The organism is Streptomyces sp. 1331.2 (genome assembly GCF_900199205.1).
Classification (GTDB): domain Bacteria; phylum Actinomycetota; class Actinomycetes; order Streptomycetales; family Streptomycetaceae; genus Kitasatospora.
This window is the reverse complement of sequence record NZ_OBMJ01000003.1, coordinates 1-54972: the sequence shown is the minus strand read 5'-3', so window position 1 is coordinate 54972 and position 54972 is coordinate 1. Positions and strand designations below refer to the sequence as shown.

At 70.9% G+C, this 54972-nt stretch carries 52 protein-coding genes and 10 pseudogenes; 39 read left to right on the top strand and 23 right to left on the bottom strand.

Annotation, left to right across the window (positions count from 1 at the left end):
• Positions 1–151: 151 nt before the first annotated feature.
• Positions 152–700: an ester cyclase gene (locus tag CRP52_RS35330; RefSeq protein ID WP_097240940.1), complete on the bottom strand. Its 549-nt coding sequence runs from the start codon at positions 698–700 to the stop codon at positions 152–154.
• Positions 701–773: 73 nt separating this feature from the next.
• Entirely contained in the window at positions 774–3617 is a 2844-nt protein-coding gene (locus tag CRP52_RS35325) for a BTAD domain-containing putative transcriptional regulator (protein ID WP_097240939.1), read from the bottom strand.
• A 172-nt stretch (positions 3618–3789) separates the two neighbouring features.
• Here CRP52_RS35325 and CRP52_RS35320 point away from each other — a divergent pair, with 172 nt between their 5' ends.
• Both CRP52_RS35320 and CRP52_RS35315 read left to right on the top strand, forming a co-directional pair.
• Positions 3790–4305 carry a hypothetical protein gene (locus tag CRP52_RS35320; protein WP_097240938.1) on the top strand — a complete coding sequence of 172 codons (516 nt, stop codon included), beginning with the start codon at positions 3790–3792 and terminating at the stop codon, positions 4303–4305.
• Between the two features lie 381 nt (positions 4306–4686).
• Positions 4687–5955: a YncE family protein gene (locus CRP52_RS35315; RefSeq protein ID WP_097240937.1), complete on the top strand. Its 1269-nt coding sequence runs from the start codon at positions 4687–4689 to the stop codon at positions 5953–5955.
• A 210-nt stretch (positions 5956–6165) separates the two neighbouring features.
• On the opposite strand, the gene CRP52_RS35310 is transcribed toward CRP52_RS35315, so the two are convergent.
• On the bottom strand, positions 6166–7374 hold the full coding sequence (locus CRP52_RS35310; protein ID WP_097240936.1) for a hypothetical protein: 1209 nt from the start codon (positions 7372–7374) through the stop codon (positions 6166–6168).
• A gap of 451 nt (positions 7375–7825) precedes the next feature.
• Between CRP52_RS35310 and CRP52_RS35305 the strand changes: the two genes are divergently transcribed.
• Together CRP52_RS35305 and CRP52_RS35300 are read left to right on the top strand one after the other, a co-directional pair.
• Positions 7826–8311: a DUF4395 domain-containing protein gene (locus tag CRP52_RS35305; RefSeq protein ID WP_097240935.1), complete on the top strand. Its 486-nt coding sequence runs from the start codon at positions 7826–7828 to the stop codon at positions 8309–8311.
• A 5-nt stretch (positions 8312–8316) separates the two neighbouring features.
• The gene (locus CRP52_RS35300) at positions 8317–8736 is read left to right on the top strand and encodes a TlpA family protein disulfide reductase (protein ID WP_097241162.1); all 420 of its coding nucleotides are present in this window, start codon (positions 8317–8319) and stop codon (positions 8734–8736) included.
• A 361-nt stretch (positions 8737–9097) separates the two neighbouring features.
• Here the strand turns inward: CRP52_RS35300 and CRP52_RS35295 are convergent, their stop codons facing one another.
• Both CRP52_RS35295 and CRP52_RS35290 read right to left on the bottom strand, forming a co-directional pair.
• Positions 9098–9802 (bottom strand): hypothetical protein, encoded by a 705-nt coding sequence (locus tag CRP52_RS35295; RefSeq protein ID WP_097240934.1) that lies wholly within the window; start codon positions 9800–9802, stop codon positions 9098–9100.
• 354 nt (positions 9803–10156) lie between these two features.
• Positions 10157–11500, bottom strand: a complete 1344-nt coding sequence (locus tag CRP52_RS35290) for a M48 family metallopeptidase (protein ID WP_097240933.1) — start codon at positions 11498–11500, stop codon at positions 10157–10159.
• A gap of 209 nt (positions 11501–11709) precedes the next feature.
• Here CRP52_RS35290 and CRP52_RS35285 point away from each other — a divergent pair, with 209 nt between their 5' ends.
• Positions 11710–12159 carry a hypothetical protein gene (locus tag CRP52_RS35285; RefSeq protein WP_097240932.1) on the top strand — a complete coding sequence of 150 codons (450 nt, stop codon included), beginning with the start codon at positions 11710–11712 and terminating at the stop codon, positions 12157–12159.
• Positions 12160–12223: 64 nt separating this feature from the next.
• Here the strand turns inward: CRP52_RS35285 and CRP52_RS35280 are convergent, their stop codons facing one another.
• Positions 12224–12958, bottom strand: a complete 735-nt coding sequence (locus CRP52_RS35280) for a L,D-transpeptidase family protein (protein WP_097240931.1) — start codon at positions 12956–12958, stop codon at positions 12224–12226.
• Positions 12959–14307: 1349 nt separating this feature from the next.
• On the opposite strand from CRP52_RS35280, the pseudogene CRP52_RS40985 reads away from it, so the two are divergent.
• From CRP52_RS40985 to CRP52_RS35265, 3 genes and pseudogenes are all read left to right on the top strand, one after another.
• A pseudogene (locus CRP52_RS40985) lies at positions 14308–14715 on the top strand (WD40 repeat domain-containing protein); the annotation flags it as partial.
• Positions 14716–14720: 5 nt separating this feature from the next.
• Positions 14721–15389 (top strand): WD40 repeat domain-containing protein, encoded by a 669-nt coding sequence (locus CRP52_RS35270; protein ID WP_097240929.1) that lies wholly within the window; start codon positions 14721–14723, stop codon positions 15387–15389.
• Between the two features lie 477 nt (positions 15390–15866).
• Positions 15867–16334, top strand: coding sequence for a ricin-type beta-trefoil lectin domain protein (locus CRP52_RS35265; protein WP_097240928.1), 468 nt, complete (start codon positions 15867–15869; stop codon positions 16332–16334).
• A 661-nt stretch (positions 16335–16995) separates the two neighbouring features.
• Here the strand turns inward: CRP52_RS35265 and CRP52_RS35260 are convergent.
• Positions 16996–18018, bottom strand: a complete 1023-nt coding sequence (locus CRP52_RS35260) for a serine hydrolase domain-containing protein (RefSeq protein WP_306458937.1) — start codon at positions 18016–18018, stop codon at positions 16996–16998.
• Positions 18019–18470: 452 nt separating this feature from the next.
• Between CRP52_RS35260 and CRP52_RS35255 the strand changes: the two genes are divergently transcribed.
• The 8 genes and pseudogenes from CRP52_RS35255 to CRP52_RS35210 all read left to right on the top strand — a co-directional run bounded on the left by CRP52_RS35255 (position 18471) and on the right by CRP52_RS35210 (position 24776).
• Positions 18471–18809 (top strand): cyclic-phosphate processing receiver domain-containing protein, encoded by a 339-nt coding sequence (locus CRP52_RS35255; RefSeq protein WP_097240926.1) that lies wholly within the window; start codon positions 18471–18473, stop codon positions 18807–18809.
• 261 nt (positions 18810–19070) lie between these two features.
• A pseudogene (locus tag CRP52_RS40200) lies at positions 19071–19220 on the top strand (IS110 family transposase); the annotation flags it as partial.
• 99 nt (positions 19221–19319) lie between these two features.
• The gene (locus CRP52_RS35245; protein ID WP_097240925.1) at positions 19320–19904 is read left to right on the top strand and encodes a TetR/AcrR family transcriptional regulator; all 585 of its coding nucleotides are present in this window, start codon (positions 19320–19322) and stop codon (positions 19902–19904) included.
• An 83-nt stretch (positions 19905–19987) separates the two neighbouring features.
• The gene (locus CRP52_RS35240; protein WP_097240924.1) at positions 19988–21208 is read left to right on the top strand and encodes an MFS transporter; all 1221 of its coding nucleotides are present in this window, start codon (positions 19988–19990) and stop codon (positions 21206–21208) included.
• 66 nt (positions 21209–21274) lie between these two features.
• Complete coding sequence (locus tag CRP52_RS35235) at positions 21275–22207, top strand: MBL fold metallo-hydrolase (RefSeq protein ID WP_097240923.1); 933 nt, start codon at positions 21275–21277, stop codon at positions 22205–22207.
• Positions 22208–22292: 85 nt separating this feature from the next.
• A complete protein-coding gene (locus CRP52_RS35230; protein WP_097240922.1) occupies positions 22293–22502 on the top strand; it encodes a hypothetical protein in 210 nt (69 codons plus the stop codon).
• Positions 22489–23880 carry an amidase gene (locus tag CRP52_RS35225; RefSeq protein WP_097240921.1) on the top strand — a complete coding sequence of 464 codons (1392 nt, stop codon included), beginning with the start codon at positions 22489–22491 and terminating at the stop codon, positions 23878–23880. Before CRP52_RS35230 ends, CRP52_RS35225 begins: the two co-directional genes overlap by 14 nt.
• Before the next feature lie 602 nt (positions 23881–24482).
• Complete coding sequence (locus CRP52_RS35210) at positions 24483–24776, top strand: hypothetical protein (protein ID WP_097240918.1); 294 nt, start codon at positions 24483–24485, stop codon at positions 24774–24776.
• A gap of 404 nt (positions 24777–25180) precedes the next feature.
• Here the strand turns inward: CRP52_RS35210 and CRP52_RS35205 are convergent, their stop codons facing one another.
• On the bottom strand, positions 25181–25942 hold the full coding sequence (locus CRP52_RS35205) for an SDR family NAD(P)-dependent oxidoreductase (protein WP_097240917.1): 762 nt from the start codon (positions 25940–25942) through the stop codon (positions 25181–25183).
• 143 nt (positions 25943–26085) lie between these two features.
• Between CRP52_RS35205 and CRP52_RS35200 the strand changes: the two genes are divergently transcribed.
• Complete coding sequence (locus tag CRP52_RS35200) at positions 26086–26664, top strand: TetR/AcrR family transcriptional regulator (RefSeq protein ID WP_097240916.1); 579 nt, start codon at positions 26086–26088, stop codon at positions 26662–26664.
• 257 nt (positions 26665–26921) lie between these two features.
• Positions 26922–27368, top strand: a complete 447-nt coding sequence (locus tag CRP52_RS35195; RefSeq protein WP_097240915.1) for a hypothetical protein — start codon at positions 26922–26924, stop codon at positions 27366–27368.
• A 52-nt stretch (positions 27369–27420) separates the two neighbouring features.
• Here CRP52_RS35195 and istB read toward each other — a convergent pair.
• Both istB and CRP52_RS35185 read right to left on the bottom strand, forming a co-directional pair.
• Positions 27421–28076 (bottom strand): annotated as a pseudogene (gene istB / locus CRP52_RS35190) (IS21-like element helper ATPase IstB); the annotation flags it as partial.
• 99 nt (positions 28077–28175) lie between these two features.
• A complete protein-coding gene (locus CRP52_RS35185) occupies positions 28176–28553 on the bottom strand; it encodes a hypothetical protein (protein ID WP_441349070.1) in 378 nt (125 codons plus the stop codon).
• Positions 28554–28869: 316 nt separating this feature from the next.
• On the opposite strand from CRP52_RS35185, the pseudogene CRP52_RS35175 reads away from it, so the two are divergent.
• A pseudogene (locus CRP52_RS35175) lies at positions 28870–29435 on the top strand (IS5 family transposase); the annotation flags it as partial.
• Between the two features lie 111 nt (positions 29436–29546).
• Here CRP52_RS35175 and CRP52_RS35170 read toward each other — a convergent pair.
• A complete protein-coding gene (locus tag CRP52_RS35170) occupies positions 29547–30329 on the bottom strand; it encodes an alpha/beta fold hydrolase (protein WP_097240914.1) in 783 nt (260 codons plus the stop codon).
• 295 nt (positions 30330–30624) lie between these two features.
• Here CRP52_RS35170 and CRP52_RS35165 point away from each other — a divergent pair, with 295 nt between their 5' ends.
• On the top strand, positions 30625–30942 hold the full coding sequence (locus CRP52_RS35165) for a DUF6221 family protein (RefSeq protein ID WP_097240913.1): 318 nt from the start codon (positions 30625–30627) through the stop codon (positions 30940–30942).
• Positions 30943–30988: 46 nt separating this feature from the next.
• On the opposite strand, the pseudogene CRP52_RS41085 reads toward CRP52_RS35165, so the two are convergent.
• From CRP52_RS41085 to CRP52_RS35145, 4 genes and pseudogenes are all read right to left on the bottom strand, one after another.
• Positions 30989–32091, bottom strand: a pseudogene (locus CRP52_RS41085) (IS701 family transposase); the annotation flags it as partial.
• A gap of 152 nt (positions 32092–32243) precedes the next feature.
• Complete coding sequence (locus tag CRP52_RS35155) at positions 32244–33365, bottom strand: LuxR C-terminal-related transcriptional regulator (protein WP_097240912.1); 1122 nt, start codon at positions 33363–33365, stop codon at positions 32244–32246.
• Positions 33366–33375: 10 nt separating this feature from the next.
• Positions 33376–33795 carry an ester cyclase gene (locus tag CRP52_RS35150; protein ID WP_031064648.1) on the bottom strand — a complete coding sequence of 140 codons (420 nt, stop codon included), beginning with the start codon at positions 33793–33795 and terminating at the stop codon, positions 33376–33378.
• A gap of 514 nt (positions 33796–34309) precedes the next feature.
• Positions 34310–35395 (bottom strand): GNAT family N-acetyltransferase, encoded by a 1086-nt coding sequence (locus tag CRP52_RS35145; RefSeq protein ID WP_097240911.1) that lies wholly within the window; start codon positions 35393–35395, stop codon positions 34310–34312.
• A gap of 806 nt (positions 35396–36201) precedes the next feature.
• Here CRP52_RS35145 and CRP52_RS35135 point away from each other — a divergent pair.
• The 4 genes from CRP52_RS35135 (at position 36202) to CRP52_RS35120 (ending at position 39404) form a co-directional block, all read left to right on the top strand.
• On the top strand, positions 36202–36642 hold the full coding sequence (locus tag CRP52_RS35135; protein WP_097240909.1) for a peptidase inhibitor family I36 protein: 441 nt from the start codon (positions 36202–36204) through the stop codon (positions 36640–36642).
• 437 nt (positions 36643–37079) lie between these two features.
• Positions 37080–37739, top strand: coding sequence for a hypothetical protein (locus CRP52_RS35130; RefSeq protein ID WP_143685918.1), 660 nt, complete (start codon positions 37080–37082; stop codon positions 37737–37739).
• Positions 37740–37798: 59 nt separating this feature from the next.
• The gene (locus CRP52_RS35125; protein WP_097240907.1) at positions 37799–38854 is read left to right on the top strand and encodes a LacI family DNA-binding transcriptional regulator; all 1056 of its coding nucleotides are present in this window, start codon (positions 37799–37801) and stop codon (positions 38852–38854) included.
• Between the two features lie 358 nt (positions 38855–39212).
• The gene (locus tag CRP52_RS35120; protein WP_143685917.1) at positions 39213–39404 is read left to right on the top strand and encodes a hypothetical protein; all 192 of its coding nucleotides are present in this window, start codon (positions 39213–39215) and stop codon (positions 39402–39404) included.
• A 420-nt stretch (positions 39405–39824) separates the two neighbouring features.
• Here CRP52_RS35120 and CRP52_RS38760 read toward each other — a convergent pair whose 3' ends face one another.
• Positions 39825–40142 (bottom strand): hypothetical protein, encoded by a 318-nt coding sequence (locus CRP52_RS38760; protein ID WP_121179532.1) that lies wholly within the window; start codon positions 40140–40142, stop codon positions 39825–39827.
• On the opposite strand from CRP52_RS38760, the pseudogene CRP52_RS35115 reads away from it, so the two are divergent.
• Positions 40114–40414, top strand: a pseudogene (locus CRP52_RS35115) (hypothetical protein); the annotation flags it as partial. The gene CRP52_RS38760 and the pseudogene CRP52_RS35115 overlap by 29 nt on opposite strands.
• A 31-nt stretch (positions 40415–40445) precedes the next feature.
• Positions 40446–41296 (top strand): IS5 family transposase gene (locus CRP52_RS35110; RefSeq protein ID WP_373560591.1). Its coding sequence is split into 2 segments (ribosomal slippage): positions 40446–40782 and positions 40782–41296, totalling 852 coding nucleotides; the frame shifts between segments, so codons are not numbered across the junction.
• A 49-nt stretch (positions 41297–41345) separates the two neighbouring features.
• On the opposite strand, the gene CRP52_RS35105 is transcribed toward CRP52_RS35110, so the two are convergent.
• On the bottom strand, positions 41346–41714 hold the full coding sequence (locus CRP52_RS35105) for a PRC-barrel domain-containing protein (RefSeq protein WP_097240905.1): 369 nt from the start codon (positions 41712–41714) through the stop codon (positions 41346–41348).
• Positions 41715–41750: 36 nt separating this feature from the next.
• Entirely contained in the window at positions 41751–42179 is a 429-nt protein-coding gene (locus CRP52_RS35100) for an SRPBCC family protein (RefSeq protein WP_097240904.1), read from the bottom strand.
• Between the two features lie 229 nt (positions 42180–42408).
• Between CRP52_RS35100 and CRP52_RS35095 the strand changes: the two genes are divergently transcribed.
• From CRP52_RS35095 to CRP52_RS41075, 9 genes and pseudogenes are all read left to right on the top strand, one after another.
• Positions 42409–43512, top strand: coding sequence for a mechanosensitive ion channel family protein (locus CRP52_RS35095; protein ID WP_097240903.1), 1104 nt, complete (start codon positions 42409–42411; stop codon positions 43510–43512).
• A gap of 38 nt (positions 43513–43550) precedes the next feature.
• Complete coding sequence (locus CRP52_RS35090; protein ID WP_097240902.1) at positions 43551–43733, top strand: hypothetical protein; 183 nt, start codon at positions 43551–43553, stop codon at positions 43731–43733.
• 128 nt (positions 43734–43861) lie between these two features.
• Positions 43862–44110 (top strand): sigma factor, encoded by a 249-nt coding sequence (locus tag CRP52_RS35085; protein WP_373560586.1) that lies wholly within the window; start codon positions 43862–43864, stop codon positions 44108–44110.
• 266 nt (positions 44111–44376) lie between these two features.
• Positions 44377–44649, top strand: a complete 273-nt coding sequence (locus CRP52_RS38755; protein ID WP_179853135.1) for an STAS domain-containing protein — start codon at positions 44377–44379, stop codon at positions 44647–44649.
• Between the two features lie 162 nt (positions 44650–44811).
• Positions 44812–45372 carry a hypothetical protein gene (locus tag CRP52_RS35075; protein ID WP_306458936.1) on the top strand — a complete coding sequence of 187 codons (561 nt, stop codon included), beginning with the start codon at positions 44812–44814 and terminating at the stop codon, positions 45370–45372.
• A 1279-nt stretch (positions 45373–46651) separates the two neighbouring features.
• Positions 46652–46933 carry a hypothetical protein gene (locus CRP52_RS35070; protein ID WP_143685913.1) on the top strand — a complete coding sequence of 94 codons (282 nt, stop codon included), beginning with the start codon at positions 46652–46654 and terminating at the stop codon, positions 46931–46933.
• 785 nt (positions 46934–47718) lie between these two features.
• Positions 47719–49005 (top strand): PP2C family protein-serine/threonine phosphatase, encoded by a 1287-nt coding sequence (locus CRP52_RS35065; protein ID WP_257033215.1) that lies wholly within the window; start codon positions 47719–47721, stop codon positions 49003–49005.
• A gap of 156 nt (positions 49006–49161) precedes the next feature.
• Positions 49162–49380, top strand: a pseudogene (locus CRP52_RS41080) (transposase); the annotation flags it as partial.
• A gap of 57 nt (positions 49381–49437) precedes the next feature.
• Positions 49438–49566 (top strand): annotated as a pseudogene (locus CRP52_RS41075) (IS630 family transposase); the annotation flags it as partial.
• A 195-nt stretch (positions 49567–49761) separates the two neighbouring features.
• On the opposite strand, the gene CRP52_RS35055 reads toward CRP52_RS41075, so the two are convergent.
• Together CRP52_RS35055 and CRP52_RS40185 are read right to left on the bottom strand one after the other, a co-directional pair.
• Entirely contained in the window at positions 49762–50085 is a 324-nt protein-coding gene (locus CRP52_RS35055; RefSeq protein WP_097240898.1) for a hypothetical protein, read from the bottom strand.
• A gap of 77 nt (positions 50086–50162) precedes the next feature.
• Complete coding sequence (locus CRP52_RS40185; RefSeq protein ID WP_257033208.1) at positions 50163–50288, bottom strand: hypothetical protein; 126 nt, start codon at positions 50286–50288, stop codon at positions 50163–50165.
• 636 nt (positions 50289–50924) lie between these two features.
• On the opposite strand from CRP52_RS40185, the pseudogene CRP52_RS40980 reads away from it, so the two are divergent.
• From CRP52_RS40980 to CRP52_RS40180, 3 genes and pseudogenes are all read left to right on the top strand, one after another.
• A pseudogene (locus CRP52_RS40980) lies at positions 50925–51443 on the top strand (hypothetical protein); the annotation flags it as partial.
• A 367-nt stretch (positions 51444–51810) separates the two neighbouring features.
• Entirely contained in the window at positions 51811–52227 is a 417-nt protein-coding gene (locus CRP52_RS35045) for a hypothetical protein (RefSeq protein ID WP_097240896.1), read from the top strand.
• Between the two features lie 49 nt (positions 52228–52276).
• Positions 52277–52399, top strand: coding sequence for a hypothetical protein (locus CRP52_RS40180; RefSeq protein WP_257033214.1), 123 nt, complete (start codon positions 52277–52279; stop codon positions 52397–52399).
• 33 nt (positions 52400–52432) lie between these two features.
• On the opposite strand, the pseudogene pspAA (CRP52_RS40975) reads toward CRP52_RS40180, so the two are convergent.
• The 3 genes and pseudogenes from pspAA (CRP52_RS40975) to pspAA (CRP52_RS35035) form a co-directional block, all read right to left on the bottom strand.
• A pseudogene (gene pspAA / locus CRP52_RS40975) lies at positions 52433–52537 on the bottom strand (PspA-associated protein PspAA); the annotation flags it as partial.
• A 6-nt stretch (positions 52538–52543) separates the two neighbouring features.
• Positions 52544–52687 (bottom strand): hypothetical protein, encoded by a 144-nt coding sequence (locus tag CRP52_RS38750; RefSeq protein ID WP_179853140.1) that lies wholly within the window; start codon positions 52685–52687, stop codon positions 52544–52546.
• A 596-nt stretch (positions 52688–53283) separates the two neighbouring features.
• Positions 53284–53562: a PspA-associated protein PspAA gene (gene pspAA, locus CRP52_RS35035; protein WP_097240895.1), complete on the bottom strand. Its 279-nt coding sequence runs from the start codon at positions 53560–53562 to the stop codon at positions 53284–53286.
• Positions 53563–54626: 1064 nt separating this feature from the next.
• On the opposite strand from pspAA (CRP52_RS35035), the gene CRP52_RS37865 reads away from it, so the two are divergent.
• Positions 54627–54953 (top strand): hypothetical protein, encoded by a 327-nt coding sequence (locus CRP52_RS37865; protein ID WP_143685915.1) that lies wholly within the window; start codon positions 54627–54629, stop codon positions 54951–54953.
• The last annotated feature ends 19 nt before the right edge of the window (positions 54954–54972 follow it).

The following is a 54972-nucleotide window of genomic DNA, read 5'->3' as shown; positions in this document are numbered from 1 at the left end:
GTGCCGGAGTTCGATCGGTGGGGAGGAGGGTCCGCTGCTGGAGCTGACCGAGCGGGCCGGCGCCGTCCGGCTGGAGGGCCCGCAGTGCGAGTGGGACCGCGCCGTCACCGGCGAGAGCACCCCAACCGGGGGAGGAACACGACCCGCCGAGTCAGGGACGAAATGCCCGGTAAGCCCGGGCCGCCCGGTCGCGGCGGGCCCGGCGCAGGGCCAGTCGCATGCGCAGGATGTAGCCGGGTGTCGGGGGAATCCAGTGCAGTTGGAGGGCCTGGCCGAGGTCGTCGCGATTGGCCCAGTGCTCGATCAGCCGCCCGTCGGCGACGCGGCACCAGTGGGTCTGCGTGACGGAGAACGTCCTCCCCGTCGCGGGGAACGCCCCGCTGGGGCGCGCGTGCTCGTCGTACGTGACGAACGTGCCGGTGTGGCGCCCCGACATGGTGGTGTGCAGGACCACGAGGTCGCCTTCGGTCACCGCCTCCTCGATCGTCCACCGCAGGTCGGAGTAGGCGGCGCGCAGCCACAGTGCGGTGGCGTGAAAGGCCTGCGGGCCGCGGCCCCGAGCTGCCGGTGGCTCGGCCCGGCTCTCGTGGTTGACGGCGTCGGGATGGACGAGCGCCTCGAACTCGGAGGGGCTGCCGTCGCCCATCAACTGCACGCAGCGGATCGCGACGTCGCGCGCGGTGAGCGGAGTACCGGTCATGAATCGTGCCCTTTCCCGGGATCGGTGACGCATTCCGCACTGTCGGGGGACGGCATTTCAACCGGCTTACATGTCACGGCTGCCCGGAGAGCGCGGCGGCCGCACCGGTGAACAGCCCGACCATCTCGTCCCAGGCCGTGTGGCCGCTCTCGGTCGGCGGCAGCACCTTCACCAGCTGCTCCATCCGCTCCGCCAGGTCCGGTCCGGCGAAGCGCAGGTAGCGGGCCGGATCGGTGCCGTTCCGCTCGGCGTGGTCGGCGACCGCCGCGTGGAGCCGTGCAGCGGCCTCGGACGCATCGAGTACGGCCAGGGCGAAGACGCCCGCGTACAGCGCCGCGAGTTCTTCGGAGCCGTTCGGTTGGCGTTCGAAGGCGGCCACCGCGCGCACCAGCAGTCCCAGTGCCTGGCGCGCGCCTGCCCGGGGCTGCTCCGGATCGGCGAGCAGGCACCAGGCCAGCAGCAGATCGCTGATGCCTTCGCCCGAGGCGAAGCCGCAGCGCGCGGCGATCTCGCGCGCACTGGTCAGGGTGTCGACCACGGCCGCCGTGTCCCCGTCCCGGAAGTGGACCAGGGCGATGCCCCACAGTGCCGACGCTCGCAGGAAACCGGGCGGGTCCCGGCGGTCGCAGGCGGCCTTGAACGCCAGTGCCGCACGGCGCGACGGCTCGCCGGCGCCCGCGTCCGCGTCCGCCAAGGTGTTGCAGCGGCGCAGGTGCGCCTCCAGCAGCAGGCGGTCGTGCGCCGGATCGTCGTCGTCGAGCAGCCCGAGCGCGGCCTCGGCAGCACTCAGCGCCGCTTCGGCGGCACCGACGTGGTTGGAGGTCAGCGACAGCCCGATCAAGGCGGCCGCCCGGTCCTCGACCTGCGCGTCGGGACAGGCGTCGAGCGCCCGTTGCAGCAGCCGCCGCCACTCGGGCACCGGGCCGGCCGACACCCACAGGTAGCGCAGTGCGCCCGTGGTGCGCAGGGCCCGGGCCGGCGCGTGCTCCAGGTCGTGGGCGATGCCGGCCCGGAAGTTGGCGAGCTCACCGGCCAGCACCTGCACCGCCTCGGTGTACCTGGGCCCGTCGAGCAGCGACGCCTGCTCGGCGACGAAGGACCGGACCCACCCGGCGTGCGCCCGCAGCGTGGCAGCGCGGTCGGTGTCGGCCTCGCGGCAGTACCGGCGGACGGTCTCCAGCAGGCGGTACCGCACGTGCCCCGAAGACACCTCGGCGGTGAGGACGGACCGGTCGACCAGCGCCGCCAGGCCCGCGAACACCGCACCGTCCGCGTCGACCGGGCGCACCGATTCGGCTGCCTCCCAGCTGAATCCGCCGTCGAACGGCCACAGCCGCAGCAGCAGCGCCCGGTCCGTGGCGGGTAGTTGGTCGACGCTCCAGGCGATGGCCGCCACCAGCGAGTCGTGCGGCGAGACCGAGCCGCGCGATGACGTCCCGAGGGCGTCGAACCGCTCGCTCACCTGCGCGGCGATGTCCGCCAGGCCGAACGCCCGGGCCCGCGCAGCGGCCAACTCGATCGCCAGCGGCAGCCCGTCGAGGGCGGTGCAGATGGTGGCGGCCGCAGCGGTGTCCGGTCCGGTGGGTACCCACCCCGCGCGCATCGCGCGGACCCGGTCGAACAGCAACTCGACCGCCGAGCCTTCGCCGCCGGTCGGCAGCGGCGCCAGCGCGATCACCTGCTCGCCGTCCATGCCCAGCGCCTGCCGACCGGTCGCCAGGATCCGCAGCCGGGGACACCGAGCCAGCAGCGTCGGCACGATGCCGGCGAGCGCGTCGACCAGGTGCTCGCAATTGTCCAGCACCAGCAGCTCGGGCCGATCGCCGAGCAACCGGGCGAGCGCGGTGAACGGGTCACCGGACGTCTGCGTCACGCCGAGGGCGGCGGCGACCGTGGGCGCCACCGCCTCCGCGGAGCGGACGTCGGCCAGCCGCACCAGCCGGGCGTCGGCGCGGTCGGCGGCGTGCTCGGCGGCGAGCCGGGTCTTGCCGACCCCCGCCGGTCCGGTGATCGTCACCAGTCGCGACTCGGTGACCGCCGCGTCCAGCAAGGACAGCTCCCGGCGGCGGCCGATCAGCCGCGACAGCGGCCGGGCCACCGTCGGCCGCGGTGGCGGCCGCGGACCGGCGGGCTCCGGTTCGTCCGCCCGTTCCGCCGCCGACGCGATCAGCAGCCCTGGATCGTGCGCAAGCATGCGCTTCTCCAACTCCCTTAGCGCGGCGCCCGGTTCGGCGCCGAGCTCGTCGCGCAGCAGCACCCGCACCCGCCGGAGCTCCGCCAGTGCGTGCCCTTGCCGGCCGGTGCGGTACAGGCCCAGCGCGAGCAGTTCCCAACGCCTCTCGCGGTACGGGGCCTCGACCACCGCCTGGCTCAGCGCCGCGACCGCACGAGCGGTGTCACCGCAGGCCAGCCGCGCGGCCTGTAACTCCTCGACCGCGGTCTCCCGCAACTCCGCCATCCGCGCCCGCAGGCCCGAGACCCAGAGCGACTCACCGAGCTCCGCCCACGGACGGCCCCGCCACAGCGCGAGCGCCGACTCCAACGCCCGCACCGCGGCGGACGGATCCGCCGTCGCCAACGCCTCCGTCCCCTGCGCCACCCACTGCTCGAACCGGGCGTAGTCGGTCGCCTCGGGTGCCAGTGCCAGCCGGTAGCCCTGCGGGGTCGACTGCAAGTACCCCCGTGCCCGCGGGCCCAGCGCGGTCCGCAGCCGGTGCACCGACACCCGGATCGCGTTCATCACCTCGGCGCTCGGCTCGGCGCCCCACACCACCTCGGCCAGCACCGAATGCGGCACCGGCGCCCCCGCACCGGCCGCCAGCGCCGCCAGCAGCCGCCGGGGAACCGGCCCTCCGAGTTCCGCCAGGCCACCGTCGATTTCGACCTCGATCGGGCCGAGGATCCGGCAGAAGACCATTCACGCAGCGTACCGGCCGACCACCGGGCGGGAGGCGCATCGGCCGGAACTGCGGCCGGCCGCTGTAAGCCGGTTGAAATCCCGCTCGGTCACGGTACGGAACGCCCCACCCGCTCGGGGCTTCCCGGGCCGTGGTGCACCACTGCCGTACCTTTCGAAGGAGAACGAACCCATGAGCTGGTCGCGCAAACTCACGCTGGCCGCATCGGCGTTGGCGCTCACCACCGCCCTGGCGGCGACCGTCGCCGCCCCCGCCCAGGCCGGCGCCCAGCGGGCCGCCGCCACCACGGTGGCGCAGCCCGGCATCACCTCGGTCGCCTTCAGCGGAACCGCCGGTCCCTGGGTGGCCTCGCCGACCGTCACCATCACCGGCTCCGGGTTCGGGGCCACCCCGCCCCCGGGCGCCCCCAACAACGCCACCAGCTGCGGGACCTACAGCGCGAACGGCTACGCCTACGGCAGCCAGCTCTACTTCACCGACGACAACGACTTCGAAGCCGGTTACAGCAGCAGCAGCGGGGCGAACTGCATCGGCATCACCGTCGTCTCCTGGTCGGCCAACCAGGTCGTGCTGCAGTTCGGCAACGCCTACGGCACCTTCGCCCACTGGTACCTCAGCAACGGCGACGGCTACGCCCTCTCGATCAACAACGGGATCTTCGGCGGCACCGTCCAGGGCCTGCACTGACCCTTCCCTTGGCCCCGGGTTTTCCCGGGGCGATGGTCTGACTACTGGCAAAAAACCCAGGAGAGTGCTTCTGACCTGGGACGATTGGGCTTGTCTAGGGTCCAGTCGCCGCAGTGGAGAAGTACTCTCCAGGTGAAGAAACGTAGTGGGTCATATCCGCGCGTGCTGGTGCGGGGCGGTGGTGTCGGTGCCGTGTCGCAGGCCGGGGTGTGCTGCTGGTGGAGACCGTCCGACGGATCGGCCTGGATTCCGCGCTGTCGGGGGACGAACTCGTCCGCTGCCGACGTCTTGCCAGCGGACCGGACCCCTCCCTACCGTCGAATGGCGCAAGCTGACAGACCGTCTCACAACCCGTCGTGCCACCCCCACGAAGGAGCGACGATGTCCAGGACAGGTCCCCGGCGCCGACTCGGCGTCCGATCCCTCTGCACCCTCGCGGTCGCGTTAGGCCTGCTCGCCCCGGCCGCCGCCACCAGCAGTGCCGCCCCCGGAGCCACCCCGGCGCTACGGGAGGTGATGTTCGTCGGCAACAACTGGGACGGCACCGCCGACGTGATCGAATCCTCCGGCGCCCTCAGCAAGGTCGGACGGATCGACGTCATCCCCGACAAGGACCAGCGGCTCGCCGAGATCTACCTCAACCCCGTCAAGCTCGGCTACTTCCTCGGCATCAGGCTCGGCCCCGGTGAGGGCCACGACCAGTTCGTCGACGACATGTACAGCACGCCGGACGGCACCGCCGTGGTCGTCTCCCGGCCCAGCTTCGCCGACGTGGTCTCCCTCGACCTCGCCACCGGGCGGGTCAACTGGCGCTTCCCCGTTGCGGGTTACCGCGCCGACCACATGGCGCTCTCGCCCGACGGCACCCGGGTGGCGGTCTCCGCCTCCACCGCCAACACCGTGCACGTCCTGGACGTCCGCACCGGCGCCGAACTCGGCTCGTTCCACACCGGGGACAAGCCGCACGAGAACATTTTCACCGACGGCGGCCGGCAGCTGTGGAACATGTCCATCGGCAACGTCGAAACCGCCCTGGACGCGCCCTGGCTGGACTGGACGAAGGGCGACCGGCACATCACCGTCGTCGACGCGGCCACCCTCACCCCGATCCGCGAGATCGACATGCGCAAGCGCCTCGACGACGCCGGCCTCGGCGGCCTCTCCAACGCCGTGCGGCCCGCCGTCTTCTCCCCGGACGGCACCCGGCTCTACTTCCAGGTGTCCTTCTTCAACGGCTTCCTGGAGTACGACGTGGCCGCCGACCGGATCACCCGGGTGAAGACCCTCCCGGTCGACCCGGCCGCCAGTACCGACCGCACCACCTGGCCCAACGACTCCCGCCACCACGGCCTGTCGATGAGCCCGTCGGGCGACCGGATCTGCGTCGCGGGCACCGTGGACGACTACGCGACGGTGGTCGACCGCGCCACCCTCCAGGAGGGGCCGCTGGTGCCCGCGTCCAAACCGTACTGGGCGACGGTGAGCGGGGACGGCAAGTCCTGCCTGATCTCGGAGAGCGGCGCGGACCAGGTCACCGCCATCGACTTCGCGACCGGCCGCAAGACCGTCTCGGTCGCCGTCGGCCGCCACCCCCAGCGCGTCCGCCTCGGCCACGTCCCCACCGGCTGGGCCGGGCCCACGAGGCCGTAGCGCACCGAGCCCGTGGCGGAGCGTCGGCCCTCTTCGGCGTGGCCGGCGTTCGTCCCGGGCCCCGGTGAACTCGGGCAGGGGGCAGGACGTGGAGCGCGTCGGCGATCGCCTCGAAGTCGGGCGGCTCGACCGGACAACCCCCTCCGTAGCCCGAGAATCGCGCGCATCCTCTCACGCGCCGGTGCGGCCCGAACCGTCGACCCACGGAACTCAGCGGCGGGCGGCAACGGCGATCATCGGCTTCAGGACCTCGGCGGCGGGGGTGCCTGCCAGGTAGACGATCAGCTTCTCGCGGTGGCTGGGCGGGATCCCGTGGGTGAGGCCCGCCGCGAGCAGGGCGGCCACGTAGGCCTGCTCCAGGATCGGGCGCGGGAACCGCCGGCGCAGCTCGGCGCGCAGCCGGGCGGCTTCGGCGTGCCGGCCCTTGCGGTCGGCCCTGACGAGGTCGACGGCCAGCCGCACCGCGGGCAGCACCGCGGCCAGCCGGAGCTGTTGCTCCGGGCCGGTGGTGCCCGTGCTGAGGAAGTGCGTCAGATGCGGGCCGAAGCGCCCGGCCAGTTTGCGCAGTTCCCTCGGAGCTGAGGGAAGTTCCGGATCGGGGTTGCCCTGACTGCACCAGTCCAGCCGGGCTGTGTCCCGCCAGAACCGCGGCGGATCCTCGAACCACGCCCACCGCACGACGGGGGAGAGTCCGGTCACCGGAAGCCCGGTGGTTCGAAAGCGCTGCGCAGGTCGGACGGCGAACTCGGTGCCGTCGTCGCCGCGGAAGGCCAGGACGAGCTCCCAGGTGCAGCAGGAACTGCGGATCCGCGCGGTGACGATGAAGCGCTGCGACTCGTCCGGGGCCAGCCGCACGTGGGTACGGTCGAGGAAGGGGCGGGCACCGACACGTCCACGAGTGAACTCGTCCACCTCCCAGAGTTCCGGACGTTCCTGGTCGAGGTCGAGTTCCAGCTCCGGTACGCCGCTGACACCCTGCGGGACCCGGGAGACCAACGCTCCGGTGAGCGGTTCGGCGCGGTCGGTGACCTCGGCCGTCAAGCCGCGCAGGGTGAGGTGAGCGTCGGAGCGGTTGATCACGGTCACGGACAGCTCCGTGGTCGCGAAGTCCACACCCCCGTGCCCGCGTGCCCACTCGGCCACGTCCTCCTCGCCCGGGCGCTGACCCGGCAACAGCGCGGGAGGTACCTCCAACGCCGCTCGCGAGGGGACCACCAGCCACTGGCCGGGCTCGAAGTACTCGACGAGGACGTCCACCGTTCCGGGGCCCGTCGGGCGCACCGGCCGCTCCGCCGGGTGGAGGTGCACGTCTCCGTGCACGCTTCCGGCCTGCAGCACCGAGCCGTTGACGATCGCCCAGTCGGCGAGGAGGTTCTCCACCGAGGAGGTCGAGGGCGGTTCCGGGTGATCCTGCGGCATGACTCCATGCTCGCAGCCGCGGAGGGGACGCGACGAGCGTTTGCCCGAAACTCCCGTACGGTCAGGGGAGCGGAACGACCTTAGCTGATCAGGAAGTTGGGGGCACTGCAGCGACAGAGGACGGGGCGCGGCAGCGCCGACAGTCAGGGACACGGCAGTACCCCTGCTCTGGCACTGGGGCGACCGGCAGGGCTGTCGGTCGGTGAGTCTTGGCGCTCGCGCCGGGCGGTACTGCCCGTCGCGGCACGCGATGGCGCTGCTGGAGGACCGCACCCGGCGTTGTTCCGGCCGTTTGACCCGTGGCTTGCGCGGCTGTTGCAATGGAGCCGTGCCTCACGAGACCTTCCTGGTGACCCGGGACCACATCGACTTCGGTCGAGTGTGGTCCGCAGCGTGTCGTCGTTCCTGACACTCGCCCACCCCAGGAACCTCGACCCCTCGGAGTCCCGACATGCCTTTCGGCAGTCCCGGTACGTCCCGCACCACCCCCGCACCCGCCGGCATCGATCCCCGCGGCCCGCGTTTCGCCGCGACCCTGACCACCGTGGTCCTCGCTGTCGTCCTGGTGACAGGCAGCGGTGCGCTGCTGGCCGCGCAGGCCGCCGTCTTCGCGCTGGGTGCTCTTCTCGGCCTGCGCTTCTCGCCCTACGGCCTCCTCTACCGGCGGCTGGTGCGCCCGCGCTTGGGTCCGCCGACCGAGCTGGAGAACGAGCGGCCGCCCCGGTTCGCGCAGGCCGTCGGCTTCGCCTTCGCCGTGGTCGGCACCGTCGGCTACCTGGGCGGCGCGTTCTGGCTCGGCGCGGCCGCGACCGCGCTGGCGCTCGCCGCGGCCTTCCTCAACGCGGCCTTCGGCTACTGCCTGGGCTGCGAGTTCTACCTGCTGGCCGTGCGCGGACGCGCACGGGTGAGCGGCCTTTCGCCGCAGGAGCGTTCATGAGCACGCTGACGGGACTACTGCTCCTGGCCGTGGTCCTGGTCGTGACGACGGCGTTCGGCCTCTTCCGGGCCGCGCGGGACGGCAGGATGAAGCGAGGGAGGGCGGGCGGCGCGCTGCGGCTGACCGGCCCAGACCTCGGCGAGCCGCTGGGCGAGCAGGCGACGCTGGTGCAGTTCTCCACCTCGTTCTGCGCCGCCTGCCCAGGTACGCGCAGGCTGCTCGGCAAAGTGGCGGGGGACCGTCCCGGAGTGCGGCTGGTCGAGATCGACGCCGAGTCACGGCTCGACCTGGTCCGGCGCGTGGACGTGCTGCGGACGCCGACCGTGCTGGTGCTTGACGGGTACGGCCACGTCACCCACCGCTCCGTCGGCGCGCCCAGCCGCGCCGAGGTGCTGGCGGCGCTGGAGCTGGCCACCGCGTCCTGAAGCAGGGGACGCCCGCCGAGTCGTGCGAACGGGCTGACGGCGACCTGGCTGGTGCTGTCGACGTAGAAGTCGGGCGCCGTGCGCATCTCCGGGAGCAGCCGCGGGATCTCCCAACCGGCGTCCGCGAAGGCGTCGGCCAGCGCCTGCTGCTGCGCCGCGGGGTCGCGGTGGTCGGGCCCGGCCTCCGGGCCCGAGAAGAAGAAGGTGGCACGGGCGTTGGTCTTGCCCCGGCTGTGGGTCAGGGTGGCCAGTCCCGGTCAGGTCCGCGGCGTCCGCGCAGCCGGCGAGCGGTCGGACGGTGTTGTTCGGCCCGCCCGCTGCCGGCGATCGGCCGAATGCCGAGCGGGCCGGTGCCTCGCCGTCACGGCATGCGCGCGCTGAGGGTGCGTGCAACCTGGCGCAGCACCTTGTCGCTCCAGTTCCGGTCCGCTTTCGGGTATTCCCCCACGCCGTCGGCCGTCGAGGTGCCGCTCACCTCGAATTCGTACGGTCCCTGGTGACAGGTCAGGTTGCCCCTGGCGAGGTCGCCGGCGAAGCAGCCTTGCGGGCCCAGCGAGGTGCCGAGGTCCTCGAACTCCTTGTGGTACTTGGTCGCGTCCTCCCGGGCTTGGGCCAGGTCCTTGGTGTAGCTCTTCGCGACGAGCGCGGGATCGGCGACGGCGGTGAAGGTGAGGGTGATGCTGCTGTTGCTGTCGTTCTCGTGCTTGTCGGGCAGGCCGAAGCTGAACTTGCAGCCGGCGTCGGGCACATCGCCGGTCGTCCCGGGGTCTGCCTCGGACAGCGGGTTGAAGTCGATGATGGTGACCTTGACCGGCTTTCGCTTGATGCCGCCGGCCTGCGGCAGGATCGCCTTGATCTCGGCATCGCTCAGCACCTCGCAGCCGTGCGGCCATTGGGCCAGCGCCAGCGAGCGGCCCGTCGGCGGCTGGGCGGCGAGCCGGTTCCCCGACGGCTGCGCGGAGCCGAAGCTCAGGGCGGGCACGTCCTTGCTGCATGCGGCGAGCAGGAGTACCGCGGCCCCGGCCACGGCCGTGGCAGCGGACAGTGCGTGGGTGCGCGTCGTCATTGTTCCCCCCGGAAGTGTGCGTGCGTGTGACTGGCAGGTGCGCCGGCGATCAGGACAGGGACGATTTTCCCATTGGGGTGCCCCACCGATCGAGTCGGGTCGGCTGTCGTGCGGGTCGGTCTCGGCCCGTCCCCTCGGGCGCGGGTTGTCGTTGTGAGGGCGGGTGCTGAACGGTCGGTTTCGAGCGGGCGTGCACTCGCACAGGCTTGCTGGCGGGTTTGCCCGGTACCCGGAGGGCGTAGCCCGCGGGCTACGCCCTCCGGAAGTGCGCGAGGTGATGCCTTGGCCCCAGCCGGGGGCGAGCCGCGACGAAGTCCGCCCGTCCGTCAACGACGAGGCTGCCGGCCCGCCTTGTCAGCCGGCCAGCAGACCGGCGGCGATTCGGGCGCGGTGCGGCGCCAGCTCGGTGGCGATCGAGGCGCTCTCGGCGGCGGTGACGGCGCCGTCACCGTCACCGCCGCGGGCGGCCAGGGCGATCCGTAGGTGGGTCGGCGGGTGGGAGCCGTCCACGGCGGACCGGTCACGGGCACTGAGCCGCAGCAGGCGCTCCCGCTCGATGGCGGGGACGGAGGCGAGGTGCTCGCGTACCCGCTCCCAGAGCAGGTCCGGCGCGGGCGGCGCGGGCGCGTCCTCGGTTCGGCGGCTCCGGGCGCGGAAGATCCGGGGCCGCCCGCGCTCCTCGGCCCGGATCTGGTGGATGGCGGTGTCCACCGAGTTGAACAGCAGCAGCGCCGCGAGCGTGCCCCGGGCCGCCTTGCCGCCTGCCACCCGGGCGGCGAGTACGTCGGAGTGGTACTCGGCCTGCTGGCCGGCCCGGGAGGTGAGCCGGTCGAACAGCACCAGCCCCTGGTACAGCACCCAGGCGACGCCCCGCAGCACCAGCCGGCCGAACGCCGCGCCGAGCCGCACCAGCATCGAGACCTCGTCGCGGCCCACGACCAGCCCGTCGTGGCCCGGGCGGGCCATGCCGTACCAGGCCCGGAGCGCCGAGACGGCGCTGTACAGCCAGAACGAGCGCCGGCGGTCGCCGTTGACCCGGTGGCCGAACTCGTGGCCGAGCAGGGCTGTCCGCTCCCGGTCGTCCAGCACCTCCCAGAGCGGCAGGCCGAGCCGCAGCACCGACCGGCGGCGCACCCCGACCAGCCCGTACGAGGCGTTGAACTCGTCGGTGACCTGGATGACGTCCACCGGGCGGGCGCCGACCTCGGCGGCCACCCGGTCGGCCAGACCGTACAGGGCCGGCGCCCCGGCGCGGTCGAGCACGCCCGCGTCCTTCGGCAACCGGCCGAGCCGGGGCCGCAGGGTCACCGCGATCACCAGCACCACCGCGCCGACGCAGCGCTGCACGACGGTCCCGGCGATCAGCAGCCACAGTGCCAGGGCGAAGATGCCGACGGTGACGAGGTGGATCAGCCCGGCCGCGGCGGAGGCCAGCAGCCAGTCCCGGCGGGCGGTGGGGGAGTCGCCTCCGGTGGCCTGCTCCTCGTAGAGCCGGTCGGTGCGGGCGATCGCGGCCCGCTCGCGGCGGGTGGGCTCGGGAGCGGCGTCCCCGCCGGGCACGAGGTTCCAGTCGCAGGCCGGGCACCAGAGCAGGAAGCGCGGGTCGTCGGTGAGGGGGGAGACGCAGCGCGGGCACGGCGAACCGTGGACGGGCCTGTCGGCGGACGCCGCGGCGGGCGGCTCGGGGGAGGTCGACACGGTTGATCATGATGGCGGGCCTGGGCGCCGGCGGGCAGGGGGTTATCCGTATCGTGACCACCGGCCGGGGCGAAGTTCGACCTGCTGGGCGGCGGGCCCTGTCGGGCTGCGGCGGCCACGTGCGGGAGTCTCGTCGTCGCCGCCTCGGCCGCAGTCCTCGCGCCGCGGATCGGTGCGGAGCCGGTCGGAACAACAACAGGGGGTACAGGATGAGCAAGTGTTCGGCCATCGTGTGGCGTGGTCTCGGGTACGGGCTGGGGGCGGCGGTCGCGCTGGTCTCGGCGGTCACCGTGCTGGTGCTGGTGATCACGCTCACCGGGCAGCCGGCGGCCGGGCCATTCGTCCTGGTGTACTGGCTGCTGTTCTCGGCGTTCGGCGCGGTGACCGCCGCCCTACCGGGGCTGGCGGTGGGCGCCGTGCTGGCGCGCGCCCAGGAGCGTGACCCAGGGGCGGCGGGGTGTGGCCGGGCGGCCCTGACGGCCGGTGGGACGTTCTTCCTGCAGGTCGAAGTGGCGCAGGTCGCCAGCAATTCGCACGGCTGGACCGCCTCGGCCACGCTGGGGAGCGCGGTCGCCGCGCTGATGGCAGCGCTCTGCGCTCGCCGGATCGTCGGCGGGCGGCGCGTGGGCCGGTGCGGCGCACCAGCGGGTGCTTCTTGATCGGCGGTGGTGCCGCGCCGTCGGCGGCGACCGGTGACCGCCCGGCCAGCCCGGCTGCAGGGATCTAGCCGATTGCGATGACGGGGTGTTCGGTGGGGTTGATCCAGCGCAGTGTCCGGGTCATGAAGGCGGCGGGAACGGCGACGCAGCCGGCGGTGGCGTCGGCCCGGGAGCCGAGGTCGTGGAGGAAGATCCCGGCGCCGCGGCCTTTCACGACGGGGGTGGTGTTGAAGTCGATGACCAGGACGTTGTCGTACTGGACGGGGTGGTCGACGAGGTGTTCGCTGCCCAGGGGGCCCTGCTCGGTGAGGTGGAAGCCGCCCTGGGTGTCGGTGCGCATGTGGTTGTAGTGGGCGGAGGAGGGATCCTGGACCCACCAGTCGTGCGCGGTGAGGCGGTGGTAGGGCATCTTCGTGCCCGGGTCGGGGGCGATGCCGAAGGCCTGGGTGAGGGTGTAGGTGCCCGTGGGTGTGGTGCCGCTGCCCTGGACCCGGGTGAGGCCGTCGTGGAGTCCGCCGTACCCGATCCTCGCGTCGGCCGTGGAGACGACGGACCGCCAGACGCCGTCCTGCCTGTCCCACAGGGTCACGGCGGCGCGGGTGCCCTCGGCCCTGACCGTGATGACCTGGCGGGCCCCGCCGAGTGCCACTGGTACGGGGAACGGGTCTTCGGCGGTCTGCGTGCCGTGGGCGGGGACCGCACCGGTCATCGCGGCCGCGATGCCGAGCGCGACGGCCAGCGCCGCGCAACGGCCGGCCGAGCCACGGCGGGTGGCGGGAAGGCTGGGGGAGACGGTCATCGAGGGGCCTTTCCGGTGCGGACGATGGGGTGGGACGGTGTGCGGCGGCCGAAGCCCGCACCGCTGGACCGACAAACCGTCAGGCCCGTATCCCGCAGCATTCCGCCACCGTGACGTGACCGTCGCCATGTGCTCGGAGGTTCACCCGGTCGCGCGCAACCCCGGGGACAGCAGCCCACCGACGTCAGTCCTGGCACCGCCGGCCACCGGCACCTCGCCGGCCACGACCCGACCACCCGACGCCGGCGCGTGGTCGCCGACTCCCCGGCCCGGGCCGCCCAGCTCCGCCTCCACCCGAGCTGCCGGTGGCCTGGTGGGGCCAAGCTGCCCTGGCGGCGCGAGGCCGGGGGGGGGCTTGCGCCGGACGGCAGTTCAGGGAGCGGCGGTCAGTACTCCTCGTCCGGGTAGCCCCAGGTGACGAAGGCCTCCGCGTGCGGGCGACCTGGGCCACGGCGGCGGCGAAGGAGGTCTCGAAGTACGGCTGCCAGCGCCCGAATCCGCTGATGATGATCGGGTACCTGGCCTCGCCGGTGACGTAGTGCACACCGTTGTCGACGACCGGGCCGTAGCTGATCTGGTCTTCGAAACCCTCGTCGCGCAGCAGGTCGCCGACGGACGCGGCAACCGCCTCGGCCTGCGCGGCGTCGGCGAGCTTGGAGACGGTGAAGTGAAGGTCGATGTTGACGGACATGCCCGCAGGCTACCGGCGCTCGCCGACAGCCCTGCGGGAGCGCCGGGGCCAAGCTGTGGGTACTCCTCGGCCTCGGAGGAGGATCGCAGCCCGATCCGGCGGGCCGCGCGCCGCCTGCCCTGCCGACCGCCGGGTGGGGGCGGCAACCGGGCCGCCATCGCGGCCCGCCGGATCCGGGCCTGGCCCGGTGCGATGTGCTCCACCCGCGCACCCGTGGCCGGTGCCAAGGGCTGCGCTGGACCAGCCCCTGCCGCCTGCCCTACGGTGCCGGATCCACCGTCAGGGCCGTGGCCGGCCCCGCCGTCAGCCCGTCACCCACCGGCCGGACCATGGACGGTCCGGCACCGGGCTTCCCTGGCAAGTCAGCGTGTTGAGATTGTCGGCGGCCAGGTTCACGATGGAGGGCGGCACCCCGAGGCCGAGATAGCCTGCTGGGTCAACAGCCATACCAGCTCGGGCATTCACGATGTGGCAGGGGCGAGCCCATGGCGCCAGAGGAATCAGAGGGCACTGAGACAGCGGGGACGACCCGCAACGTTATCCAGGGCCACTCTCGAATCCATGGATCCCTCGTGCAGGCGGGCACGATCGAAGGAGGCGTGCACATCCACCCTCCCCAGGCACCGCCCCCGCGCCGTCGCTTCAGGCTCGCTCCGGGGTGGTGATCCGTGTCGAACGCGACGGTGAGGCTATCGAGTTCTTCGACGCGGCGCTGGCACGCCTGTGGGTCACCGCAGCTCTCGGCCCGCCGCCGGCTCCCGCCCCGCCGGAGCCGGTGCACTGCAACGATGTCCCCGTTACTGAGTGCGCGGCCTCACCAAGACGGGCGCTGAACCTCACCGGCACGGTCTTGAGCGGGCACACTGGGAACGTCACGGCGGTGGCATTCGCACCCGAGGGACGGCTGTTGGCGACCGCCTCCGAGGACGGCACGGCGAGACTGTGGAGGGTGGCCACGGGTTCCCTCGTGGGCGCTCCGCTTGCTGGGCATCGTGACGGCGTACGGGCCGTGGCTTTCTCTCCTGACGGGCGGCTACTGGCGAGCGGAGGCCGGGACCGCACGGTGCGGTTGTGGGACTCGGCGACGGGCGAGCAGATCGGGCAACCGCTCACGGGGCACGCCGGTGCCGTGTGGGACGTCTCCTTCGCCCCGACGGCACACTGCTGGCGAGTGCCGGGCTGGACCGCACGGTATGCCTGTGGGATCCGAGCACCCGCGCCCTTGTCGGATCTCCGCTCACGGGCCATACCAGCGGGGTCGACGCCGTGACGTTCTCCCCGGATGGACGGCTCCTGGCAACCGGCGGGGAGGATGCGGTCGTGCGTCTGTGGGATCCCTTGAGTGGCCGGCTCGTCGGCGCACCACTGACCGGCCATCGCGGTGCGGTACGTGCAGTGGCCTTCTCTCCTGATGGCGGCCTTCTCGCGACCGGCAGCTGGGACGAGACCGTGCAGGTGTGGGACACCGTCACCTTCCGGCCTGTCGGCAACCCCTTGGTGGGTCACCGCAACGCGGTCAGGGCCGTCGCCTTCTCCGGTGACGGCAGACTGCTCGCGAGCGCGAGCATGGACCGCACGGTACGCCTATGGGATCCGGCCAGCGGCCTTTCCCTCGGGTCTCCACTCGCGGGTTTCGTCAACGGCCTCAAAACGGCAGCGTTCGCTCCCAACGAGCCATTGCTGGCGAGTGCTGATGGAAGCACGGTCCGGCTCTGGCGCGCATCGACGGAGCGAGCATAGGTTCAGCGCGGCGGCGATCGGCTGACCTGGTCTCATGATCTGTTGACTCGACTCCTGATGGGCCGGACCGCGTCAGCGGTCCCGACCCGCCCAGAACACTCGCCACCCGGCACCTCTCCTGCAGCGCTTCAACACACTGACGCTATAGGGAACTGTCCAGTCGCCGTCGAGGAGGTGGGCCGGTGCCCGTGCCGGGCGAACAACGAGCGGCGGCGGGGCGGCGGGGCAAGGACGAGCTGTACTCGGACGCCAACCCGCCCTACAGCCCACTGAAGCTCGGCTCGGCGGAGGACGACGAGTCCGGGTCGGAGCTTCCGCTCGGGGCATCCATTCCCGTTCGGATGAATGCGTAGAGCTCGGCTTCTGGTGCGGTGCCGATGGGTGATAAAAATCCTCTGCACGCTCGAATCCGACGGCTAATCAGTATCATGATCGTGCACGAATCATACGTGTTGCATAGAGAACGGATTTATTCTCATGGCATTCGCCCTGCGCAAGACGCTCGCCCTCACCGCACTGGCGCTGACCGCCTCCTTCGTCCCGGCCGGGAACGCCGCGGCCGCGCCGACGCTGCACCCGGGCGTCTACTGCCTGGCCGACGCCTGGGGTACGCCGAACGTCGGCACCAAGCCGTGCGACGCCGGAGACCAGGGCCAGCACTGGGCCGTAACGGGCGACCAGATCGCCCTGGCCAACGCCCGGGCCTACTGTCTCGCCAACCCCTGGGGCACCCAGAGCATCGGCACCAAGGCGTGTGACGGCCGTGACCCGGGCCAGTACTGGAGCGTCCAGGGCGACAGGATCTTCCTCACCAACGCCCCGGCCTACTGCCTCGCCAACGCCTACGGCACGCCGAACGTCGGCACCAAGCCGTGCGACGCGAACGACCCTGGCCAGCACTGGGTGGTCTTCGGCGACCAGATCAGCCTGGCGTACGCCGGATGATCCCTCCCGCTGCCCGGGACCGGTCCGTCCGGTCCCGGGCAGCGGGCTGCTGACTGCGGTGAGGAATTGCAGAATTGCGCGCTCGGAAGAATTCCCTGTTTCAGAACAGGGGGGATCGGCTGCATTAATTCAGGTGTGCGGTTGCTGTCGCGCGTGCGAGCATGGGCGGGTAATTGACGACGAGCAACTGTGCGCCACCGATCCTCCGGACCGGCGACTGCTGAAAGTGAGCACGGCCTGGCACCCAGGCAAGGCCCTTGTCGCCTGCGGTGTCACAGACAGGCCTGCCGGCCTGGGCTGGGTCCCGCCCACCGAACCTCGCTGCGCGTCGACGCCCTCGCTTCCCTCGGCCTCTCAGGGCACCGCCGGCCCGCCCAGGTGCCCACGCCCTGGTGAAAGCCTGCCCAGGGCATCCGCCGCTCCGGCAGCCGCTGCTGGACCTGCCACCAGGAACACGCCGAGCGCCTGGAGCAGGAGGCCGTAGGGAGTTACTGGACATTGCCGGCTCGTCAAGGTCGAAGGTGGTCAGCCGGGCCGGTGGGAGTTGTGGCGGACGAGGTCAGGGCGCGCCTGAGTCTCTCCGGCGTTCGGATCGACGTTCCATCGCCGGGGCATGTTGAACCTCACCTACCGCTGGCGCCCGCGTCACCCTGGGCGTGTGTCAGTTCTGGTCGGACGCGTCGCCATAGACGTTGCCCGGGCTGATCACCTGGGTGATGGCCCGGCCGAGCAGGGTGCTGGGATTCTCGCCGTTCGAGGGGATGTCGGTGTTGAGCAGGATCACCATCGTCGCCTTCTGGGCGGGCAGGTAGACCGTCAGGCTCTGGTAGCCGGGCAGGGAGCCCGCGTGGCCGATCCACCCGTGGTTGATGTCGATGCCCAGCCCGTAGGCGTCACCCGGCGCGCCGGTGGGCTGCGCGTCGAGGCGCTCCGCCTGGGTCGACGGGGTCAGCAACCCGCCTGTCGCGACGTTCTCCGCCCAGGAGCGCATGTCGTCGAGGTCCGAGATCATCGCGCCGGCTGCCCAGCCCCAGCTGGGATTGATGTCCGTGGCGTCCGCCACCGTGCCGTCCGGTGTCACGTCGGTGTAGCCGTGGGCGTGCGGCAGCGGGAACTCCGCCGCTTCCGGCAGGAAGGTGTGGTCCAGGCGGCTCGGCCGCGTGATCAGGTCCCGGATCACGTCCCTCAAGGGACGGTGGGTGACCTTCTCGACGACCAGGCCGAGCAGCACGGTGTTGGTGTTGGAGTAGTCGAACTGCGCACCAGGGGGAAACTGGTTGGGGTGCTCGAAGGCGATGCCGAGCAGCTCACTCGGCGACCACTGGCGATGCGGCTCGGTCGCCAGCAGGTGCTGGAAGCCCGCGTCCTTGCTGTAGGCGAACAGGCCGCTGCGCATGTCCGCAAGCTGACGCAGCGTGATGTGCTCTCCGTCGGGCACTCCGCCGACGTATGCGGAGATCGGGTCGTCGAGGCCGACCTCGCCGCGGTCGACGAGCTGGAGCAGCGCGGTAACGGTGAAGGTCTTGGTCTCGCTGCCGATCCGCATATTCAGGTCGGTTCGCATCGGGGCGCAGTCGCTCGTATCCGCGACACCGAAGGCCCGCACGTAGCGTGGCTGTCCGGGCATCCAGACGCCTACGATCACTCCAGGGACACCGGCGTCGGCGGCCGTCTGCTGGATCACCCGGTCGAGCTCCGACGCGGTCGCGTCCCATGGCTGAGACGCCGAAATCCTGGGAACCGGTACGGCAGCTGCGGGAGCGGCAATCGGGGGCAGGGAGGCCACCGCACTGGCAGAAAGCACCATCGCGATGCGAAGCAGGGGAGCTCGGCCCGTTCGGATGTACATACGCCCTGGGTAGGTCTCTCCAGGTCTTTGTCCGCAGTGCCACGCCGCCCTCCAGCACGCTTTCATCCGAACGCTTTTTCTTCTCGACCTCTGTCTCGGTCAGGATCCGTCTGCGCCGGGACTACGCGCCGCCCGCCGCTTTACCGCACCCACCACCACCTGCGGGTACCCCTCGGCCACGACGAACCCACCTCCAATGGCGACTTCTTCCCCCCTGGGATGCGGCCTGTCCAGCAGAGCCTCAATACCCCGTGGTTGTCCCACCCGCCTACTGTGACAATAACCCGGTGAAAGAAGCGCCTACCTCGTCGATACCGGTCATCCTTGGCATAGACGACATCCGCCCCCTTCCCCGGGCCACGCGGATTGCCCGCACCAGCCGCGAAGGTATCCAGCTGCTGGAAGAGCACCGTGACAGCTTCATTGACGAGCTGTGGCTTGACCACGATCTCGGCGGCGACGACACCATCATGCCGGTGGTGACCCTCATGGAAGAAGCCGCCTTCAACGGGCAGCCCTTTCAGATCGGAGCTGTTTTCGTTCACAGCGCCAACCCCATCGGTGCTGCAACCGTCGTCAGGTCACTCGCACGCTGGAGCTACCGTGTCCAGCGGGCAACGGTCTGAGGAGCCTGGCCGCCTCAGCTGGCGATATGGGGCCAGGGCCACCGCCCGACGACCCTCCGGCTACGCCACCAACAGCATGAAAGGGCTGGACCCACGGGTCCAGCCCTTGGTGAGTCAGAGGCGCGAGCCCCTGGCCGCCACTTGTCAGGGAGGCGACCCGGCCCGCACCGAAAAGCTACCGACACCCTGTCCCGGCTCCCTCGGACACTCCGCCCGGGCCCGCTAGGTCACCCGGTCCATACCGTCGTTCGTGGGCTGAAGATGGCCGACGGCAGTCCCGTCACCCGGGCCGTCGACCTGAACGCCGGCGGGGCTTCGTTGTGGATTGCGCTGCCGGTCAGCCACGGTCAGAGGCTGCTCTACATCCCCGGCCGGACCGTCCACCACGCCTCACGCGGGGCCTGGTCCGGGGCGGTGCTGTGCCGGCGGGGCGGCTCTGCGATGTTCTGCACAGACAGAGCCCCGAAGCCTGTCGACCAAGACGCAACTTCTTCGCGTTAAGCTGTATGCATGAGTGCCCGAGCGACCACACGACCCGGCGGGCGCAGCGCCCGCGTCCAGCAGTCCGTGCACCAGGCCGTCCGCGATCTGGAGGCGGAGGTGGGGCGGGATGCGCTCACGGTGCCGCTGATCGCGGCCCGGGCCGGGGTGACGCCGTCCACCGTGTACCGGCGGTGGGGGGACCTGCGGGAACTGCTGTCCGACGTTGCCGTCGAGCGGCTGCGCCCCGACACCCCGCCGGCCGACCACGGCAGCCTGCGGGCGGACCTGGAGGCCTGGACCGTGCAGTTCGCCGAGGAGATGTCCTCGACGGCGGGCCGCACGTACATCCGCGACGCCCTGCTGGGTGACCCTGAGCAGGGCAACGCCGTTCGGTGTTCAGACTACGCGGCCGAGCAGTTGAAGGTCATCGGCGTGCGCGCGGCCGGGCGCGGGGAGGCCGTGCCCGGCGTGGAGACCCTGCTGGATGTCGTCGTCGCGCCTGTGATGTATCGGATCCTGTTCCGCCCCTCGGACCTGTCCGACGCCTACACCGCCAGCCTGGTGGCGGCGGCGCTCGGCGGTGTCGCGTCTTCGCACGCCCTCGACACGTAAAAGCTAAGTATTTGCGTTTTCGAAGCCCATGAGCCTAGAGTGCTAAACGCAAAGCATTCGCCTTAAGGCTCGGAGGTGCTTCCATGTCCAGCGTCACAGCCCTGCTGTCCCGCCCCCGCCGCCTGCCCATGCTGGGCCGCCGTGGTGCCTTCCGGCTGCACGCCTCGGTGCTGGTCGTCCTACTGGCCGCCTCCAGCGCGCCGACCCCGCTGTATGCGCTCTACCAGGCCGCGTGGCACTTCTCGGCCATGACGCTGACCGTTGTGTTCAGCGCCTACGCGCTGGCGCTGCTGGTGGCACTGCTGACTGCGGGCACGCTCTCGGACCACCTGGGCCGGCGCCCGGTCCTCACCGCGGCGCTGCTGGCACAGGCCCTCGCGATGGCCGTCTTCGCCACCGCCCAGGGAGTGCCGGCGCTGATCGCCGCCCGGATCCTGCAGGGCCTGGCCACCGGCGCGGCCACCAGCGCCGCCGGAGCCGCCCTGCTCGACTTCGAGGACCCCGACCGCCCCGGCCGGGCCACGGCCGCCAACGGCATCACTCCCGTGGCCGGCATGGCGGCCGGCGTGCTGGCCGCCACCGCCCTCGTGCAGTACGCCCCCGCCCCTACCCGCACCGTCTACCTGCCGCTGCTCCTGCTCTTCACCGCGCAGGCCGCCGCCGTCCTGCTCACCCCCGAGACCGCCCGACCCCACTCCGGCGCCTTGCGCTCACTGCGCCCCGCCGTCACCGTCGCCCCGGCCTCCCGGCCGGCCATGGCGCTCGTCGCGCCCGGCATCATCGCCGCCTGGGCGCTGGGCGGCTTCTATTCCTCCCTCGGCCCCTCGCTCGCCCGGCTCATCGCCCCGCACGCCGCGAGCGCCACCGGCGGCCTGGTCTTCTTCACCCTGACGGCCGCGGCAGGGCTCGCCGCCCACGCCGCCCGGACGCTGCCCGCCCGCCCCGTCAGCCTCGCCGGCACCGCGCTCCTGATCCCCGGAGCCCTGCTGACCCTCAGCGGCCCCCACCTGCACAGCCTGGCCGCGCTGTTCGCCGGCACCGCCCTGGCGGGCGCGGGCTTCGGCGCCGTCACCCAAGGCGCCCTGCGCCTGCTGCTGCCCCCGGCCGCCCCGGGCGAACGCGCCGGGACGCTCGCTGCCTACTACGTCCTCAGCTACCTCGCCATGAGCGTCCCCGCCGTCCTCGCCGGTCTGCTGACCAACCTGTACGGCCTGGCGACCGCCGTCTCGCTCTACGCCGTGACGGTCATCCTGCTGACCCTGACCGGCCTCGTCCGTGCCCTGCGCCAGCCGCGCACCGCCTGACCGAGCCCTGCCGTCCCGCAGAGCCCCGCTTCCCGCAGAGCCCCGCCCGCCCGAAAGGACCCACCGATGAGCACCGCCACGCCCCGTCAGGCCGCCCCCTTCGCGAGCACGGGATGGAGCCTCGGCGACATCGCCGTACGCCGCATCGACGAGATCGAACTGCCGCGGCAGACCGGACCCTGGCTGCTGCCGGCCGCCACCAAGGAGGTACTGGACGAGGCGTCCTGGCTGCGCCCCGACTTCGCCGACGCCGAGGTCCCGCGGCTGGCGAGCCACAGCTTCGCGGTGGAGGCGGGTGGGCTGCGGATCGTCGTCGACACCGGCATCGGCAACGCCAAGCCACGCGTCAACCCGGCCTGGAACGGTCTCGACACCGACTTCCTGGAGCGGCTGACGGCGGCCGGCTTCCCGCCCGAGTCCGTCGACCTGGTGATCACCACGCACCTGCACACCGACCACGTCGGCTGGAACACCCGCCTCGCCGGCGAGGAATGGATCCCCACCTTCCCCAACGCCCGCTACCTCACCAGCCGCACCGAATGGGACCACTGGGCCGCCACCGACCTGGACGAAGCCCGCACCCAGATGTTCCGCGACTCCGTCCACCCCGTCCGCGACGCCGGACAGTACGACCCCGTGGACGTGCCCGACCAGGGACGCGAGGTGGCGCCGGGCGTCCTCCTGGTCCCCGCCCCGGGCCACACGCCGGGGCAGGTCGCTGTCGAACTGCGCGGCAGCGACCGCCGGGCGCTGATCAGCGGCGACAGCATCCACCACCCCGTGCAGCTGTCCCACCCCCACATCCACAGCTGCGTCGACACCGACCCCGCCCGGGCCGTCCGCACCCGCGCCCGGCTCCTCGACACCCTGGCGGACACCGACGCGCTGCTGCTGGGCACCCACTTCCCGCAGCCCACGGCCGGCACCGTCCGCCGGGAGAACGGCCGCTACCGGCTGCTCGCCGAGCCGGGCGTCGAAATCCCGGCCACCGGGGCCTGACCACGCGACCTGCCAACGAATCCCCAAGCCTCGAAGGGTGGCGGTTACTCCGCCACTCCAACCTCCACCGAAAGGGAGTGCATCCGTGTCCGCCGTCGAACTCACCCCACCGGAGGCCGCCCGCTGGGCGGCCCGCGCCGGCCTGGTGCTGCCCGCCGAACGCCATGCCGCGGTCGCCGCGGTCGCCAACCACATCCACAGCGTCGTCGCGGTCCTGCGCGAGCTGGACTTCGCGGACGTCCCGCCCGCCGCCGCCTACCGGGCCGCAGAGGAGCACCACGATGCAGCCGTATGAGCTCTCCCTCGCCGCCGCCGCAGACGCGATCCGTGCCCGGCGACTGTCCCCCGTCGAACTGGTCGACTCCGTCCTCGATCGCATCGAGAAAGTGGAGCCGCACCTCGGCGCCTACGTCACGGTCGCCGCGGAGCAGGCGCGGCGGGCGGCGAGCGAGGCCGAACACGAAGCCGCGCAAGGGCGTTACCGGGGGCCGCTGCACGGCATCCCGATGGCGCTCAAGGACCTGATCGATGTCAGCGGGATGGCCACCACCGCCAGCTCCCGCGTACGTGCCGGCCACCATGCAACGGCGGACAGCACGGTCGCCGCGCGCCTGAGCGCAGACGGCGCGATCCTGCTCGGGAAGACCCACACCCACGAGTTCGCGTTCGGGCTGACCACCCCGCAGACCCGCAACGCCTGGGACCGCGGCCGGGTCGCCGGCGGCTCCAGCGGCGGCTCCGCGGTCGCCGTCGCGGCGGGCACCGCGACCTTCGCCCTGGGCACCGACACCGGCGGGTCGATCCGGGTGCCCGCCGCGCTCAACGGGGTCGTGGGCCTCAAGCCGACCTACGGTCTCGTCCCCCGTCACGGCGTCACCTCCCTGTCCTGGTCGCTGGACCACGTCGGCCCGATCACCCGCACCGTCGAGGACGCGGCCCTGGTCCTGACCACGCTGGCCGGACACGATCCGCGCGACCCCGCCTCGCTGTCCGTGCCCGCCGCGCACTACCGGCCCGGTGCGGACCCGGACCTGACGGGGCTGCGCATAGGTGTGCCGCGCACCTACTACTTCGACCACGTCCACCCGCAGGTGGAGACCGCGGTCCGGAACGCCATCGGGCAGCTGGAGGCCCTGGGCGCGCGGCTCGTCGAGGTCGACATCCCGATGACCCGCTACATCCAGGCCACGCAGTGGGGCCTGATGGTGCCGGAGGCCGGCGCCTACCACGAAGGCAGCCTGCGCACGGTCCCCGAGCTGTACCAGGAGGACGTCCGCATCCTCCTGGAGGCAAGCGAGTTGATGAGCGCCGGCGACTACGTACGCGCTCAACGCTCCCGCACGCTCATGCGCGCCGAGTGGGCACGGATGCTGGAGGAGGTCGACGTGATCGCCGCCCCGAGCGTCCCGATGCCCGCGGTCGGGGCCGACGAGGAGACGGTCACCTGGCCCGACGGCACGGCCGAGAGCGTCTCCGACGCCTACGTGCGCCTTTGCGCCCCCGCCAACATCACCGGAGTGCCCGCCCTGACCGTTCCGGTCGGCCAGGACGCGGCAGGCATGCCCGTCGGCATGCAGCTGCTCGGCCGCCCCCTCGACGAGCCCACACTCCTGCGGGTCGGCCACGCCTACGAACAGACCCAGCCCGCTCGGGTGACACCTCACCGCTGGTAGACCCGTACCGCTGGTAGACCCGCACCGCACCGCACCGTGTGCATCCGCGCGACAACATGCTGGTCGAGGGGTCGGACAAGGGGTGTGGTCAGGCCGCGGACAAGGGGGTGGTGTGCGTCGGCGGCGGCACCCTGGTCCGGGTACCGGGGCCGACCACCGCGCCGGATCCGGCCTGCTGTTGATGGAAGGCCATTTCGATGACGACCACCTCGCTCGCCGCGCCTACCCCGGCCACACCCGGCCCGGCTACCCCCGTCGCCCTGGTCGTCACCGACGCCGGACCTGTCGCTCCGGCGAACCGGCAGCAGAAGGTGGCGGGTGGCGGACCTGGCGCGCGACGCCTGGGACGGGGGCGGCCTCGTGGCCTCAGATGGGCAGGGTGCTCAGCGGGCGCTGCCGAGATTCCGGTCGGCGTCGGTGCGGTTCATGGGGATTCCGATGTCGTGTCCCGTCGAGCTGTTCACGTCCCACATTAGCGTGCTCGACGCACGCTTTTCCTGCTACAGTCAGAAGCGTGCTCAAGGCACGCATCTCTGATCGATCCCGGGCCGGGTCACTCCCGCGCCCAACCGAAGGCACCGTCGAAAATGAGGAGAAGCTCAATGCGCCATCGTCTTCCCGCCATCGCCCTGACCGCCGCCCTGGCCGGTGGTGTCCTGCTCGCGGCCGCCCCCGCTCAGGCCGCCCCCGTCCAGCCGGGCGCGGCCTCGGCCGCGGCCGCCACCGACCACCGCGCGGACGTCGTGAGGATGCTCCACCAGCGCGACGAGCTGCTCGACGAGGCCATGCGGCTGGACCAGCTCGGCGATCACAAGGCCGCCAACGACAAGCGCTACCTGGCCGCGTTGCTGCAGCGCATGATCGACACCATCCTCGCCTCGGAGCAGCACGGTTGATCCGGCGGGCCCGGACCACGCCGCCGACCGGTGCTGGGGCGGCTACCGCGCCGAGTTGCAGGTGCCGGACGTGCGCGCGGACGACAGCCGCCAGCACATCGCCTTGCGCCCAGCCCAGGTCAGCGGGAACGAGCTGAACACCGCGGCGGAAACGATGTAGGCAGCGGTGGGTCTCGTACGAGGGCGGGTCGGGCACCGTGGTGTCCGACCCGCCCGGGACGCGGCCCGAGCCGGCCTCGGCGCAACGGGCGGAGCTGGGGCGGTGGCGCCCTCACGCGCTGCGGTTCTTCGCCGATAGAGCCAGGCATGCAGCCCCGCACCTCCCACCATGGATCGCCCGTTGCGACATGGGAGGCAACACGGCCTCGCGTTGCATCTCTGACCTGGGCCTTTGCCGCTTCTGCTCAGACCTGCGCCATGCCGCCGTCGGCGAAGAGCTCGACGCCGGTGATGAAGCTGGAGGCGTCGCTGGAGAGGAACGCCACAGCCTTGCCGATCTCGCGCGGGTCGGCGATCCGCCCGGTTGGGTTGCCCTCGCCCATCGTCCGGACCGCGGCGGCAACGGCGTCGGCGCCCTGCGCCATGCCCAGGGCGCTGCGCAGGGACTCGGTGTCCACGGCACCGGGGCTGAGGACGTTCATGCGGATGCCGGTGCCCTTGATGTCCTGGATCCAGGACCGGATGAAGGCGCGCACCGCGGCCTTGGAGCCGCCGTACAGGCCCATGCCTGCTGGGGGCTGGATGGACGCGGTCGACCCGATGATGACGACCGTGCCGCCGGGCGGCAGCAGCGCGATCGCCGGCTGGACGGTGAACAGGACGCCCTTGGCGTTGACGTTGAAGGTCCGGTCGAACTGCTCCTCGGTGATCGCGCCGAGCGGGGCATGCGCGCCGATGCCGGCGTTGGCCACGACCGCGTCGAGGTGTCCGTGGCGTGCGATGACCTCGTGGTACGCCGCCTCCATCTCCGCAAGCTTGGTGACGTCGGCCACGATGCCCGAGGAGTTCGGGCCGATCTTGGCGACCGCCTCGTCCAGCTGGTCCTGCTGAAGGTCGGTGATGACCACGCGGGCGCCCTGGTCCACGAATTCCTGGGTGATCCCCAGGCCGACACCGGACGCGCCACCGGTGACCACGGCGACCTTGCCTTCGAGCGGGAGGCTCATCATTTTCTCCTCTGATGTGCTTGCCCGCACCATGCGGACGAAGGCGGGTGTGCCCTAAACTACGTAAGTGGAGGCGCCGCCACTTACGGCACGGTAAGCGGAGGCGCCGCCACTTAGCAACTCTTCGAGGAAAGAGCCCTCCGATGACCACAGAGACCGGCCGGCCGCTGCGGGCCGATGCGCGGCGCAACCGGGAGAAGATCCTCTCCACCGCGGTGCGCGTCTTCGCGGAGCAGGGACTGGACGCACACCTGGAGTACATCGCCAAGGAGGCGGGAGTCGGGACGGGCACGCTCTACCGCAACTTCCCGACCCGGGAACTCCTGATCGAGGCCGCCTACCGCAACGAACTGAACCGACTGTGCGAGGCGGCCCCCGAACTCCTGGTGGCCATGCCGCCACGCGAGGCGCTTCGCGCCTGGATGGGGCGCTTCATCGACTACGCCACCGCGAAACTGGGGATGGCCGATGCTCTCCGTGCCGTCGTCGACTCCGGCGTCAACCCCTACGCCCACAGCCGGGAGTTGATGATGACGGCCCTCACCTCGCTCCTGGACGCCGCGACCGCCACCGGCAGCATCCGATCGGACATCAGCCCAGCCGACATGTTCGCCGCCCTCACCGGCATCGCCCTCGCCTCAGGAAAGCCCGAACAGCGCGAACAGGCCGAACGCCTCCTCGACCTCACCCTCGACGGACTCAGGTACGGCACAGCGCACTGATGCCGCCCCCGGAAGTGTCGGCAAACGACCCTCTGTCGACACTTGCCCCCGTGATCGCGAACCAGCAGGTGTCCGCGTACTGATCTGAGTGCTCCAGTGCGTACGGGCTTGTGTGCACCACTGACTCAGCTCAACGAGGTGTGAACGGCGTTGGCGCCGCATAGGTCGGCTTGGGCAGCCAAGGGGTGGTGGAGTTCATCGGTCAGATGTCTGAAGAGTGCTCCTGTGGACCGTTCCACTCGCCGTAATCTTGTGCCGTGGTCGACGAACACGCGGCACTCGACGCCTTCAAGAACCGATGCACGAATGCGGCGCGGAGGCTGGAGTCCTGCATTCGCTACCTCATCGAGCGCATCTCGTTGGACGAGTCCAACGAGGACCGCGAGGACAACACGCTGGACGTGTGGCTGCGCGTGGGACCGTGGAAGCCCGATGTAGTGATCTCGCTGTCAGATCTCCGCTCGGTCCGCCCGTGGGGCCCCGGCCTGGACTCCACTTCCTTCGTCGACGGGATCTCCCTCGTCCATCTGCCGAAGCTGCCGTTGGCCTGGCCAGCCGAGGCGGTCGACCGACTCGACCGCTCCGAGGACCTACCCGAACTGGTCTGGCTGAGGATTACCGGACCGATCGAAATCGACGCTGTGGCCGCGATGGTGACTGTCTACCAGGCCATGAGCGATGATGAGGCATCCGTGCTCCAGTGACATCCTGGGGCCCCTTGGCAGCAGCGAAACCTCGATGAGGCGGAGCAATCGCTCAGGCGACGTCGGTGTCTCGGTCGATGGCCTGGAGGCGGTTCTTGAGGCGGTAGCTGTTGCCGTTGATCGAGATGACGTCGCAGTGGTGCAGGAGCCGGTCGAGGATGGCGGTGGCGAGGACCTCGTCGCCGAAGACCTGGCCCCATCCGCTGAAGGTCTTGTTCGAGGTCAGGATGATCGAGCCCTTCTCATACCGCTTGGAGATCACCTGGAAGACCAGGTTCGCCTCGGCGCGTTCAAGGGGCTGGTATCCCACCTCGTCGACCACGAGGACGCTCGGCCGCAGGTAGGTGCGGAGCTTGCTGGTCAGGCGCCCGGCGGCCTCGGCGGCCTTGAGGTGTCGGACCATGTCGTCGAGGCTGGTGAAGTAGATCGAGTAGCCGGCCCGGCAAGCGGCGACCGCCAGGGCGACGGCCAAGTGGGTTTTGCCGACGGCGGCCCCGGCTGGGCGGCGTTCGCCTTGGCCTCGACGAACGACAGCGTGGCCAGGTCCTTGACCTTGCGCGGGTCGAGCTCGGGCTGGAAGGAGAAGTCGTAGTCGTCCAGGGTCTTGTGGTGGGGCAGCTTCGACAGTCGCAGGCCCTGGCGGAAGCGGCGGTCGTCGCGAACGGCCAGTTCCTCGGCGAGGAGGAGGTCGAGGAAGTCGCGAGGTCCTGGCTGCTGGTGAAGCAGCAGAACGGGTCGCGCGAGTACGACAGCGTCATGTGGAACGAGTTGACCTTCGGGATGCCGACGTGCGCGAGGATTCTGCCCTCATTCGCCCCAGTCCACTTGGGCCTGGGCGCCGGGAACGACTCTCGAAGCGTCGATGCAGGCCCGCGAGTTCGCCGGGTTGATGCCGAGTTCCTCGGCGATCCGGGGCCTGGTCTCCTGCAAGTAGATCTTGATCCGCTGGTAGTTGATGGCGGTCCCGTACTCCTGGACCAGCCGTTCGTGGATCACCGTGCCCTTGAGGAGGACCTCGGAGCGCAGTATCGCGTCGATCAGCGGGGCGACCTCGTCGACCGTCCGCGGCCGGGGCAGGGCACCTGGTGCCCGCTGTGGAGGCGCCGCCGGGACCTGGCCTGAGAGGTACTTCGCGACCGTGCGGCGGTTCAGCCCGGTCGCCTTCGCGATTTGCCGCTGACTCATCGCGCCGGAGTCGTACAGCGCGCGATATCGCCTCAACTCCAGCCAGCGATGCGGGTCCAAGACCACTGTCAACCGCCTCTCTGCCGCTCGAAACCGACGACAGCAGGCTCACGGACAACAGCGGTTCACCGCATCAACTCTGGCGCACAGTCACTCGTACGAGGTGGTGCATGTTGACTCGTACGCCGACACGGGCGGCCGAACCAGGTCCGCACCTGCTCCAGGTGCCCGACGTCCCCGCGGATCGTGCCGTCCGTCAGCCCCGCCGAGGCCCGCGCCAGCACAAAGCCGGCCAGCACGTCCGTCTCGAACCGCTCCAGCTCTCCATCCGGTGCTGCTGCGAAAGCTGCGGTCCGCCCGGCAGCTCGACTGGTCCAGGGCGGTGATCGACTCCACCCATGTCCGGGCCGCTCGGCGTGGCCCAAAAGCGGACCGAGCCCGGTCGATCGCGCGCGACCGGGCAGCAAACACCACATCCTCGTCGACGGCCAGGGCATCCCGCTCGCGGTGTCGCTGACCGGCGGCAACCGCAACGACGTCACCCAGCTGCTGCTCCTGCTCGCGAAGGTCCCCGCCGTGGCCGGCCTCGTCGGCCGGCCACGGCACGGACCGGACGTCCTGCTCGCCGACCGGGGCTACGACCACGACAAATACCGGCGACTGGTGTGGAAGCAGGGCATAAAACCGCTGATCGCACGACGCGGAGTACCCCACGGCTCCAACCTGGGCGCATACCGCTGGGTCGTCGAGCGCACCATCGCCTGGCTCCACGGCTTCCGCCGCCTACGCATCCGCTGGGAACGACGCGACGACATCCACGAGGCCTTCCTCGGCCTCGCCACCTGCCTGATCACCCACCGACACGTCCAACGCCTTTGTTAGGACCTTTAAGGCATGTAGCGGTTCAGCCCGGGTACCTCACGGATATCCGGGGGTTGTTCAGGCACGTGCCGATCCTCTGCTTCATCCCCTGATGGCACGACGATCGCCCAGTCAGGTCGCACGTGCGAGGGCGGCGGCGATGACCTCGGCGGTCTCCCGCGGCGCCACGTCCGGCAGGAGGAACACTGCGCCAGGGATCGTCACCACGGTGACGTGGGGAGCGGACTCAAGGGTGGCACGCTCGGCACTGGTAAGCCCGCCGTCCCCCTTCTCGGCGTGGACGATCCACACAGGGGTGTCCAGCGCGGCGAGTTCGGTGGCTGGGTCCCGGCCCGTGGCGAGGTAGTCGAGATAATCACCGGTCACACGGACCACATCGGCGGTCCTGTTCTGCTTGAAGTCCTCGATCAGCTCGTCCTTGTGCGCCTGAGGCGTCTTGGCGGACCGCGCCATGAGTGGCATGAGCCCCATCATCAGCGCCGTCGGCCAGCTGCCGACCCTCTGAGATGCCCGTACGACGGTCCGGAAGAACCTGGACTCGTCCGCAGTCGTCAGGCTGATCCCGAGCAGTACGACCGGGCCCTGGAACCGCCCTGCCAGCACCATCTCCAAAGCCACCGTCGCCCCGAGCGAGAATCCCGCAACCACGTCGCAGTCGTGCTCCTGCGCCAGCTCGCCGGCGCGACGGGCCAGCGCGGGGACAGTCACGTCCTCCGACAGCGGCGCGCCGGCGTTGCCGGGAAGCGTCGTGGCCACGAGGCGGACACCGGACAGTGCCGGCTCGGCCATCACCAGGTCGAACGACCGTGCCGCGCAGGATCCGCCCGGCAGGAGCAGAACCGATCGCTCCGCATCGGCCGGCCCCGCGACCAGGGTCTCCCAAGGTGCCCGCACAGCCGCCTCCTCAACGCGCTGCGATCCGCGTCATGCGTACACGTGCGACGTCGATATGTGCATCCAATATTAGAGTCCGGAATATTTCGGGACCACCGGGCGGCATGGCTCGGCCCGGAGTCCGCCAGGTCACTGTCCCGTGCCACTGGACCTTGACCGATTGCCACCGAACGCCGACCGACGCGCGTTTCTGCCACTGAAGCTTGACCGCCCTGCTCAACAGCCATCCCACCGGGCGTGCGGTGCCAGACACAGGGCTTCACGCACCGCGCGGCCGTCGGTCAGGATGATCGCCATGAACGATGGCCTCATCCAGTTCGTGCGAGCGAAACTCGACGCGGACGAGCACAACGTCGTGATGATCACGTCGCTTGCTCCCCCCGACACGGACGTGCACCTCGACAGCACGATCCCCATGATCGACATGGTTCGCGCGGTCACAGATCTCTACGCGCCGGTTGCACATCTCGACTCGCCGGACACGGCCGCCACCAGCAAAGACTTTGACGCCGGCCGGGCCGCCGGTCTTGGAGCGGCGGTCAGACTCCTTGCCCAGATCTACCACGACACCCCCGGCTACCGTGAGGAGTGGCGCCCTCGGACGCTGCCCTAGTACTCCAGCAGGACTTCGACGTTTTGCCTGATCAGAGGCTGCGCGGGGCGAGCATGGCCAGTGTGATGCGCCGCATCCAGCCGGTGTAACGGCGGACCTCGTACTGGTCCAGGCCGCACTCGTTCTTGGCGGCCTGGAAACACTCCTCGATCGCCCAGCGTATCCCGGCGATCCGCGCCAACTGCGCGACAGTTGTGTCGAGTTGTGTAGGCGAGGTAGTAGGCGATCTCGTCGGGCTTGCTCAGGCTGCGGCGGCCCAGCGCCCATCGCCGGCGGATCAGGGTCTCGTCCTGGCCGTCGAACTCTGCCACGGCGGGCAGTTGGATGGCCGCCCAGTCGTAGACGCGCGACCCCTTGGCGCCGTCCTCGCAGGAGATCCGTTGCCAGGCCTCGGCCGGGGCCTGGGTGAACAACCAGTCGATGCGTGGATAGCCAGTCGATGCGTGGACAGCCCACGCTGAACTGGGACTTGGGCACCGCCAAGACGTAGCCGACACCGGACTGCTCCAACAGTCGGCGAAAGCGCCCTTCCTGTCCGTAGGCCGAGTCCGCGGTAACCCAGGCGATGGGCAGGTCGGAAGCCAGTGCGCGCAGCACCAGGGCCTTGGCGAGGTCGCCCTTGGTGTGGAAGTCCTGGTCCTCGGGGATCTTCGCGGCGCGGCAGCGGTCGCGGTCCTCGGTCCAGGACTTGGGAAGGTAGCGCTCGCGGTCCACCAGGGCTCGGCCGCGGCCGGTGGCGTAGGCGGCAAAGACCCCGATCTGGCAATTCTCGGTGCGGCCGGCGGTGCCGGAGTACTGGCGTTGCACGCCCGCGGAGGTGCTGCCCTTCTTGACGAAGCCGGTGTCGTCGATGATCAGGACTCCGTCGACCTCGCCGAGGCGTTCGGCGACGTAGTGCTGGAGCTCGTCGCGGACCTGGTCCGCGTCCCAGCGGGAGCCGGCGAGCAGGTGCTGGAGTCCGTCGGGGGTGGCGTGGCCTGCGTATTCGGCCGGCTGCCAGCCGTTCTTGCGGCCGACCGGGCCGAGTAGGCCGCTGACGTAGTCGCGCATCCGGCGGCGTGGTTCCACGCGGCTGAAGCGGTGGCCGACTCGGAGGAAGAGCTCTTCGAGTTCATCGTCCCAGGTCGCGGCGGCGGGCTCGTTGATCACGTCGGGAGGCTGCCCCGCCGCTGTCACTACCCACGTCGCCTGCACACGATCGAGGGGCGTTCTCATAAAGAGCACCCCTGATGGCCATCAGCTCACGAAACTCACCACGTATAGCCTCTGATCAGGCAAAACGTCGAAGTCCTGCTGGAGTACTAGGGCCAGGCCCGGCGGTCGGCTCCGGGGCGGGCCGGCCGTTTGCCCCCGGCGCCCGCCAGAGCGAGCGCGACCAGCTCCCGGCGGCTGCGGACGCCGAGCCGGTCGAAGACGGCTGTGAGGTGCTCCTGCACGGTGTTGGCCGAGATGCACAGCTCCGCCGAGATCTCGCGGGTCGAGCAGCCGCGCAGGACCAGAGTGGCGACCCTGTTCTGCGCCGGGCTCAGCCCGTACGCGCTGAGCAGGAGCGTGGAGCGCTGCTGCGGTGGCGCGGGTTCGACGATCACCGCGGTCTGGGGCCAGGGCGGCCCGGTGAGCCGGGTGGCGTGCACGCTCCACCACTCGCCGAAGCGGTCGCGTACCCGGACCGAGGGCGGCGGCACCCGGTCGACCGGCCCCTGCTCCAGTCGGGCCAGCCGCGCGGCCACCGCGCTGACGGCGATCGGCAGCAGCTCTCCGGCCGGGAAGTCGGCCGAGTCCAGCCGGGCGAGCCAGTCGCGGGCCTCCTCGCTGGCGGACAGGAGCACCGATCCGGCGTCCAACACCAGGACGCCGGGGGCGGCGGCGCGCGGAGGAGCCGAGGTGGAACCGGCAAAGCCGAGGGCGACCGAGCGCCGGATCCCCTCGGCCAGGTGCGGGGCGACGGCCCGCAGCACCGCGAGGTCCTCGTCGCCGAACCCGGAGTCCGCCTGCTCCCGGTGAAGGCACAGGACGCCCCAACAGCAGCCGCCGAGGCGCAGCGCCACCCGGAGCTCGTCGCCGAGCCCGAGCGGCGCCATGATCTCCCGGTAACGGGGACTGGCCGCGCGCTCGCCCCGGGTCGCCCGGTCGAGGGTGGCCACCGGATCGGCCGACCGCGCCAGATCGGCGAACTTGTTGACGTCGGCCCGGCCGAACTCGTTCTCCAGGAAACGGGCAGTCTCACCGGCCAGCGGGTCCTCCGTCACGGCGGAGGTGAACAACAGGGAGGCGGGGTCGACAGTCGCGAAGAACACGGCGTCGGTGGGGACCAGCCGCCGCAGGCGCGGCAGCACCTCCGCCCGCAGCCGGGCCGGGTCCGACCCGGCGTAGCAGCGGTCGACGACTCCGGCCGTGCGGCGTTCCACCGGTGATACCGCCATGGGACCGACGTTACTCCTGAGCCAGGCCGAGCTGCCGGAGCAGTCCGAGCTCGTCGAGGCGGCCCCACCGCTCGACGATCCGTCCGTCGCGGAGCCGGAAGATGTTGATCCCGGGCAGCGTCAGTGGTCGACCACTGGGGGCCACGCCGAGCAGCTCGCCGCGGTGCGTACCGCTCGCGGTGAAGTGCTCGACCACCAGGTCGCCCTCCCCGACGACCAGGTCCTGATCGCTGTGCCAGTCGGGGCAGGCGGCCCGGAACAGCGCTCCGGCCCGGCGCATCCCCTCGCGATCGGCGCTGCCGCCGAACGGCGGGTCGTGGTTGACGAAGTCCTCGGCGAGGTACTCGTCCACGGCCCCCAGGTCACCCTTGCTGAAGAGCGCGTCGATGAACGCGGTGACCGTGCTCTTGTTCTGTTCGATGGTGTCCATACCGGCAGTCTTCGACTCTCCCGATCCGTGCGGTACCCCAGAACTCTGGGGTTCTGCGACACGGACTCCCCATCCCATAATCGAGCAGATGTTCGAATACGGACGTATGCCGGCCGCGTGCACGGCACGAAAGACCTCACCACCAGGGGCCTCCTGTTGCTCGGTTGGATTCGACACGCACGAGCTGTGCGGGAGGCCCCACTTTCATGCCCGACCGGCCAGAAGATCACCCGACCGAGTCGGCCACTCGAACTCACGCCCACCAAGCTCGATAGAGCAACGGTCACTGAGTCCACGCCATGCCACCCCTGCGGCCGCCGCCGCCTTCGTGCTGCTCACTGCCGCCCTGCGCGGCTTCATCGTCCCGCTGCGCCCTGGCGGTCGGCCTCGCGCCGTAGCCGAAGCGCAGCTCGGTTTCGGTCTGGTCGCTGATCGGGGACAGCAGGGCGACCCGGCACCGAGGTCACGTGGTGCGGTGCAGGCGAACCCGTCGCAGTGCCGGGACGCTCGACGTCTACCTTCCGGGGGCGGCGGTGTAGAGGACCTGGTCTTGGCCGTACTCGACGAGGTACTCGGTGGCCACGAGTCCCAGTTTCTGCAGCAGGTTGCGCGATCGGACGTTCGCGGCCTGGGTCACGGCGGTCAGCTGATGGTCGGGTAGGGTGCGTCGGCCCCAGCGGAGTACGGCGCCGACCGCTTCCGCCGCGAGGCCCCGGCCCGTGTACGCGGGGAGGAACTCGTACGAGACCTCGGCCCGGCCTGGTGCGCGGTGGTCCTCGTCGAGGGTCACACGGCCTACGGCCTGTTCGTCCGAGGCCAGGACCACGGTGAAGTGGCCTGGCCGGCCTGCGGCACCGGCCAGGCGCGCGCCGAGTCGGTCGGCCGGGACCGGGCCGCCCAGGAAGCGGCGGACCACGGAATCGGTCCACAGGTTCTCAAGAAGTTCGGCATCGCGTGCCTCGACGGGGCGCAGCCGCAGGCGCGGCGTGGACAGCTCGCTCGGCCAGTGCTCGCGCAGCCACGTCGGGGTACTGCTGATGGTGCTCTTCTGAGTCCGGAGCAGGAGCAGGTCCAGGACCGGGCCGTCGGGCCCAGCGGCGTACGGCCCGGCGTACTGGTACCCGAGGCGGCGGTAGAGCCGCTGGGCGTCTTCGTCGCCGGGCATGGCCAGCAGGGACACCCACTCGGTGCGGAGCGCTTCCAGGAGCGCGGCGTGCAGACTGGTCCCGATTCCTCGCCCCTGGAAGCGGGTGCGGACGGCGAGTTCGCAGATCCCGGCGAGGGATTCGGTGCCGCGGGCCTGTTCCGTGATGGTGGGCAGGAGCTGTTCGCCGAACCAGTAAGAGGGGGTGCAGGCGAAACCGTAGGCGAAACCGATGTCCTGGCCGGCCGAGGAGGCCACGATCAGGGTGAAGCCTGCGTGCTGAGTGTGGGCAGTGATCTGCCGCTGCAGGGTCTCGGGGGTAAACCCGGCCGCGGCGACGTCGTCGTTTCCTGTGTGGGCGTCGGCCCAGACGTCCGCGAGGGAATCGAGCAGGGCAACGGCGTCGTCGGCGCCGTGGCGCAGCAGGGACACCGGCGGCTTCGAGGGGTAGTCCATGGTGTCCTTCGGGTGGGAACAGCGGGCAGGTGGGAATCTGGGTACCCGCGCACGCAGGGCACTATTCGGTGGGCCTGGTGTCGTCCCGGCGCTTTGGAGGAGAAGGTGGCTTGCGAGGCGATGGCGTCGGGCGAGTGCCGTGCATGCGAAGTGGGCCAGTAGGGATGCGGGCCTCTCCGGGCCTCGTCAGAGAGTCAGGATGATGGCGCTGTTGGCGGCGTGGAGTCCGGGTTTCCGCAGTCGTGGAAGGTCCCCAGGATTGGGTGGATCAGTGTGGCGTGGTCGGCGGCGAAGGCGGTGATCGCGTCGGTCGCGCGGAGCTCTCCGTTGGCCGCCGGCTGGACCGCTGCGAAGTACGGCAGGACGGACGCGTTGCTGCTGTCCTGGGCCCGGGGCACCTACCGCTACCGCGCGCTGCGCCGCCTCGACACGTGCTCGTGGCTGCCCGCGTCGGTGTTCGTCACCGTCTTGCAGCCGGTGGAGGACGGCGGGCTGATCGTCGCGCGCCGGCCACCTCCGCGAGGGGCCATCCGCCCGGTCACCCTGGCCCTCGCCCAACAGCGAGGCCCTTCTCGACCTCACACGGCGTGGGCCGCTTGCCGCCCAGCCTCTTCCAGCCAGGCGGACTCGGCCGGCGGCTCCTCGCTCAGCCCCTTGCCCGGCCGCCGCGGTCCGTCGCAGTGTCTAGGACGGACCGTGCCAGGCGCCGGTACGCCTCCGCCGACCGCCTGACGTCCGCGGACTCGCTCTCTAAATGGATTCGTCTACATACCATCACGTGCTACCAGTCTTCATGAACGTCTCCGATTGCCCCAGGCGCGACCGAAATCACCCGTGCGACGTCTTGTGTCCGTGGCCACCGCCGTGTCCTCACTCCTTCTGACCGGAGCCCTGCCGGCGGCGGCCGCCACCCCCACCCCCCCGCACGTACGCGCGGTCATCAAGAGCGGTCCAGTTCCTGTGCGCCGGGCTACTACTGCCTCTTTGAGTTCGCCGGCTTCAACGTGAACAAACCGCAGGGTCGAGTCTGGATGTTCAAGAATTCCGTCTACGACCTGGGCGCGACTGCCCTCGACGGCAACGACTCCGCCCAGTCCGCGGTTAACCGGGTCGGGGAGGAGATCCACTTGTACGAGCACTACTTCTTCTCCAACAACGGCGGCAACAACGGCGAATGCCTCTCCTGGCGCCCTCTCGACGCACGTTTCCGCGAACGTGCAGACACCGGATCTCATCGGATTCGGTGATCACTCAGGGCACGGATTGTCGCGGCGCACCTGGTCGAGCGTTCGGTGTGGCCGGTATTCGGCGTAGTGCTGGAACAGCTGTGCCGGCGACGCCCGGTCCACCGGTGACGCCCGGCGGCCGCGCTCGCGATGGTGTTCAAGCTCGTCGAGTCCGCCGGCCCGCGTCGAGCGGGCTCGCCGAGGCGGAGAGCACGGTCTTCGTCGCGCCGGCGATCGCGCTCGCGCTCGGCGGCCTTGCGGCAGCGGGGGCTGCAGTAGTTCTGCCGGACCGCTTTGAGCGCGGTGAAGTCGCCCTGGCAGAACACGCAGGCCGAGAGCGAGATTCGGTTTCGAACCCCCTGTCCGGCGCTGCCGTCCGGGGCAACCCAAACCTTTGGCCTTCCCATTGACCCAAACGTTTGGGACCGGCATCCTGATCCCTTGCGAAAGGGGTGTCAATGACTCAAGAAGCCTTGTCTGAGCTGGAGTTGCGTCCTCTGCCGTTACGGCAGACCTACCGGCGGCTGGTCGTCGCAGGTCCGGTGGTCGGCCTGATCCTGCTGCTGGCCGCGGGCCGGGTGGTCGTGCGGGCCGCCCTGGACGGCGTCGGCGCCCTGCCGGGCGTGCTCATCGTCGTGCTGGTGGCCGGGTCGGCCGTGGCGTGGCTCGGCCTGTCCAGCCGGCAGCGGTCGCGTCGCCAGCGGGTCCGTTACGCCGACGGCCGACTGACCGTCATCGATCGCCGGGGCCGAGCCGCCTCGGTCCGGCCGACCGCCGCCACCGCCCACCCGGTGCTCGGGTCCAAGGGCGGGTCGGTGCTTCTCGTGGTGTCCGGGACGGCGCAGGAGACCGCGGTGCTGCTGCGCGCCGAGCACTGGGACTGGCAGACCCTGGACGACAAGGTGTTCCGGCCGGCCGGGTTCACCATCGCCGTGGCGCCCGAGCGCGACAGCAGGCCACGCGCCCTGCGCACGGCCTACCCGGGTCTGCGGCTGCCGTTCTCCGTCGCCCGGCCGCTCCTGTTCGGGCTCCTTGCCGCCCTCGCCGTCATCGCCGTGATCGCGATAATCGTCACCCTGGTGTCCCTGCCGTACCTGACGGCGGGCAACGGCTCGTGAACTCCTGACCGTCCCCGAGAATGGGGGAAGGACATCCGGGCGGGGAAGGGGGAGTCGGCATGGCGAGTGAAGGCCGTCCGGCGACGTTGCAGGGCATCGCCGAACAGTTGGGGCTGCACGTGTCGACGGTCTCGCGGGTCCTCAACGGCCCGGCCGGCGAGCGCGGCCGCGCCGCCTCCGGAGCGACCGCCGACCGCATCCGCACGCTCGCCCGGGAGCTCGGGTACCGGCCCAACCCGCATGCCACCAGCCTGCGCACCCGCCGCAGCAACCTGATCGGCGTGCTGTTCCCACGCCTGTCGGAGATCGTCGTCGCGACCATCTACGAGGGTGTGGAGGAGGAGGCGGCCCGGCACGGCCTGTCCACCTTCGTCACCAACACCCACGACGACCCCGGGACGCAGCGCGAGCGCCTCACCATGGTGCTCGGACGCCGGGTGGACGGCGTGATCATCGGCGACGCCCACCTGGACGGTGCCGCGCTGCGCGACCCGGCCCTGCGCGCGGTCCCCTTCGTCCTGGTCAACCGGCGAGCCGCGCACGCCCGGGACGCCACCGACCTGACCGCCGTGACCTGTGACGACCACTTGGGCGGGCGGCTGGTGGCCGAGCACCTGCTGGCCCTCGGCCACCGGGACGTCGCGGTCATCGCCGGAGAGGCCTTCGCGAGCACCGGCGCCGACCGCACCGCCGGCTTCGTCGAGCGCTATCGGGAGGCCGGGCTTCCCCTGCCCGCGTACCGCGTCCGGCAGTGCCGCTTCGACACGCGCGGCGGACGCGAGGCCGCCACCGACCTGCTGCGCGGTACCGACCGGCCCACCGCGCTCTTCGCGGTCAACGACTTCGCCGCCATCGGCGCGATGGGGGCGGCCCGGGACCTGGGCCTGCGGGTCGGCCAGGACCTCGCCCTCGCGGGCTTCAACGACACCCCGCTCGCCGCCGAGCTGCCGATCCCGCTGACCAGTGTCCGCTCCCCGATGGCCGAACAGGGCAGGCGGGCGGTCCGGCAGTTGCTGCGGCTGATCGCCGGTCAGCCGGCCGCCTCCGAGCGACTTCGGCCCGTCCTCGTTCCGCGCGCCTCCACCGGGCAGCCTGTCGGACCGGGCCTGGGATGACCTGCCGGGACGGCGAGCCGGTTCGTTGACGCGGCGGGCGGTGCACGGCGGGCCACAGTGCCCAGGTGGTGGCCGCGGCGATGACCGCGAGGCCCGCGAGGGCGGCGGTCGCCGTTGTCAAGGGACAGGCGGTCGCCGTTGTCAAGGGACAGTAGGAGTTGGCTCTGGCGCGAGTTCCGTGAACGATCTTGAACCTGGTGTAATTCCGGGGTGATGGAGCCCCGGGAGTCGGGGAGGCTCGGGCGGATGGGACGGGTGACGGATGGCGGCGGCAGAGCTTCGGGATGCTGTGGCGAGGCCGGCGCGGGCGGTCTGGGAGCTGATGCCTCTGGAAGGCGTCGGGCCAGTGTGTTTCGGCATGCGGATCGCCGAGGCCATCGCAGTGCTGCCGGGCATGACCGAGCTGCGCAGGTTCCAGGCCGAACCGTGGGAGCCGGGCACCCTGGGCGTCGAGTTCGGGACCGAGCCTGCGGCGCCTGCCGTGTATGGCTACTCATCGCCGACAGGCTGTACTGCGTCGCGGTCGACGCTGCCCACGGACCTCAGGTGATGCTCTGGGGAAGGGAGTTGACCGCCTGCATACGGCCGAACTGGAGCGGTTCCTCCTGCACGCTTCTGACTGCGGGGTGCTCTGTGTGTCCTACGGCCCGCGGGCAACCCCGGAGCCGCCGGGATCGGCCTGGTCCTGAGAGTGCAGGAGGTGGCGGGCGGCGTGGTGACCCGGCCGGTGATAGTGGGCCGGGGCTGGGAAGCGTGGTGCCCTGACGACTGAGGGCAGCAAGCCGCCCTACGTTGTGGCGCTGCCCATGACCGGGGAGATCGGCAAGGACCCGTTCAAGCCGTCCCTGACCAGCCACGACAGGCCTGCCGACAAGATCGGGTGGACGAAGTACCGGTCGGTGAAAGTGCCGTTCGCCACGATCCGGGTCTCGGGCCGGGACCTTCAGTGGCAGCTGGGGAACTCCCCCTTCTACACCATCGAATCCTGGCGGGCCCATTCGCTGGTGGCCTGCGCTGACAACGTCATCTCGCTGAACCAGAAGGTCGGCGACACCATCACCACCGGCATCTCGAAGACCAGCACCGACACCTTCAAGGCCTCCGCCACGGTGACCGTCAGCGCCGAGGCCGGCATCCAGATCCCCGGCGTCGGCGGGGCGAAGGCTTCCACCAGCGTCGCGGTGACCCTCGGATACGAGCACTCCACCGGCGTCGCGGTGACCCTCGGATACGAGCACTCCACCAGCGTCACCGTCCTCCAGCGGCAGCGCCGCGTCGCGGAGGCCATGCAGCGGCACCTGCTGCCGCACCTGCCCAACGTCCCGGGCCTCCAGATGACCGCCCGCTACCTGCCCGACCCGCACGCCTGGCAGGTGGGCGGTGACTGGTACGACGCGTTCACCCTGCCCGGACGGCACCACCGCCCTGGCCCAGTTGCGACGGCACGCCGCCGCCCTCGCCCAGCGGCCGCTGGACCCCTTCTGCCACCTGCTCCTGGAACGGGTCCGCCCCACCGACAACGAGGACGACGTCGCGCTCCTCGCCCTCCGCATCCCCTAGGGCGTTTCTTTCCGATCATCGGATCGTTGGTCTGGTCGTGCCGTTGACTGACGCGCAGTGGGCGCGGATAGAGCCGTTGTTGCCGGACCGGACGCCGAAGCGGGGCGGGCGGTGGCGCGATCACCGTGAGGTGATCGACGCGATCGCGTGGAAGTTCCAGACCGGCTCGCAGTGGGTGCACCTGCCCGCCGAATACGGCTCCTGGAAGGGCGTCTACACCCGCCTTCGGAACTGGGCGATCGACGGCACGTGGGAGCGGGTCTTCACCGCCCTGCTCGCCCAGGCCGACGCGGAGGGCGATCTGGACTGGGTCGTCTCGGTCGACTCCACGATTGTGCGCGCGCACCAGAATGCGGCCGGGGCCCGTCAAAAGGGGCCCCGGCCGACGAACCCGGCCACCATGCGATCGGGCGTTCCCGCGGTGGGCTGACGACGAAGATCCACCTCGCCGCGGACGGCCGTTGCCGCCCGCTGTGTTTTGTCCTCACGCCCGGCCAGGCGGGCGACGCGCCCGCGTTCGAGCATGTCATGGCCGCCCTGCGCGTGCCCAGACCGGTCGGACGGCCGCGCACCCGGCCCATCATGGTCCTGGCGGACCGCGCCTATTCGTCGAGAGCCATCCGCGAGCACCTGCGGCGACGCAAGATCCGGGCCGTGATCCCGCAGCCCTCGGACCAGATCGCCAACCGCCGACGCAAGGGCCGACTCGGAGGCAGGCCGCCGGCCTTCGACCGCGAGGCCTACAAGCAGCGCAACACCGTCGAGCGGTGCATCAACCGCCTGAAGAACTGGCGCGGTCTGGCTACCCGCTACGAGAAGACCGCCACCGTCTTCACGGCCGGACTCCACATTGCGGGCATCTTCATCTGGTCCGCCCACTGATCCAAAAGAAAGGCCCTAGCCGGGGTCCAAGGGCGCCGGGCCGCGCCGGTCAGGGGATGCGGCCGCCGTAGAACGGGCTGTAGTAGAGCGCGAAGGGAGTGCGCAGGGCGGGCACGGTCTCGGGCGTACCGGGGTCGTACGGCGGGCTGTTCCTGATCTCGTCCTTGGACCGGTCGACGTACACCTTCCGCTCGCCCAGCTCGATGCGGACGACGGTGCCGGCCGGGAGCAGCACGAGCCTGCCGAAGATCCAGGGCCCGGTGTCCACGACCAGGTACTGGGCGTCGACGTGCTCGGACAGCCGGTCCACCTTGCCGATGTGACCGTCGGTGGCCTCCACGTGGAAGCCGATCAGGTCGGTGCCGGCGGTGTGGCCGGCGGTGTCGCGGAACTCCCAGATGTTGATGCCCTCACTCATCGGTGTCTCCTCTCTCTCGCACGTACGCCGGACCGGTCAGGCGGCCCGGCGCTCCGACTCGACGTGGTCCTTGAAGTCCCTCAGGTCGTCGATCACCCGACGGTCGACGAAGCCCAGCGCCTCGACGAGTCGTTCCAGCAGCCCGGGCGGTTCAAGCTCCAGCTGCACCATGAGCCTGGTGGTGCCCTCGTCGATCCGGTGGAAGGTCACCACCCCGGCCTGGCGGAGGTCGCCGGCCACGCTCTCCCAGGCGACCCGCTCGCGGGGAACGGCTTCGACGGTGCGGGCCTCGAACTCCCGGCGCACACCCACGGCGTCGATCACCCAGTGGGTGGCGCCGGGGCCGGTCCGTTCGACGCTCACCACCCCGCGCATGAACTCCGGGAACTCCTCGTACCTCGTCCACTGCTCGTACACCGCCGGAAGCGGCGCGTGTACCTCGACGGACTCCTCGATCCGAGCCATCGCTCCTCCTCCACAGACCGGTGCGGCCACCTCCGCGGGGCCGCCGGTCCCCTCGCCTGCCCCCGCAACGGCGGTGTATGCACCGGGTTCCGGAGCGGCCCACGACGGTCCGTCAGCCGACCACCCGTCACCTTTCGAGCAGAAAGAGGGCGCTTGAACGCGGTGGCAGCGGGCAGGCGGTCCGGGTCGGCGGCAGCAGCCCCGGCGTACGGGAGGAAGGAGCCGGTCGGTGTGGTGGAGTGCTGTCCGCCTGCTCGTGGTGGCCACGGCCGCCGCGCTCGCCGCGTACGGGCTGAACCGTGCCTCGGAGCTCGTCGCGCGGCGGCTGGCCGCCCACGGGCCCACCAGCGGCACGCCGAGACTGCTGCGCGGCTGTCGCCGGCCGATGCTGGCTGTCACCGGATGCGGGTTCCTGCTGGGTGCGCTGCCGTGGATCGGCGCCGCACCCGCGGCCGAGGACACTCTGCGCCACGTGCTGCTCCTCGCCACCATCTGCTCCGGCGCGTGGCTGGCCGCACGCGCCGTCAGACTGCTCGTGGACGGCGCCGTCCACCTTGCCGTCCGCCGCCGCGACCCCGCCCAGGCCGGCCGCGCCCGTACCCAGGCAGGCCTGCTCGGCCGGATCTGCCAGGCCGCCATCGCCCTGATCGCGGTGGGGGCGATGCTCATGACCTTCCCCGCCGTCCGCGGAGTTGGCACCAGCCTGCTCGCCTCCGCCGGCCTGGTCGGCGTGGTGGCCGGTGTGGCGGCGCAGAGCACCCTCGCCAACCTGTTCGCCGGCATCCAGATGGCCTTCGGCGACCTGGCCCGGATAGACGACGTCGTGGTGGTGGCCGGCGAGTGGGGCACGGTGGAGGAGATCACCCTCACCTCCGTCGTGATCGCCACCTGGGACCAGCGACGCCTGGTCATGCCGATGTCGTACTTCGCCGGCCGCCCGTTCGAGAACTGGTCCCGCCGGACCAGCCGGATCACCGGCACAGCCCTGCTCCACCTCGACCACAGCACCCCGGTCGCTGTGCTGCGGAAGGAGTTCGACGCTTTCCTCGCGATGAATCCGCTCTGGGACGGTGAGGGCAGTGCCTTGCAGGTCGTCGATACCACGCCTAGTACGATCGTGGTCCGTGCCCTGGCGACGTCGGCCAATGCCGATGACGCCTTCGAACTGCGCTGCCAGCTCCGTGAGCATCTGGTGGCCTACATCCGTGAGAACCACCCGCACGCGCTGCCCCGGGTGTCCGTCAGCCAGCTGCCTGGCCCGCACGCCGAACCCGGCCCTTCGTCGCCGGACCCTCACAGGCGGCAGAGGCATCGATCCACCGACATCGGGTAACGGGACGGGGACCGGCCCGAAGAGAGGAAAGGATCGACATGGCTGCGCCCAGTGATGAACTCCTCATTCCCGCGGGCCCCTGCCCCCCGAGCAGGGCAGGCGACGAGGCTCCGGGCGGGGGCGCCGCCGGGGCGCTCCCGCCCGAGGGCCTCGCCATCGGGGATCGGCGCGAGGTCGCGCCCGCCGACGGCCGGGAGCTGACCCGGGTCCTGCTGCGCTGACTCGCCGGCCTGGAGGAGGGCTCCCGGGAGTACTCCTGCGTGCGGTCCACCCTGATCGAGCTGAATCTCTCGCTGGTGGCGCTGCGATCCGCCGCTTCGGCTCGCAGCGCCACCTCCGCGTAGACCTGATGCAGGTCGGTGCGATCGGCCTGATCAAGGCCATCGACCGTTTCGACCCCGACCACGGCGTCGGATTCACCACCTTCGCGCTGCCGACCATCCTCGGCGAGGTCCGCCGCCACTTCCGCGACACCACCTGGGCCGTCCACGTCCCCGCCGGCTCCAGGAACTGCGCATCGGCCTGGCCAAGGCGCAGGAACAGCTGTCCCAGCAGCTGGACCGGGCGCCGACCGCAACCGAGCTGGGCGAGGGTCTGACCTGCGCTTGAGGGGGCGGGGCTCGGGGGGAGGGGTTGGGCCGGGCGCCGCAGCGTCTTGGCCGGCCGTCGTGTGCTGCGTATGGTCGAAGAGCATTCGCAGAGCACTTCGGAGGGGACCATCACGACGATGGCGGCCGAGAACGGGTCGTAGATCATCGTTCCGAGGGCCGCCCGCCCGCCCGCGGTCGGGTCTGCCGTGGGCGGGGTCCTTGTGGATATCTGGCGGCGGACGCCGAGGCAGTCGTTTGCACGGGGGTGGGAGACTTGGAGATCGACATCCTGGCACTGGCCGAGGAGGCGCTGACCTCGCTCGTCGGTGTCCGTCCGCCGGTGCTTGTGGTCGACCTTGAACGTGTCGGGTTCTGCGACTCCTGCGCCCTGAACCTGCTGCTGGGAACCCGCTTGTCGGCGCAGGCGGTGGGCGTCGAGTTCCGGCTGGCTGCCCCTGCCTCGGCGGTGAGGCGTGTGTTGGAACTGACTGGCGCGCAGGTGGTTTTCTCCGTCCACGCGTCGGTTCGTGCTGCTCTTGTGGGATGACGTCCTCTCGGTGTCCGGTGCCTGGTATGGCTGCGGGTGCCGGGAGGGCGACCGATCCGGCTGGGAGGGGCGACCGATCCGGGCGGGAGAGACATAATCCGAGGACCGGTGGGAAGCCGTCCGGGTGATCCGTCACCGCAGAGAGGGAAGGGGTACCCGCAGATGACGACCAGCCGGGGCACCCTCGACGGCGACCGGTCCGACGCTGGCACGTTGCTGCCGCCCGGTGGCCAGCGGCGGCGGCTGTACTTGGCCGGTCTGCCCCGACCCGTCGCCCGTGCCCGTGAGTTCACCGGCCAGACGCTCGCCGACTGGTCGTGGGCCGCACCCGCGTCCGGCGTCGACCCGGACGTCGTGGACGACGTGTTGCTGCTCGTGGCCGAACTCATCGCCAACGCGATGATGCACGCCGACGGCCCGCTGGAGCTCGTCCTCCAGGCCTTTGGGGCGCGGCTGCGGATCGAGGTCAGCGACGCTACCACCGCCCTGCCCGTTCCCGCCGCCCGCACCACCCGGGGCTTCCCGGTGGTCATGGGCTGTTCATCGTCGAGCGCGTTGCCGACCGCTGGGGCGCCGAGCGGCACGGCCAGGGCAAGACCGTCTGGGCCGAGGTTGACGTCGACCGCCTGGCCCCGGGCCGCTGAGCACGCCGCACGCTGGCAGTCCCCTCGAAAGGCTCCCTCCAAGGATTCGAACAGACAGAAGAGCAGGCCGGTCGCGTGAGGCGACCGGCCTGCCGACGTGATGCGCCCCGCGGGATGGGCAGCACCGGCGCCGCTGATGCCGGTGCGGGTGACGTGATGTCAGGTCCGGGGCTGGCTCATCCCCCCTTCGGGGCTCTTGCTGATCTGCGGGGCTGGTTCGCGTTGCTCTGCAGTGCCGGCGTAACTGGCCTCGAGTCGGACTGCCCGACGAGTTGACGTACCACGTGCCGGTACCGGCAAGCGAACACGGATGAGGTCCGGTGCCCGATTCGGGCACCGGACCTCATCCGATGGTGGAGCGCCAGGCCCGGGTCGCACGGACTCTCCCTACTGAAAGTAGGGCGTGCTCTGGTAGCACCGCTGACGCCTGACGGGAGATCACCCTCTCCCGCGACGAGAGGAATACTAGCAGGTCAGCGACGGGGCTGAGCCGGGGGAGGCGGGGCATCCCGGGCGGCCCCCGGTGTTTCGGCCCTGCCGGTGTTTCCGTGGGGCCGGGGTCGTCGAGGGGGGTTTCGACCACGTGAGCGGCGAGCGCCTCCGGGGTATCGGTGGTTCCGGCGGCGGCGGCGGCGGCGGCGGGGCCGGGCGGAAGGCATGAATCCGCAGATCGGGGGCACCCGGACGCACACAGCGGTCGGCCCGTCCGAGAGCCCGGCCCGACGACGATACGGAGCACACGGTGACTGACCCTGCCCCGCCCTTCGGGGCCACACCCCGTCCGCCGGCCCCAGCCGGCCCGTCCGGCCCCCCGCTGGTGCCGGATCCCCCGGCTCCGCCAGGCGTGCCCGTGCCGCCGCCGGAACCGGAGCACCCCGCTCCCGCCCTGCCCCGTCCCGAGCCGGCGGCGCCGGAACCGGGCGAGCCCCGCACACCGGAACCGCCGGACTGAGCCGGAGCGGATTCCTGCCCCGGAGCTCCGGGGCAGGAATCCGCTCCGGCGGGGGAACGCCCGCCCTCGGCGCCCGTTCCGCCGTCGGCAGTCACCCGGGGTGACCACCGGCCGCCGCCGGGCGCCCCGCCTTCGCGCGGCTGCGCACCACCGCCGGCACCAGCGCGAACGCCGTTGTCCGGACGGCGGTCACGCCCGGCCTCCGCCGCCGGGTGCTTCCCGGGGCGCGCGCGTTGGGGCCCGGCGGGTGGGGGCCCGGCGGCCGGTGTGCGCCGCGGCGTCGCTGTCGCCGAAGGACCCACCCGGCCGCCACACTGCCCCACGGCCCCGGATCAGGAAGCGCACCGCCGTCCGCCTCGGCGCTCTCGTCGCCGCCACCGCCGCCGGTCTGGGCCTCAGCGTCGGGATGGCGTCGGCCAGCACCGCCTACACGGCCGACGTTTCCGGCTGTGCCGGGGGCATGGTGGTCTCGTTCTACAGCGGGCACGACCACGTGCAGGGCTACGTGACCTCCACCATGGGCGACTACTGCAGCGTGGAGCTCCGGCAATCGAACGGCGGGCACTCGGGCGCGTCGACCCGGGGTGCCACGCAGTGGACCGCAGAACTCCTGGACGCCGGAATCACGTCGTACGTCGTCGTGTGCAACGGGAACACCGGCCGCTGCGCCACCAGTGCCTCGTACTGACAGGCCAGGCCGGTCCCGTCGTGGTCCCGCTCGGGGCCGGACCACGACGGGACCGTGCCGCTCCCTCCGGCCGGTCGGCCTTTTCGGTCGGCCTTGTCGGTTGGCCTTGTCGGTTGGCCTTGTCGGTTGGCCTTGTCGGTTGGCTCGCCGCGCCCGGGGAGCCGCCGCGTGCGGTCCACGGCCCGCGCGCACCGCCGTGCTCCCGGAAGGTCGCCACCGTGCCATCGGACAGCTTCGCCGCCCGGTTGTCGGTGTTCTCCGGGATGGTGCAGCCCGCCGGTGTGCAGCACCGCGTGAGCGTCGTTGGCGTGGGCGGCATCCGTGTCGTCGACGGCGTCGCCGACCGGCAGTACCCGGTGGCCCTGGCCGGTGAGGCCGTGGCGTGGAGGTGGGCGGCGAGCGGGGCGGCCTTGGTGCCGCCGGACCCGGTGCGGCCCTCGATCCGGGTGGAGAAGTGCCCGATGCCGGCCTCTCGGGCCTCGCGCACGAGCGTGTCGTGGGGGCACAGCGACAGCGGTGACTGGGTGTGGCCGGCCTTGGACAGGGCGGCCATCGGCTCGACGGCGCCCGGCGCACGCGCACCGGCGGGGAGCGCGGGTGGGCGAGGAAGGCTCGTCGTCGTACTGGCGCCGGCCGTCGTCGTCGTTGTCCAGCGGGACGGTTTGGTGCTGTGCTGTTCTCGCCGTCGTGGCCGCGCCGTGTCACACCCGGCCGACGCGCAGCGCGGCCGCCGTTCACCCGGCCGGGCCGTGCGTCGGTACCGGACTGCCGGGCAACGCGGCGCGATGATGAGGACGAGTGCCGCGGCGGCTGGCGCGATCTACGGCGAGGGCGGACGGGTGGCTGTCGAGGACTCCGTTCTGGGCGAGGTTCTCGCGGACGTGCTGGCCGCGGCCCACCGCATCGCTCCGTCGGAGATCGCGGGGCTGGTCCAGGAAACCGCTGTGCGGCTGGGGCTGTCCCAGGCGAGTGTCTACGTGGCGGACGTGCAGCAACACGAACTGGTCGCCCTGCCCGGCCCGGCCCAGGCCGAACTCCTCGTCCAGGGGAGGCCGGTCCAGCTGGAGACCATCGCGGTCGACACCTCGCTGGCCGGCCGCGCCTACCGCACCGAGTCCGTACAGACCGCTGCGGACAGGGACACCGGGCGGGGCTGGCTGCCGCTGGTGGACGGCATTGAACGCATCGGCGTCCTGAAGGTGGCCGCCCCGGTCCTGGATGCGGCGATGCTGGTGCGGTGCAAGGCCCTGGCATCCCTGACGGCCATGATCCTCGCGACCAAGCAGTACTGCAGCGACGTCCTGATCCAGACGGTACGCACCCGGCCGATGACGCTGCAGGCGGAGCTGCTCTGGGCGTTCGTGCCGCCGCGGACGATCGGCACCACCGCGGTGACGTCCTCCGCCGTCCTGGAACCCGCGTACGAGATCGGCGGTGACGCCTTCGACCACAGCCTGGCCGGCACACTCCTGCACCTGACCCTGCTGGACGCCATGGGCCACGACCTCGCCTCCGGCGGCTGCAGCGCCGTGGCTCTCGCCGCCTGCCGCTCCACCCGCCGTGCCGGCGGCAGCCTCGTCGACATCGCCGAGCAAATCGACCGCACCCTGGCCCGGTGGATCCCCGACCGGCTGCTGACCTGCCTGATCGCCGACCTGGACACCGCCACCGGCCGGCTGGACTGGATCAACTGCGGCCACCCGGCACCGCTACTGCTGCGCGAGGGCCGCATCGTGACCGGCGCACTCGACCGACCCCCGCACCTGCCGCTGGGACTCGACAGCGCCGCTCCCCCGCCGCAGGTCCACACCGCCCGCCTGCAGCCCGGCGACCGGGTGCTGATGTTCACCGACGGCGTCACCGAGGCCCGCTCGCCCGGCGGCGAACTCTTCGGCGAGCACCGCCTGGCCGACACCGTCGTCCGCGCCATGACCGACGGCCTGCCCGCGCCGGAAGCCCTACGCCGCCTCATCCAGCAGATCCTGCGCCACCAGGACCAGCAACTGCGCGACGACGCCACGATCCTGCTCACCGAGTGGCACCCGCAGCCGCGGCCGCCGGCAGGCAGGTGAGGACCCGAGCCGACGTCTGCCGGATTCCACAGCCGCGCGCGACGGCTCCCTCAGCGGCCACAGGACCGTCCCATCGTCCAGGAGCCCAGGCTCGCCGGGTGCGTCTGCGGGTTGGGCCTGTCTTATCAGTGGATCAAGGCCTTTCATGATCCACTCGTGGCGTGTGAAGATCTGACGAGCGAGCAATGGGCCAGGCCGGAGCCGTTGTTGCCGGTGGGCAAGAAGCCGCGGCGGCCTCCAGTCCGGTCGAAGCGCCGGCTGATCAACGGCATACGCCGGCGAACGCGCACCGGCGCGCCCTGGCGGAACGATCCCGCACACCACGGCGAGTGGGAGAGCGTCTACGGCCTCCTCCGGCGCCGGCAGCGCGACGGCACCTGGAGCCGGAGCCTCACCCAGCTGCAGGCCGGGGCCGACGCGAGAGGTCTGATCACCTGGGCCCTCGACCGACTCGAAGCCCTCGTCCGTCACCGGCTCAAGCGCCTGCAGTTCCGACCCGACGCCCTCGACGGCTTCATGGCCGGCACAGGCCTGAATCTCGACACCTCAACCTCACCCTGACGAGCCGACGTCAGTAACGACCGTGTCACCGGCTCCAAACGAGCTCACGGCCTGTCAGCGGCCGTGATGGGGGTCCGGCCAAGGTGAGGCGGCTACCAGCCTCACCTTGGCCAGACCTCTGACAGACCCACTGCTATGGCTGCTATGGCGGCATGTCGGGACGTGTGTCGCGATCAGGGCGCGGGGTGTTGTCGGTCACCGGTGCGTCTTCGAGGCGGTGGGGGACTGGCACATGACGGTGATGACCTGGCGCATCGCGTCGCGTCGGTCCTGGTCAGGGATGTTGTCGTTGGGGGCGTCGATCATCGCGTAGCCGATGGCGGATTCGATGCCGTCAATGTCGCGAGCATGGCACAGGGTGTTGCCGGTGGCGTGGTCGGCGAGAAGGAATTGGGTGCGGGCCCACCGCAGGGCGGGGCTGTCGTCCGTGGCCGTCGTGGTGGGTGTGGCGGTGCCGGCACAGGCGGTGAGAGCGGCGAGCATGGCCAGGGTGGCGGCTATGCGGGTGGTGGGTCGCAAGGTGTTCCTTCGGGGCGGTGGGTGTACGGCCGTGCCGACGCCCGCATGGGTTGTCGGCACGGCCGGCTGTTGATCGGTCAGCGGCCGGCGCGGATACGGCTGCCCTCGGCGGTGACGGCGCGGGCGCAGGCCGAGACCTCGACGGCGACCAGGATCGACGCGGCATTGTTGAACAGGATGCTCTCGCACTCCCGCCTCATCATCGAGCACCGTCCAGTGCTCCACCAGCTCGTCCACGCCCACCGGCTGCGCCCATGGCCCCGCACGGCAGGACAAACCCAGACCAACGCGCACAACAGACCAAAGACCACCCGCAGTTGGGGCTCATGACACGCTCGTTGACGGCACCCCGACACGCGGAAATCAGTGCCCGTTGACCGGGTCTTCCCGAAGCTCCCGGTCGGCATCGAACCTCCCCCTGGACGTGGCCGCCTGGTCGGTGGTCAGGATTTTTCTTCGGGAGACTTCATGGGCACCTGTCTTGAGCGTGCATCGCCGACAGCCCCAGAGAGCCTTGGCGCCAAGGTAAAAGGCGTTCCTGTCTGAAGATGGCATGGCCAATCGATACTCAGCCTTAAGAATCACTGGGATCGAGGTGTAGCCTCACCATGAAAGCCACCGCTCCAGCCTGGAGTTGAACGCTGAAGGGAAGAGCGGTGGCCCTGGTGCAGCCGAGTCACCGTAAGGGGCGGCAAGGAGTTGCCGGTTACCTCCGTGGGGTTCGCTCGGAGCCGCCGCCGGGCCGAGCAGGTGGTCTGGCGGGTGGTGCTTGGTGCAGCAACTGGCCTCGGCGGCTTGGTCGTCACCAGGGACCTGCCTTGGATCGTTTCCAAGGTCTGATGCATGCCGCTGAATGCGGAGGCCCACAGGCCTCCCTCTGCACCGCCGACCTCGTGGTCGGCGGCCGGCTGCCCGGCGGCCCCCGCGGCGACACCCTGCGGGCCGTCCTGGCCGGCGTCGAAGCCGAACCCGGCCGCCTGCAGTTCGTCGGCTCCGTCGGCACCGGCTTCACCGGCGCCGAACGGCGCGCCCTCGCGCGCTCGCGGCCTCGCGGCCTCGCGGCCACGCTGCGCCGTCTCGCCGTCCCGGTGTCGCCGTTCAGGCTCGACGGCCCGGGGTGCGGGCCGCTCCGGCGCCCAGCACGCGATGGCGGTGAACGAGACGATCACCGCGTTCGTCCTGGGCGGCAGCGCGCCCGGGGCCGCGGGCGGGGTCGGCACGGTGCGCTCCTGGGCGACCAAGGTGGAGTTCGGCTGCCGGGCGGCCGGCGCAAGGTTCGCCCGGACGGTGTGTGGCAGGCCCCTCAGATCGGGGTGCCGGTCCTGATGGTCGAGGCCGACCGCTCGACCATGGCCCTGGCCGACGTCGCCGCGAAGTTCCCCCGGTACCGCGAGCTGTTCCGCACCAAGGTCCGCGACAACGACTTGGCGCTGGTCGACCGGGAGCCGGCCGATCGGACGGTGCACTGGTGGCGCCGCACTTGGCCCGGCCAAACCCGCGCCGGGTACCCGCCCGTCGCGCTGATCGTCACCGACGCCGGACCCCTCCGCGCTGGCAGGCCGGCAGCAGGCCGTCGCGGACCTGTCCGCCGACTGCTGGCGAGGCCGGTGGTGCAGGGAGGTCCGCGACGACAACGACGGCGACGGCTGGCGCGAATACGACGACGCGCTGCCCATCGTCGCGACCACCCTGGAGCTACTGGCCATCCACGGGCCGCTCGGCCCGGTGCGGTGGCGCTTCGGCCGCTCGGGCCGGCACTCCCTCATCGAGGCGCTGGAGAACCCGAACAACCGGGCCGCCTACGACCTGCGCCAAGCCGCCCGCGAGGACGAGGAGCACAAGGCACACCAGGAGCCGATGGACTCCCTGGTCCGCATCAACTGCGGCGACGTTCCCGAGCAGGAGAGCACCTGGGAGTACGGCCGCCAGGGACAGGCCGAGTGGACCCGCCGCCCCGGCGGCCGCTGCTGGCCCTGCCACCAGAAAGGTGAGGAACGACTGGAACGGGAGGCCGAAGAACAACTGGAGGCAGCCCGCACGGCCAACGCCGCGCTGCGCCCGTGCTGGGCGTGCCGGGGCTCGATCGGGGGGAAGGAGGGCTCGCAGCTGGAGCTGCGGGAGCAGGCCCGTCGGACCGGCTGAAGTGCCCCGAGTGCGTACAGCCCGCGCCGCAAAGGACTTGGGCCCGCTGATGCTGCCGGTCCCGACCAGGCGCGAGCAGATGGCCGCACTGGTCTGCGCCCCTGATGACCTGTGGTGGGAGGAGCGGCTACTGCACGCCAAGCTCTATCCGGCGAAGGGCCGCTGGGCGTAGGCCTGGAGCGGGCGGCGTCAGACGGTTGGGGCAGCCGGGGATGAGGCCGTCGTCGGTGAGCATGTCTTTGACCTCGTCCATGTTCGCGTCGGGTGCGGGCAGGACGAGCTCGGACGGCTCCAGGGCGTCGTCGGGCAGGGCGGTTCAGTTTTCGAACATGCCACCGTAGAAGTTCCACAAATGGTCGTCGGTGGCTGCGTTCTCCCAACCGGCGCCGCGGCATTCGTAGAGCCACGTGACGTGGGGGCCTTTGTCCGAGCCGTCTGCGGCGCTGCCGTCGACGTCCAAGCACTTGCGGCTCTTATCGTTCACGAGCAGGTAGCCCAGGTAGCCCGTGATCCCAAGATCCTCGGGCGGGACAGCTTACCACATCTGATTGTCGGCATCGCCCGGGATGCACTTATAGAGGCCCAGAATGGCGAGGTCAGGGTTCCCCCGATGCCTGGGGGATCGACGCGGTGTCGCCCGCCCAATCAGAGCTAAAGTGCACCTCCCAGACCTGGTTGTCACTGTTTCTGCATCGGAAGACCCCCACACGGTCACCGAAATTCGGGTCCCCGATGCCTGGCACGTCAAGGCACTGCTCGGTGCTGTCGTTGTAGATCTTGACGCCATCCCCCGGTACGGCATGGGCGGGTGTCACTGCCGCGGTTGGTGCAAGGCCCAGCACACCGGCCAAGGCAACCTAGCGCGCAACCACGTTGCGACGGCGGCCGGTCGGCGCACAAGCAACTCGCATTTCAACTCCTGGGCTAGAGAGACAAAATCCCAATGTGACGATGTCCGGCCGTGTAGCCCAAAGGTAGGGGCGATTCGGCCAAATTCCTCTGCTGCGCCCCCGGCCTGGCCCCGAACACTGGTTCAGGGCCAGGCGATCTGGCTGGTCAGCCGGGGATGAGGCCGTCGTCGCTGAGCATGTCTTTGACCTCGTCCAGGCTGGCGTCGGGCGCGGGCAGGACCAGCTCGGACGGTTCCAGGGCGTCGTCGGGCAGGGCGGTTCCGAGGCGGCGCACGGCGTCCAGGAGGGCACCCAGGGCCCGCCGGAAGCCTTCCTCGTCGCCGCTCTCCATCTCCTCGATTAGCTCGTCGTCGAGCTTGTTCAGCTCGGCGAAGTGGGGGTCGGTGAGCTTCCATTGGCCCTCGCCCATGATGCGAACGATCACTTTTGGTCTCCCGTCTGTGGGGGCGCTCCTCGGCCGGAGTGCTTGGAGCGCTTCCCCAATCCCACCGCTCCTCCAGCGGGGACGTCGGCATGGCCGGTGCGTGGCGGACACCATTCACCCGCACGAGCCCGTCGGGTGTGACCTGTTGGTCGTTGGGGCGTGGAATGGCCTTGTAGGCCAAGTTGTCTGGACCTTTGGTTGGACCTGTTAGCGGCGGGTCGGGGTAGGGTGTGGTCCGGGGTTTGGTGACTGTACGTGGTGGATGGGTGGGGTCGGGGTTCGGTGGGGCTGCCCGGGGGTCGGTGAGGTGTTATGGGCCTGCATTCAGGTCTGAATTCGCCGGGTATTCCGTTGGGTTGTTTTGGTGGATTGGCTGCCGGGTGGTGGTCTGAAATTCTGGTCGGATCTGCGGGTGGGGGTGGTGGCGGGGTTGGTGTTCGGTTTCGTCTAGGCCGGGCCGCCGTCCCCGCCGGTGGTCGTGTCCGCTCACTGCGCCGCCGTCCGGGGCCGGGCTGCTGTTCGTCGTCCTGGCGTGCCGCCGTCCGGGCTGCTGGACACCGTTGTTGCGGATGGACGGCCGGGTGGCCGTCAGGCCGCCGTGGAGGCTGTTCTGGTGGTGGTCCGGGAGACCACCCCGGCGCCGTCCTGGTGGTGGGTGGGGGCTGTTGCGTTGCCTGTCGCGTGGGGTGGTGTCGTGTGGTGTGACGCGGGCGGATACCCGGTTTTCCCTGTGTGGTCTGGGCGCGACAGCTCCCGCGACAGCCGCTGGGCGGGGGCTGCCGGGTTGTCGTGCCGCCGCTCGCGTCCTGCTGTCGCGTGTTGTGGTGTGCGGGGATGGGCTGGATCCCCGTGTGTGGCTGCTGTCACACCCAGGCCACGGTGTGGCAGCTTCCCGCGTCGAGGCCGGCAGCTGCCTCCCGTGCCAGGAGGCTGCGGTGTGCCCAGGCCGTCTGCTCGACCTGAACACTTCCTCGCCTTCGTCGGCATCCGGCGCTCTGATCTGCTATCGACGATGCCCACAACCCGGATGACATGCCGGCAACAGCTGCACGATGATGAGCGCCATGCCTGCAACTGATGAGCCCGAGGCCGTGGTGTCCCGCTTGTGGCAGGAATCCAGGAACGAGCCCTGGCCCAAACAGCTGAACTGGGCTGAGCCGGCAGGCGTCGACCTCGCAACACTCGACGTCAGGCTCTCGGGCTGCATACACACGTGGCTGTTCCACCGCGATTCCTTCGGGACACGGCATGTGAACACCGTCAGAGCGCTGCTTCGAGATCTTGAACTGGCTCTCCCCGAGCTCACCGAGGAAGACAACCCACGTATCTGGCAGCGATATCACCAGATGGCGAAACTTATCTCAGATAACAGCCCGCACTCTGCCAACTGAGACAGTCTCTTAGGAGGTG

What these genes read in the sequence shown, in the direction of transcription:
- CRP52_RS37865 (WP_143685915.1), top strand. Translation starts at nt 54,627, where the DNA reads ATGCCTGCAACTGATGAGCCCGAGGCCGTGGTGTCCCGCTTGTGGCAG.
- CRP52_RS35240 (WP_097240924.1), top strand. Translation starts at nt 19,988, where the DNA reads ATGTCCAGCGTCACAGCCCTGCTGTCCCGCCCCCGCCGCCTGCCCATG.
- CRP52_RS35085 (WP_373560586.1), top strand. Translation starts at nt 43,862, where the DNA reads ATGCAGGTCGGTGCGATCGGCCTGATCAAGGCCATCGACCGTTTCGAC.
- CRP52_RS35210 (WP_097240918.1), top strand. Translation starts at nt 24,483, where the DNA reads ATGCGCCATCGTCTTCCCGCCATCGCCCTGACCGCCGCCCTGGCCGGT.
- CRP52_RS35235 (WP_097240923.1), top strand. Translation starts at nt 21,275, where the DNA reads ATGAGCACCGCCACGCCCCGTCAGGCCGCCCCCTTCGCGAGCACGGGA.
- CRP52_RS40180 (WP_257033214.1), top strand. Translation starts at nt 52,277, where the DNA reads ATGCTGCCGGTCCCGACCAGGCGCGAGCAGATGGCCGCACTGGTCTGC.
- CRP52_RS35280 (WP_097240931.1), bottom strand. Translation starts at nt 12,958, where the DNA reads ATGACCGTCTCCCCCAGCCTTCCCGCCACCCGCCGTGGCTCGGCCGGC.
- CRP52_RS38760 (WP_121179532.1), bottom strand. Translation starts at nt 40,142, where the DNA reads ATGGCCTCCGCGACGCGGCGCTGCCGCTGGAGGACGGTGACGCTGGTG.
- CRP52_RS35265 (WP_097240928.1), top strand. Translation starts at nt 15,867, where the DNA reads ATGGCATTCGCCCTGCGCAAGACGCTCGCCCTCACCGCACTGGCGCTG.
- CRP52_RS35315 (WP_097240937.1), top strand. Translation starts at nt 4,687, where the DNA reads ATGTCCAGGACAGGTCCCCGGCGCCGACTCGGCGTCCGATCCCTCTGC.
- CRP52_RS35295 (WP_097240934.1), bottom strand. Translation starts at nt 9,802, where the DNA reads ATGACGACGCGCACCCACGCACTGTCCGCTGCCACGGCCGTGGCCGGG.
- CRP52_RS35200 (WP_097240916.1), top strand. Translation starts at nt 26,086, where the DNA reads ATGACCACAGAGACCGGCCGGCCGCTGCGGGCCGATGCGCGGCGCAAC.
- CRP52_RS40185 (WP_257033208.1), bottom strand. Translation starts at nt 50,288, where the DNA reads ATGATGAGGCGGGAGTGCGAGAGCATCCTGTTCAACAATGCCGCGTCG.
- CRP52_RS35320 (WP_097240938.1), top strand. Translation starts at nt 3,790, where the DNA reads ATGAGCTGGTCGCGCAAACTCACGCTGGCCGCATCGGCGTTGGCGCTC.
- CRP52_RS35105 (WP_097240905.1), bottom strand. Translation starts at nt 41,714, where the DNA reads ATGAGTGAGGGCATCAACATCTGGGAGTTCCGCGACACCGCCGGCCAC.
- CRP52_RS35065 (WP_257033215.1), top strand. Translation starts at nt 47,719, where the DNA reads ATGATGAGGACGAGTGCCGCGGCGGCTGGCGCGATCTACGGCGAGGGC.
- CRP52_RS35245 (WP_097240925.1), top strand. Translation starts at nt 19,320, where the DNA reads ATGAGTGCCCGAGCGACCACACGACCCGGCGGGCGCAGCGCCCGCGTC.
- CRP52_RS35125 (WP_097240907.1), top strand. Translation starts at nt 37,799, where the DNA reads ATGGCGAGTGAAGGCCGTCCGGCGACGTTGCAGGGCATCGCCGAACAG.
- CRP52_RS35225 (WP_097240921.1), top strand. Translation starts at nt 22,489, where the DNA reads ATGCAGCCGTATGAGCTCTCCCTCGCCGCCGCCGCAGACGCGATCCGT.
- CRP52_RS35310 (WP_097240936.1), bottom strand. Translation starts at nt 7,374, where the DNA reads ATGCCGCAGGATCACCCGGAACCGCCCTCGACCTCCTCGGTGGAGAAC.
- CRP52_RS35150 (WP_031064648.1), bottom strand. Translation starts at nt 33,795, where the DNA reads ATGGACACCATCGAACAGAACAAGAGCACGGTCACCGCGTTCATCGAC.
- CRP52_RS35075 (WP_306458936.1), top strand. Translation starts at nt 44,812, where the DNA reads ATGACGACCAGCCGGGGCACCCTCGACGGCGACCGGTCCGACGCTGGC.
- CRP52_RS35090 (WP_097240902.1), top strand. Translation starts at nt 43,551, where the DNA reads ATGGCTGCGCCCAGTGATGAACTCCTCATTCCCGCGGGCCCCTGCCCC.
- CRP52_RS35145 (WP_097240911.1), bottom strand. Translation starts at nt 35,395, where the DNA reads ATGGACTACCCCTCGAAGCCGCCGGTGTCCCTGCTGCGCCACGGCGCC.
- CRP52_RS35305 (WP_097240935.1), top strand. Translation starts at nt 7,826, where the DNA reads ATGCCTTTCGGCAGTCCCGGTACGTCCCGCACCACCCCCGCACCCGCC.
- CRP52_RS35165 (WP_097240913.1), top strand. Translation starts at nt 30,625, where the DNA reads ATGAACGATGGCCTCATCCAGTTCGTGCGAGCGAAACTCGACGCGGAC.
- CRP52_RS35325 (WP_097240939.1), bottom strand. Translation starts at nt 3,617, where the DNA reads ATGGTCTTCTGCCGGATCCTCGGCCCGATCGAGGTCGAAATCGACGGT.
- CRP52_RS35285 (WP_097240932.1), top strand. Translation starts at nt 11,710, where the DNA reads ATGAGCAAGTGTTCGGCCATCGTGTGGCGTGGTCTCGGGTACGGGCTG.
- CRP52_RS35120 (WP_143685917.1), top strand. Translation starts at nt 39,213, where the DNA reads ATGCGGATCGCCGAGGCCATCGCAGTGCTGCCGGGCATGACCGAGCTG.
- CRP52_RS35155 (WP_097240912.1), bottom strand. Translation starts at nt 33,365, where the DNA reads ATGGCGGTATCACCGGTGGAACGCCGCACGGCCGGAGTCGTCGACCGC.
- CRP52_RS35185 (WP_441349070.1), bottom strand. Translation starts at nt 28,553, where the DNA reads ATGAGTCAGCGGCAAATCGCGAAGGCGACCGGGCTGAACCGCCGCACG.
- CRP52_RS35130 (WP_143685918.1), top strand. Translation starts at nt 37,080, where the DNA reads ATGACTCAAGAAGCCTTGTCTGAGCTGGAGTTGCGTCCTCTGCCGTTA.
- CRP52_RS35100 (WP_097240904.1), bottom strand. Translation starts at nt 42,179, where the DNA reads ATGGCTCGGATCGAGGAGTCCGTCGAGGTACACGCGCCGCTTCCGGCG.
- CRP52_RS35070 (WP_143685913.1), top strand. Translation starts at nt 46,652, where the DNA reads ATGGCGTCGGCCAGCACCGCCTACACGGCCGACGTTTCCGGCTGTGCC.
- CRP52_RS35330 (WP_097240940.1), bottom strand. Translation starts at nt 700, where the DNA reads ATGACCGGTACTCCGCTCACCGCGCGCGACGTCGCGATCCGCTGCGTG.
- CRP52_RS35205 (WP_097240917.1), bottom strand. Translation starts at nt 25,942, where the DNA reads ATGAGCCTCCCGCTCGAAGGCAAGGTCGCCGTGGTCACCGGTGGCGCG.